General features: G+C 36.1%; 56 protein-coding genes, 1 tRNA gene and 1 CRISPR repeat array (1 of these 58 running past the window's edge). Of the genes, 27 read left to right on the forward strand and 30 right to left on the reverse strand.

The features are described 5' to 3' along the window. The first annotated feature begins 33 nt into the window (after positions 1–33). From gpmA to ACYQZV_RS05790, 4 genes are read left to right on the forward strand one after another with little or no spacing between them, the layout of a single operon-like run. On the forward strand, positions 34–777 hold the full coding sequence (gpmA, locus tag ACYQZV_RS05775) for a 2,3-diphosphoglycerate-dependent phosphoglycerate mutase (RefSeq protein ID WP_459893994.1): 744 nt from the start codon (positions 34–36) through the stop codon (positions 775–777). Further along, on the forward strand, positions 774–1,025 hold the full coding sequence (locus tag ACYQZV_RS05780) for a hypothetical protein (protein WP_459893995.1): 252 nt from the start codon (positions 774–776) through the stop codon (positions 1,023–1,025). Before gpmA ends, ACYQZV_RS05780 begins: the two co-directional genes overlap by 4 nt. Beyond that, positions 1,022–1,189 (forward strand): hypothetical protein, encoded by a 168-nt coding sequence (locus ACYQZV_RS05785; RefSeq protein WP_459893996.1) that lies wholly within the window; start codon positions 1,022–1,024, stop codon positions 1,187–1,189. Before ACYQZV_RS05780 ends, ACYQZV_RS05785 begins: the two co-directional genes overlap by 4 nt. Beyond that, positions 1,164–2,090, forward strand: a complete 927-nt coding sequence (locus tag ACYQZV_RS05790; protein WP_459893997.1) for an RluA family pseudouridine synthase — start codon at positions 1,164–1,166, stop codon at positions 2,088–2,090. The genes ACYQZV_RS05785 and ACYQZV_RS05790 overlap by 26 nt, the downstream gene beginning before the upstream one ends. On the opposite strand, the gene ACYQZV_RS05795 is transcribed toward ACYQZV_RS05790, so the two are convergent. From ACYQZV_RS05795 to ACYQZV_RS05860, 14 genes are all read right to left on the reverse strand, one after another. Beyond that, positions 2,087–3,169, reverse strand: coding sequence for a type II secretion system F family protein (locus ACYQZV_RS05795; RefSeq protein WP_459893998.1), 1,083 nt, complete (start codon positions 3,167–3,169; stop codon positions 2,087–2,089). The two genes, ACYQZV_RS05790 and ACYQZV_RS05795, sit on opposite strands and share 4 nt — an antisense overlap. Beyond that, the gene (locus ACYQZV_RS05800) at positions 3,162–3,638 is read right to left on the reverse strand and encodes an aldo-keto reductase family protein (protein ID WP_459893999.1); all 477 of its coding nucleotides are present in this window, start codon (positions 3,636–3,638) and stop codon (positions 3,162–3,164) included. Before ACYQZV_RS05800 ends, ACYQZV_RS05795 begins: the two co-directional genes overlap by 8 nt. Further along, positions 3,639–4,187 (reverse strand): aldo/keto reductase, encoded by a 549-nt coding sequence (locus ACYQZV_RS05805; RefSeq protein ID WP_459894000.1) that lies wholly within the window; start codon positions 4,185–4,187, stop codon positions 3,639–3,641. A gap of 7 nt (positions 4,188–4,194) precedes the next feature. Beyond that, positions 4,195–5,004 carry a hypothetical protein gene (locus ACYQZV_RS05810; RefSeq protein ID WP_459894001.1) on the reverse strand — a complete coding sequence of 270 codons (810 nt, stop codon included), beginning with the start codon at positions 5,002–5,004 and terminating at the stop codon, positions 4,195–4,197. Continuing rightward, entirely contained in the window at positions 4,997–6,109 is a 1,113-nt protein-coding gene (gene hflX, locus ACYQZV_RS05815) for a GTPase HflX (protein WP_459894002.1), read from the reverse strand. The genes ACYQZV_RS05810 and hflX overlap by 8 nt, the downstream gene beginning before the upstream one ends. After that, positions 6,106–6,315: an RNA chaperone Hfq gene (gene hfq / locus ACYQZV_RS05820; protein WP_459894003.1), complete on the reverse strand. Its 210-nt coding sequence runs from the start codon at positions 6,313–6,315 to the stop codon at positions 6,106–6,108. The genes hflX and hfq overlap by 4 nt, the downstream gene beginning before the upstream one ends. Positions 6,316–6,317: 2 nt before the next feature. Beyond that, on the reverse strand, positions 6,318–7,382 hold the full coding sequence (gene ispG / locus ACYQZV_RS05825) for a flavodoxin-dependent (E)-4-hydroxy-3-methylbut-2-enyl-diphosphate synthase (RefSeq protein ID WP_459894004.1): 1,065 nt from the start codon (positions 7,380–7,382) through the stop codon (positions 6,318–6,320). Between the two features lie 9 nt (positions 7,383–7,391). After that, the gene (locus ACYQZV_RS05830) at positions 7,392–8,264 is read right to left on the reverse strand and encodes a hypothetical protein (RefSeq protein ID WP_459894005.1); all 873 of its coding nucleotides are present in this window, start codon (positions 8,262–8,264) and stop codon (positions 7,392–7,394) included. Beyond that, entirely contained in the window at positions 8,265–9,224 is a 960-nt protein-coding gene (locus ACYQZV_RS05835) for a ribonucleotide-diphosphate reductase subunit beta (RefSeq protein ID WP_459894006.1), read from the reverse strand. Between the two features lie 76 nt (positions 9,225–9,300). Further along, the gene (locus ACYQZV_RS05840) at positions 9,301–9,567 is read right to left on the reverse strand and encodes a SemiSWEET family sugar transporter (RefSeq protein ID WP_459894007.1); all 267 of its coding nucleotides are present in this window, start codon (positions 9,565–9,567) and stop codon (positions 9,301–9,303) included. Beyond that, a complete protein-coding gene (locus ACYQZV_RS05845; protein WP_459894008.1) occupies positions 9,564–10,463 on the reverse strand; it encodes a glycosyltransferase family 9 protein in 900 nt (299 codons plus the stop codon). The genes ACYQZV_RS05840 and ACYQZV_RS05845 overlap by 4 nt, the downstream gene beginning before the upstream one ends. Next, complete coding sequence (locus tag ACYQZV_RS05850; RefSeq protein ID WP_459894009.1) at positions 10,460–11,323, reverse strand: ROK family protein; 864 nt, start codon at positions 11,321–11,323, stop codon at positions 10,460–10,462. The genes ACYQZV_RS05845 and ACYQZV_RS05850 overlap by 4 nt, the downstream gene beginning before the upstream one ends. Beyond that, on the reverse strand, positions 11,323–12,291 hold the full coding sequence (locus tag ACYQZV_RS05855) for a hydrogenase small subunit (protein ID WP_459894010.1): 969 nt from the start codon (positions 12,289–12,291) through the stop codon (positions 11,323–11,325). Before ACYQZV_RS05855 ends, ACYQZV_RS05850 begins: the two co-directional genes overlap by 1 nt. 41 nt (positions 12,292–12,332) lie before the next feature. Then, entirely contained in the window at positions 12,333–12,605 is a 273-nt protein-coding gene (locus tag ACYQZV_RS05860) for a hypothetical protein (protein ID WP_459894011.1), read from the reverse strand. Between the two features lie 96 nt (positions 12,606–12,701). Between ACYQZV_RS05860 and ACYQZV_RS05865 the strand changes: the two genes are divergently transcribed. From ACYQZV_RS05865 to ACYQZV_RS05895, 7 genes are all read left to right on the forward strand, one after another. Next, positions 12,702–12,929, forward strand: a complete 228-nt coding sequence (locus tag ACYQZV_RS05865) for a FeoA family protein (protein ID WP_459894012.1) — start codon at positions 12,702–12,704, stop codon at positions 12,927–12,929. Next, entirely contained in the window at positions 12,926–15,025 is a 2,100-nt protein-coding gene (gene feoB / locus ACYQZV_RS05870) for a ferrous iron transport protein B (RefSeq protein ID WP_459894013.1), read from the forward strand. Before ACYQZV_RS05865 ends, feoB begins: the two co-directional genes overlap by 4 nt. A 77-nt stretch (positions 15,026–15,102) precedes the next feature. Further along, positions 15,103–15,240 (forward strand): hypothetical protein, encoded by a 138-nt coding sequence (locus ACYQZV_RS05875; RefSeq protein WP_459894014.1) that lies wholly within the window; start codon positions 15,103–15,105, stop codon positions 15,238–15,240. A 46-nt stretch (positions 15,241–15,286) separates the two neighbouring features. Beyond that, complete coding sequence (gene lgt / locus ACYQZV_RS05880) at positions 15,287–16,096, forward strand: prolipoprotein diacylglyceryl transferase (RefSeq protein ID WP_459894015.1); 810 nt, start codon at positions 15,287–15,289, stop codon at positions 16,094–16,096. Further along, positions 16,089–16,505 carry a M67 family metallopeptidase gene (locus ACYQZV_RS05885; RefSeq protein ID WP_459894016.1) on the forward strand — a complete coding sequence of 139 codons (417 nt, stop codon included), beginning with the start codon at positions 16,089–16,091 and terminating at the stop codon, positions 16,503–16,505. The genes lgt and ACYQZV_RS05885 overlap by 8 nt, the downstream gene beginning before the upstream one ends. Further along, complete coding sequence (hemC, locus tag ACYQZV_RS05890) at positions 16,495–17,352, forward strand: hydroxymethylbilane synthase (protein ID WP_459894017.1); 858 nt, start codon at positions 16,495–16,497, stop codon at positions 17,350–17,352. The genes ACYQZV_RS05885 and hemC overlap by 11 nt, the downstream gene beginning before the upstream one ends. Before the next feature lie 15 nt (positions 17,353–17,367). Then, complete coding sequence (locus ACYQZV_RS05895) at positions 17,368–18,411, forward strand: PHP domain-containing protein (RefSeq protein ID WP_459894018.1); 1,044 nt, start codon at positions 17,368–17,370, stop codon at positions 18,409–18,411. Here ACYQZV_RS05895 and ACYQZV_RS05900 read toward each other — a convergent pair. Both ACYQZV_RS05900 and ACYQZV_RS05905 read right to left on the reverse strand, forming a co-directional pair. Further along, the gene (locus tag ACYQZV_RS05900; RefSeq protein ID WP_459894019.1) at positions 18,403–19,764 is read right to left on the reverse strand and encodes a TatD family hydrolase; all 1,362 of its coding nucleotides are present in this window, start codon (positions 19,762–19,764) and stop codon (positions 18,403–18,405) included. The genes ACYQZV_RS05895 and ACYQZV_RS05900 overlap by 9 nt on opposite strands. A gap of 48 nt (positions 19,765–19,812) precedes the next feature. Continuing rightward, entirely contained in the window at positions 19,813–21,177 is a 1,365-nt protein-coding gene (locus tag ACYQZV_RS05905; RefSeq protein ID WP_459894020.1) for a dihydrolipoyl dehydrogenase, read from the reverse strand. A 148-nt stretch (positions 21,178–21,325) separates the two neighbouring features. Here ACYQZV_RS05905 and dnaE point away from each other — a divergent pair, with 148 nt between their 5' ends. The 8 genes from dnaE to ACYQZV_RS05945 are packed head-to-tail and all read left to right on the forward strand — an operon-like array spanning position 21,326 to position 30,044. Then, the gene (dnaE, locus tag ACYQZV_RS05910) at positions 21,326–24,922 is read left to right on the forward strand and encodes a DNA polymerase III subunit alpha (protein WP_459894021.1); all 3,597 of its coding nucleotides are present in this window, start codon (positions 21,326–21,328) and stop codon (positions 24,920–24,922) included. Between the two features lie 56 nt (positions 24,923–24,978). Continuing rightward, entirely contained in the window at positions 24,979–25,989 is a 1,011-nt protein-coding gene (pstS, locus tag ACYQZV_RS05915; RefSeq protein WP_459894022.1) for a phosphate ABC transporter substrate-binding protein PstS, read from the forward strand. A gap of 31 nt (positions 25,990–26,020) precedes the next feature. Further along, the gene (gene pstC / locus ACYQZV_RS05920; RefSeq protein ID WP_459894023.1) at positions 26,021–27,016 is read left to right on the forward strand and encodes a phosphate ABC transporter permease subunit PstC; all 996 of its coding nucleotides are present in this window, start codon (positions 26,021–26,023) and stop codon (positions 27,014–27,016) included. Beyond that, positions 27,004–27,900 (forward strand): phosphate ABC transporter permease PstA, encoded by an 897-nt coding sequence (pstA, locus tag ACYQZV_RS05925; protein ID WP_459894058.1) that lies wholly within the window; start codon positions 27,004–27,006, stop codon positions 27,898–27,900. Before pstC ends, pstA begins: the two co-directional genes overlap by 13 nt. Before the next feature lie 12 nt (positions 27,901–27,912). Beyond that, positions 27,913–28,695, forward strand: a complete 783-nt coding sequence (gene pstB, locus ACYQZV_RS05930) for a phosphate ABC transporter ATP-binding protein PstB (RefSeq protein WP_459894024.1) — start codon at positions 27,913–27,915, stop codon at positions 28,693–28,695. A 30-nt stretch (positions 28,696–28,725) separates the two neighbouring features. After that, positions 28,726–29,325: a histidine phosphatase family protein gene (locus ACYQZV_RS05935; RefSeq protein WP_459894025.1), complete on the forward strand. Its 600-nt coding sequence runs from the start codon at positions 28,726–28,728 to the stop codon at positions 29,323–29,325. Further along, entirely contained in the window at positions 29,322–29,609 is a 288-nt protein-coding gene (locus ACYQZV_RS05940) for a DUF2103 domain-containing protein (protein ID WP_459894026.1), read from the forward strand. Before ACYQZV_RS05935 ends, ACYQZV_RS05940 begins: the two co-directional genes overlap by 4 nt. A gap of 3 nt (positions 29,610–29,612) precedes the next feature. Then, entirely contained in the window at positions 29,613–30,044 is a 432-nt protein-coding gene (locus ACYQZV_RS05945) for a DedA family protein (RefSeq protein WP_459894027.1), read from the forward strand. Here ACYQZV_RS05945 and ACYQZV_RS05950 read toward each other — a convergent pair. The 8 genes from ACYQZV_RS05950 to ACYQZV_RS05985 all read right to left on the reverse strand — a co-directional run bounded on the left by ACYQZV_RS05950 (position 30,039) and on the right by ACYQZV_RS05985 (position 39,815). Further along, a complete protein-coding gene (locus ACYQZV_RS05950) occupies positions 30,039–30,848 on the reverse strand; it encodes a prephenate dehydrogenase (protein ID WP_459894028.1) in 810 nt (269 codons plus the stop codon). The two genes, ACYQZV_RS05945 and ACYQZV_RS05950, sit on opposite strands and share 6 nt — an antisense overlap. Continuing rightward, positions 30,848–31,666 (reverse strand): universal stress protein, encoded by an 819-nt coding sequence (locus ACYQZV_RS05955; RefSeq protein WP_459894029.1) that lies wholly within the window; start codon positions 31,664–31,666, stop codon positions 30,848–30,850. The genes ACYQZV_RS05950 and ACYQZV_RS05955 overlap by 1 nt, the downstream gene beginning before the upstream one ends. After that, positions 31,659–34,019, reverse strand: a complete 2,361-nt coding sequence (gene gyrB / locus ACYQZV_RS05960) for a DNA topoisomerase (ATP-hydrolyzing) subunit B (protein WP_459894030.1) — start codon at positions 34,017–34,019, stop codon at positions 31,659–31,661. The genes ACYQZV_RS05955 and gyrB overlap by 8 nt, the downstream gene beginning before the upstream one ends. An 81-nt stretch (positions 34,020–34,100) precedes the next feature. After that, positions 34,101–34,173: transfer RNA gene (locus tag ACYQZV_RS05965), tRNA-Thr, on the reverse strand. Positions 34,174–34,228: 55 nt separating this feature from the next. Next, positions 34,229–35,011, reverse strand: a complete 783-nt coding sequence (locus ACYQZV_RS05970; RefSeq protein WP_459894031.1) for a polyprenyl synthetase family protein — start codon at positions 35,009–35,011, stop codon at positions 34,229–34,231. Next, a complete protein-coding gene (locus ACYQZV_RS05975; RefSeq protein ID WP_459894032.1) occupies positions 35,008–35,937 on the reverse strand; it encodes a dihydroorotate dehydrogenase in 930 nt (309 codons plus the stop codon). The genes ACYQZV_RS05970 and ACYQZV_RS05975 overlap by 4 nt, the downstream gene beginning before the upstream one ends. A gap of 126 nt (positions 35,938–36,063) precedes the next feature. After that, a CRISPR array of direct repeats spans positions 36,064–38,294; the repeat unit is 29 nt; unit sequence GTTTCAATCCCATAAGGCAGATTACCAAC. Positions 38,295–38,947: 653 nt separating this feature from the next. Beyond that, positions 38,948–39,358: a HEPN domain-containing protein gene (locus ACYQZV_RS05980; protein ID WP_459894033.1), complete on the reverse strand. Its 411-nt coding sequence runs from the start codon at positions 39,356–39,358 to the stop codon at positions 38,948–38,950. After that, on the reverse strand, positions 39,345–39,815 hold the full coding sequence (locus ACYQZV_RS05985; RefSeq protein WP_459894034.1) for a nucleotidyltransferase domain-containing protein: 471 nt from the start codon (positions 39,813–39,815) through the stop codon (positions 39,345–39,347). The genes ACYQZV_RS05980 and ACYQZV_RS05985 overlap by 14 nt, the downstream gene beginning before the upstream one ends. A 113-nt stretch (positions 39,816–39,928) precedes the next feature. On the opposite strand from ACYQZV_RS05985, the gene leuB reads away from it, so the two are divergent. The 3 genes from leuB to ACYQZV_RS06000 are packed head-to-tail and all read left to right on the forward strand — an operon-like array spanning position 39,929 to position 42,919. Then, complete coding sequence (gene leuB, locus ACYQZV_RS05990) at positions 39,929–41,002, forward strand: 3-isopropylmalate dehydrogenase (protein WP_459894035.1); 1,074 nt, start codon at positions 39,929–39,931, stop codon at positions 41,000–41,002. An 8-nt stretch (positions 41,003–41,010) separates the two neighbouring features. After that, positions 41,011–42,531 carry a hypothetical protein gene (locus ACYQZV_RS05995; RefSeq protein WP_459894036.1) on the forward strand — a complete coding sequence of 507 codons (1,521 nt, stop codon included), beginning with the start codon at positions 41,011–41,013 and terminating at the stop codon, positions 42,529–42,531. A 1-nt stretch (position 42,532) separates the two neighbouring features. Further along, positions 42,533–42,919: a thioredoxin family protein gene (locus ACYQZV_RS06000; RefSeq protein WP_459894037.1), complete on the forward strand. Its 387-nt coding sequence runs from the start codon at positions 42,533–42,535 to the stop codon at positions 42,917–42,919. Here the strand turns inward: ACYQZV_RS06000 and recG are convergent. From recG to ACYQZV_RS06025, 5 genes are read right to left on the reverse strand one after another with little or no spacing between them, the layout of a single operon-like run. Beyond that, the gene (recG, locus tag ACYQZV_RS06005; protein WP_459894038.1) at positions 42,906–45,290 is read right to left on the reverse strand and encodes an ATP-dependent DNA helicase RecG; all 2,385 of its coding nucleotides are present in this window, start codon (positions 45,288–45,290) and stop codon (positions 42,906–42,908) included. The genes ACYQZV_RS06000 and recG overlap by 14 nt on opposite strands. Continuing rightward, positions 45,287–48,802 (reverse strand): translocation/assembly module TamB domain-containing protein, encoded by a 3,516-nt coding sequence (locus ACYQZV_RS06010; RefSeq protein WP_459894039.1) that lies wholly within the window; start codon positions 48,800–48,802, stop codon positions 45,287–45,289. Before ACYQZV_RS06010 ends, recG begins: the two co-directional genes overlap by 4 nt. 10 nt (positions 48,803–48,812) lie before the next feature. Next, positions 48,813–49,127 carry a DMT family transporter gene (locus tag ACYQZV_RS06015; protein WP_459894040.1) on the reverse strand — a complete coding sequence of 105 codons (315 nt, stop codon included), beginning with the start codon at positions 49,125–49,127 and terminating at the stop codon, positions 48,813–48,815. 28 nt (positions 49,128–49,155) lie between these two features. After that, entirely contained in the window at positions 49,156–50,145 is a 990-nt protein-coding gene (locus ACYQZV_RS06020; RefSeq protein ID WP_459894041.1) for a succinate--CoA ligase subunit alpha, read from the reverse strand. 10 nt (positions 50,146–50,155) lie between these two features. Then, entirely contained in the window at positions 50,156–51,427 is a 1,272-nt protein-coding gene (locus ACYQZV_RS06025) for an ATP-grasp domain-containing protein (protein WP_459894042.1), read from the reverse strand. 90 nt (positions 51,428–51,517) lie between these two features. On the opposite strand from ACYQZV_RS06025, the gene ACYQZV_RS06030 reads away from it, so the two are divergent. From ACYQZV_RS06030 to ACYQZV_RS06050, 5 genes are all read left to right on the forward strand, one after another. Continuing rightward, complete coding sequence (locus tag ACYQZV_RS06030) at positions 51,518–52,207, forward strand: response regulator (RefSeq protein ID WP_459894043.1); 690 nt, start codon at positions 51,518–51,520, stop codon at positions 52,205–52,207. Beyond that, positions 52,200–52,700, forward strand: a complete 501-nt coding sequence (gene rimM, locus ACYQZV_RS06035; protein WP_459894044.1) for a ribosome maturation factor RimM — start codon at positions 52,200–52,202, stop codon at positions 52,698–52,700. Before ACYQZV_RS06030 ends, rimM begins: the two co-directional genes overlap by 8 nt. A gap of 31 nt (positions 52,701–52,731) precedes the next feature. After that, a complete protein-coding gene (locus ACYQZV_RS06040; protein ID WP_459894045.1) occupies positions 52,732–54,180 on the forward strand; it encodes a menaquinone biosynthesis decarboxylase in 1,449 nt (482 codons plus the stop codon). Positions 54,181–54,240: 60 nt separating this feature from the next. Then, positions 54,241–56,055 carry a flagellin N-terminal helical domain-containing protein gene (locus tag ACYQZV_RS06045; protein WP_459894046.1) on the forward strand — a complete coding sequence of 605 codons (1,815 nt, stop codon included), beginning with the start codon at positions 54,241–54,243 and terminating at the stop codon, positions 56,053–56,055. A 165-nt stretch (positions 56,056–56,220) separates the two neighbouring features. Further along, positions 56,221–57,351 carry a hypothetical protein gene (locus ACYQZV_RS06050; protein ID WP_459894047.1) on the forward strand — a complete coding sequence of 377 codons (1,131 nt, stop codon included), beginning with the start codon at positions 56,221–56,223 and terminating at the stop codon, positions 57,349–57,351. On the opposite strand, the gene ribF is transcribed toward ACYQZV_RS06050, so the two are convergent. After that, positions 57,328–57,671 carry the end of a riboflavin biosynthesis protein RibF gene (gene ribF, locus ACYQZV_RS06055; RefSeq protein WP_459894048.1) on the reverse strand. The gene runs 547 nt beyond the window's last position, so only the last 344 of its 891 coding nucleotides appear in the window; the start codon falls outside the window, past its right edge; the stop codon is at positions 57,328–57,330. The genes ACYQZV_RS06050 and ribF overlap by 24 nt on opposite strands.

Consider the following 57,671-nt stretch of genomic DNA (forward strand, 5'->3'; position numbering starts at 1 on the left):
TAAACCTTTAAAAATACATATTATAATATTATCATGTATACACTTATACTTTTAAGACATGGACAGAGCCTTTGGAATCTGGAGAACAAATTTACCGGCTGGATAGATGTGGATTTGAGTGAGCAAGGCAAAGAAGAAGCTAAGAAAGCTGGTGAGGCTATGTTTGAAGCAGGTATATTGCCAAAAGCCGCATTTACCTCCTATCTTAGAAGAGCCATAAACACATTAAACATAGCCCTTGATACAATGAATCTTCACTATATAGATGTTTTTAAAAGCTGGAGACTAAACGAAAGGCACTACGGAGCGCTTCAGGGTCTAAACAAAAAAGAAATGGTAAAAATCCACGGAGAAGAACAAGTAAACATATGGAGAAGGAGCTACGATGTCCCACCACCGCCCCTTTCCAAAGACGACCCAAACCATCCTTGCAACGACCCAAGGTATAAACACATACGATGCCAAGATTTACCATCCTCAGAGTCTTTGAAAGATACGCTTATAAGAACGCTTCCATATTTTCAAGATTTTATAGCGCCTACCCTTTTCCAAAGAGGATGTGTGCTTGTAGCCGCCCATGGAAACTCCCTTAGAGCAATAGTAAAGTATTTGGAAAACCTATCTGAACAAGAGATAGTAAAATTAAACATACCCACCGGCATACCTTTGGTCTACGTGTTAGACGAGCATTTAAACATTAAAAACAAAAGATATTTAGCAGATGAAGAGACCCTCAAAAAAGCCATAGAATCTGTGGCAAACCAAACAAAAGCATGAATACCAAACCAGAAGCCGTTGAACTGTCAAAAGAGGTTTTAAAAAAGCTCTTGGAATGCGGTACAGAGATAGATGAGTTTTATAGGCTTTTTAGAGAATTAAGACTTTTAGAAGATGAAAGCCCAAACTTTGCAAAAGCTATATTAAACGTAGAACACGGATTTTTTATGACAATACAATCCCTAAACGTTTTAAAAGAACAGCTTCAGCTTCTTAGCATAGCTGCCAAAAAAGAAGAAATATCATGATAGAGCTAAAGATAAACGGTAAAACCATAACCCTTAAAGATTTTCCATCAAGAGCTTTAGAAAGCACTATAGTTGGTTTTATAAAAGCCCTAAAACTTCAAGAAACACCAAAAGATATAGAGATTAAAATAAAAAAGGATGCCAAAGATAAAGATAACCCCTGATATAGCAAACGAACGCATAGATACTTTAATCTCAAAAATGTATGAAGATATATCAAGAGAGTATATAAAAAAGATAATTAAAGAAAACGGCGTTTTAATAAACGGTGAAAGGGTTTTCAAAAGCTCAAAAAAAGTCTTTGAAAATGATGTAGTAGAATTTGAAATACCAGCACCAAAAAAGCTTGATGTAAAAGCTCAAGATATACCTATAGAAATACTTTACGAAGACAAAGATTTGGCAGTGGTGGTAAAACCCTCTGGCATGCCTTCTCACACAGGCCCAGGGCACGATGAAAACACCCTAGTAAACGCTCTTCTTTCTAAATTTGGAAACTTATCTGTAATAGGTGGTATAGAAAGACCGGGGATAGTACATAGATTAGATAGATATACTCACGGGATTATGGTTATAGCAAAAAACGATACTAGCCACCAAACATTGTCATCTATGTTTAAAAATAGGGAGATAGATAAAAGGTATAAGGCTATAGTATACGGTATACCAAGGTTTAAAGAGCAAACCATAGAAACCCTAATAAGAAGACATCCCACCAACCGGTTAAAGTTTGAAGTAGCACCAGAGGGAAAAGAAAGCATTACAAAATATTATTTAGAAAAACCTTTAAAAAACGCAAGTCTTTTAGATATAAAAATATATACCGGAAGGACTCATCAAATAAGAGTCCACATGTCTTACATAGGACATCCTATAATAGGGGATACCCTTTATGGCTATAAGCATTCTTATTTTGATAAAACCCTTGAAAATATAGTAGGTGAAAGGTTTTTGCTAGTGGCTTACAAGCTTAGCTTTCTTCATCCTAAAAGCCAAAAACCAATGGATTTTGAGATAGATATGCCAGATTATTTCAAAGACGCTTTAAAACACTTGGAAGGCTAGTGTACGGAAGATGCAATGTCTACAATAGGAAGCATTATAGAAAGCACTACCACGCTCACCAAAACACCCACTATCAAAGTAGCCAAGGGCTCTAAACTAGACACAAAAAGGTTTATAGTCTTATCCAAAAGTTGTTCGTAAATTTTGTAAGAGGTACTTAAAGCTTGCTTCAAATCTCCTATGTATTCACCATTTTTTATTACAGATAAAACGCTTTTTTTAAAAAGCCCGGTCTTTGAAAGAGCACTAGAGACACTAACACCGTTGTAAATATCTTGCTCTATAGAAGAGAGTTTTTGTTTTACAAAAGTATTTTCAACGGTTTGCAAAGAAACCCTTATAGAAATGCCTATAGATGAGCTAGAACCAAGCATGAGACTCATAGCGTATAAAAACTTTGAAAGCTCAAAGTATAATATGAGACTTCCAAGTATTGGGATTTTAAGATAAAACTCATCTATCTTCTCTTTTGAAAATATTTTTTCTTTAAAAACAAAAAATATGAAAAGTATTGGGCTTATATACAGCAAAATCGTAATAAACTTTGCAAAGTAAATAAGAAAAACGGTAATAGTGGGCAGTTTGGCGTTAAAACTTTTAAGAACTTCTTCTATTCTTGGCAAGACGTAGTTTACAGATATAAACACCGCCAGTATACTAAAGAGCGTCACAACGCTTGGATAAACAGCTTTTGATAAAATCTTTGATTTGTAGCTGTCCATGCTCTCCAAAAAATCACCCACAGTTTTAAAAACATTTTCAAGGTTTTCTGAAGTCTCGGCAGCGTAAAGCATATTTGAAAGTATGTTGGGAAGCGGTTTTTTGGAAAAAGCTACATGAAGGGGCTTTCCCATCTCTATATCTTTTTTTATATCGGCGTATAAAGCTTTTAAGATAGGTTTATCCTGTAAATCAGACACTATATCAATGGCTGTGTATAAATTTGTGCCAGAGTTTATGAGTTCGTAAAGCTGTTTTAGAGAAAATGCAATATCTTTTTTAGATAAAAGCCTTGCTTCAAGTTCTTTTTTAAAAACCTCAAAGCTAAAACTAGGCAAAGTATACCTAAGCTCAGGCATTCTTTCTATACATACTAAATAGGTTTATATACTTTTCAAAATCCATAGGTGGTACATCTTCAATCTCAAGGTTCTCCTTCAGATGCTCTTTGTTTTTGGTGCCCACAAGCATAGTACCCACTCCCGGCGCACTTCTTACAAACTGCAAAGCTACATGTATATCCTTATCAAGACCGAAGTATTCTTTTAGCTCTTTTGGTATTCTACCTATCACTTGCCCTTGGTATATAGAAGCGCTTGTGTAGACGTAAATATTCAGCTCTTTGGCAGCTTCTAAAATAGTTTTGTATTCGTTTGATATCACTTGGTTTTTTACAGTAAAAGCCTCAGACATACCTATGTTGTAAGGAAGTTGTATAAATTTAAAATGATGGTCCTTTGAAATAGAATTAGCTATATCAACTATCTCTTGCAAATCTAGGTGTTGTTTTGAAGCTCTAGATATCCTAAATCCACTCCAAGTAGCCACTCAGTAGTATCTTAGTTCTTTTTTTGCTACTTTTTCTTCTAAAAGCTCAAAACAAGAGCGAAGGGTTTCATAAAACTCCTTTCTATCTTTGTAAAGGAGTTGCTCCTCTACGTTGTGTAGAAAATATACATCTATATAAGATGTATTTAGATTTTGTAGGCTTTTATTAAAACACCAATCTATAAACTTTTTATCCATGTAGTGCCAGTTTTGGGTGAGCTTTTTCTCGTCTATGATACCAGGATATACAAATATGTCGTAAAAGTAATCCTTTGGGTCAATGCCACTTTCTATATCGTATGGCACATATCCACCTTTTGTAGATACTATAAGTTCTTCCCTTTTTATATCTTTTAAAACCCTATCTATGACTCTTTCGCTTTTCATATAACGATAGTTTAGAGCGGTATCTACTACATTTATACCATTTTCATAACCAAATTTTATTGCCTCTTCATAGGCTTTATCGGTTATTTCATCGAGTTCCCCCAAGTATGTGCCAATCCCTATCTCTGAAAGTTTCATTCCTAAAAATTCTTTGTAAATCATTTAGTTATTATAACCCGAAAAAAGTTTTTAGCTTTAAGAAGAATCTTGAAAAGATATTTGGTTTTTTGTAATGCTTTATGGTGTGTATCTTTGGTATCTCTTTCAATTTTTGTTTTTGAGGCTTTTTAAAAAATAAATCCAACTTTTTTATGAAATCTTTTAAGTTTAGACCGTAGAAATTTTCCACAACGCTTAGTTTTTCAGAAGTGCTTTTTGCGTAATCTTTTGCTCTGTCTAAAAGGTCTTTTTGGTAAAATTCCATAGAAAAGCAAGCATCTATGATACCATCAAAAAACGTCTTTTCTTTGGAAGAAAAACTTCTTTCTCGTAGCATGTTGGAGTAGAGTATACATTCTTTGTAAAGTTGTTCGTTGAAAAGAAGTACCACAGTAGAAACCTTTTTCTCAGATAGGGTATCATCCGCAAAAGAAGAAAGCCTGCTTACTATATTCCAATATTTTGCTATTAGGTTTGATATGTTGTTAAAATCTGGTTTATATACGTTTGCTATACTAACAAAAGCTTGAGAAATATCTTGTAATTTGAATATATCTTTTCCCTCGTAAAGCCTATCATCCTCTGTGATATAAAATATGTCAAGTTCCATCATAACATCTCGCCAGTCTCCCTTTATATGTTTATGGGGCTTTTCAGAGCATCTTACCAAATCAGAAAGAGGTACCTCAAAGCTATTTTCTCTTCTTACAAGCTGAATATAGCAAAGTATCATAAGAAGCACTTCTTTTTTGGACAAATCATCCAACACTTCTAAAAATATACTTTCTATAGTCCTTTGTTGAAACTCTAAATTATGCATATATATAAGTTAAGTTAATATGAGATTTGTAGTATGATTTCATACGCTCTAACAAAGCGTCAACATTCCAATCTCTCTCGCTAGACACAAAAATGTAAGGCTTTTCAAAGAAAAAGCTTTTTTCAAAAAGAGCAATCTGTTCTTTGCTACTTACTATTTTATCAATTTTGTTAAACACATAAAGTACGGGCTTTTCATGAGCACCTATATCTTGCAATATCTTTTCTACGGTGTTTATCTTGTGTAGCCATCTGTTGTCAGATATGTCAACCACAAAAAGAAGAAGGTCTGCAAGCACCACCTCTTCTAGCGTAGTTTTGAAAGATTCCACAAGCTCTGGCGGAAGCCTATCTATAAAACCTACAGTGTCTGTAATAAATATCTTCTCTCCATCCACAAACCCTGTACCCACTTTTGTGTCAAGAGTGGCAAAAAGCATATCGCTTATAAAAACATCTTTTTTGGTGAGAGCTTTCATTAAAGAGGATTTTCCCGCATTTGTATAACCTACCAACGCTACTTTTAGATTGTTCGTTTTAAATCTATTTTTTCTTTGTTCTTTGTGGTGCTTTTTTATTTGCTCTATCTCTTCCCTTATTTTGTGAATGCGCTTTTGAATAGCCCTTCTTTTTATTTCTACAAGCTGCTCACCGGGACCTCTGGTACCCATTTTACCGCTTTGCCTTGAAAGCTTTGCCCCAACACCGTAAAGCCTTGGAAGTTCATAGGTTAATTTTGCAAGCTCTATTTGTAGTTTGGCCTGTTGGGTTTTTGCTCTTTTCATGAAAATCTCAAAGACTACGTTTGCCCTATCTAAGACATCAACTCCCAAGATAGCTTCTATATTTCTTACCTGAGAAGGGGTTAAAAACTCATCAAATACCACAGCGTTTGAACCAGTGCCCTCTACAAGCTCCTTTATAAGGTTTAGGTAAGAGACGCCTACAAGGGTTGAAGCATCTGGAAAATCCTTGCGTTTTACAAGGTATCCGATGCTTTTACCACCTATTGCATCTATCAATCCCTCCAATTCCTCTAAAGACTCTAAAACCTGCTCTCTTGTTTGGTTTCTATGCTGCAACCCTACAGATATAGCCTTTATCAACTTTGAGATGCCTCTTCTATAACTACCGTGCTTATAGCGTGCTTATATATTAAACTTGTACCGGTATCTGATTTAACAAGCACCGTATACTTGTCTTGGTCTAGCACTTTGCCAGTTATCCTATTGCCTCTTGTGAGATATATAACCACATCGATTCCCTTCTCTTTTGCGTCCTCCAAGATTTTATCCTGCAAATTTTCTGTCATCTTTATACCTCCTGATAATACTTTTCTATAGTTTCTAAAAGCTCTGATACCATGTTCTCCTCGCTTACCTTTTTTAGGATTTTACCATCTTTAAACAAAAGAGCTCCGCCTTTCATACAAGCAAGACCTACATCCGCATGAGAAGCCTCCCCTATAGCGTTTACAGCGCAACCCATTATAGCCACCTTTATGGATAAATCTTTATCCTTTAGAGCTTCTTGCACTTTTCTAACCACATCCGGTAAATTTACCTCTATCCTCCCACATGTAGGGCAAGAAACGATGTCTATGCCTCTCTTTTTAAGACCCAGGCTTTTTAAGATTTCATAGGCTACTTCCACTTCCTTTTCAGGCTCATCGGTTAAAGAAACTCTTATGGTATCTCCTATGCCTTTATAAAAAAGTATTCCAAGCCCCACAGAAGATTTTACCATACCCTGGGTTCCCATACCAGCCTCTGTAATACCTATATGAAGAGGTATATCGGTTTTTTCTGCAAATATTTCGTTGGCAAGTGTATTTTGCAAAACATCAGAACCTTTTATAGATACTTTAAAATTGTAAAAACCCAAAGACTCAAAAAACGAAGACCAGTTTAGAGCGCTCTCTGCTAAAGCTTCAGCGCTGGGATATCCATACTTTTCAAGAAGATGTTTTTCCAAAGAACCTGAGTTTACCCCGAGCCTTACACATATATTTTTTCTCTTTGCTTCTAAAACGATGTCTCTCACTATCTCTTTTTTGTTTATATTGCCAGGATTAATCCTTATACCGTGAGCCCCAGCATCCATAGCCAAAAAAGCCATGTAAGGTACAAAATGTATATCTGCTATTATGGGAACAGATGAGTATCTCACTATCTCTTTTAAAGCCTCTGCATCTTCTTTTGATGGTACTGCTACCCTTATAGCTTCACAACCAGCTTTTATAAGTCTATCTATTTGAGCTAATGTAGAATCTAGGTCATGAGTTTTTGTGGATGTCATAGATTGAACTACTATAGGATTTTCTCCCCCTATTTTTAGGGTTCCCAACGTAATTTCTCTTGTTTTACGCCTTTTTATCATAACAACGTTCTAAGCTACTTCGTGGTTTGCCCATAGCACCGTCTTTTGAGAAGCCTTATCCATATAGTATAAACTACATATTCCAGCCGTATATTCAAGGGTCAATATCAGGTTATCGTTGTAAAGGTCCATGGGATTTGAAAATTCAACACTAAAAATGAGACTAAAGCCTTCTTTTGGCAAGCTTATGTGTAGAAAACCGCCCTTGTTGTCTCTTTTGACTTCATAATTTAATACGTTGTCAATTTTTTCTATAGATATATCTATCAAATCAAATCTATTTTTTACAGCCTCAAGAAATTGCTCTAAACTTTTGGATTCTAAGGCTTTTTCTAAGACAAACTTCGATTCTTGATACTGTATCTGATATTTTTCCCAATTGCTAATGTGCTTAAGCATATCTTTGTAAGCTGTTCTTAAGTTTGCAATTTTGTGATGCTCTTTTTTTAAAGCCGCTACTATATCAGGGCACATAGAAGCTACAAGCGTTCCGACCTGTAAACTTCCCAAGAAAAACATAAACGGTATATTTTGATGGGCTTTGTAAACATCAAAAGCTAAGGCTTCTACCGTCAACAAAGAAGATACCTTTGATTGTCTCGGTGAGAAAAGAGCTATACTAACAAGGGACAACGGATAAGTATATATGCTTGCAAAGTAAAAATATCCTGCAAAGTAAAAAATATCAAGATATTTATTTATATAGTGACCGAGCTTTAGCTTGTTGTAAGATAAAAGGGCTAAGCTAAAATATATAAACGTGAGCGTGATTATAATAGCCCTTACATGAAAGGAAGGCACAAAAAAAGCAGCTGCAATAGCCCCTAAACTTACAAGCAATCTAGATGTAACATAAATGTTTGTAAGAAGGTTTCTTATCATCTAATAGTCCACTTTTGCCTCAAAGAAGTTTGTAAGGTCTGGTAAATCCGTTTGAGTAGTAAGCCATTTCATTGGATTCTTTTGTCCGTAGATAGCCTCGTAACCCAACGACCTCATTCTTCTATCTGCAAGATACTTTACATAAGCAGTATATGTTTCAAAAGACAAACCTATTATCTTCTCTGGCATAGCTACTCTTGCATATTCGGTTTCTATATCTACTGCCTCTTCCATAAGAACCCTAAACTTGTCCTTATAATCGTTTCTATTTTTATCTTTTAAAAGCTCATTTAAAAGGTACATACCAAAAGCCAAATGTCTGGTTTCATCTTTTAAAATCCATCTTACCAAAGCAGCAACATTCTTTAGCACCCCTCTTCTTCCAAATGCTAAAGGTGTCACAAAACCACTGAAGAAAAACAACCCCTCTAATATTGCGTAATAAACAAATATATCCTCTATTAGATTTTCTTCGGTGGGTTCTTCGCAAAGACTCATGGCGCGCTTCACTTCAAAATCTGCTTTTCTTTTTATCTCTTTAACATTTTCGTGCATCGCATAAACTTCACCTGGCTTTAGGTCAAGTCCATCCATTATATACCTAAACGTATCTATATGCTTCATCTCCTCCATCAACTGATAACCTAAAAACATACGAGTTTCTGTGTTTCTCAACCTTTTTGAAATTTCCAATATGTTTTGGCCCACCCAACCTTCCGCCGAGGAGAAAAATCCAACGGTGTAAAGCATGTAATGACGCTCTATATCGTTTAGCTTTTCATAAAACTCATGTTTATCGTTGGCAAGGTCGTACTCTTCCGGTATCCAATAGTTGTTTTTGGCTTTTGTATAAAGATTTAAAATCTCAGGGTAAACAACGCTATCAAGCTTATAAGTATAAGACTGACAAGCTCTTAAGCTCACGTTGGAATCGTTCTCAATAGCTGTATTATAACTCATATAAACCTCCAAAAAATCAAATATACCATTAAAAATAGTATATCATAAAAGCTTGTCAATGATTTTTTAGTAATTTTCAATGATAAAAATCTCTTATTTTGTAAAAGCCTAAAACCAATATACAAAAAAGGCTAAAAGCATTTGCAAATATTAGAGCCAAAGAATCTTTAGCTATTCCATACAAAAGCCATAAGCTTATACCAATACCCATTATTAAGAGAAAAAGCCCTGACAAACCTCTGGCGTTTTTGTGTTTTATTACGGTATAAATTTGAGGGATGTAACCAGATGTTGTCAGAATGCCCGCTACGAAACCTATAAGTTCTACGATATTTATTTTCATAAAAGTTTTTGGGTTTTTAGTATAACATCTTGAGGGTTTATGTTTAGACAAGCTCTATCTTTCCTTTTACAGACTTTAGAGCCGCAGTATTGACAATCTAAGTTTAGGCTTACAAAATCTTGCAAAGAAGATATCTTCCACATAGGGTAAGCTCCTAAAAGCACCAAAGAAGGGACGTTTAAAAATGTAGCAAGATGATAACTAAATGTTTCACAGGATATAAGGGCTTTGGCGTCTTTTACAATGCTTGCAAAAGTGTGGATGTCCGTTGATATATATGTAGCAAAATCAAGTTTTCTTTTTATGTAAAACTCTTCTTTTTTTGGATATGTAAAAACCACTTCATAACCCTTTGAATGTACAAAGCTTGCAACCAAGTTAAAAATTTCTATATCTGGGACTTTTGTGAGTACAGGTGCCGTTGGTGATATTACTACATAGTTTTTACCTTTTAAAGGGTTTTCCTTGAAAATCCAAAAATAGGGTTCTATATAAATCTCTTTTCCTAAAACAGGTGTTAGTATCTGAAGAGTGTTTTTAATTTCATCGGATTTTGAATGAAAAGGTGCAATGCTATTGTATATAAAAGATAAAAACCTTTCCTTGTCTTTTTTGTATAAAGCTACTTTGTTTTGGGCTTTTAGGATAAAACTATAAAAATAGGATACACCTTTAAAAGACGTATCTATTAAAAAATCGTATTCTTTTTTGAAAGAGGAAACTTTATCATCCATAAAATCTATGTAAGGGTTTTTTTGGAAAAGCTCTAAACCTTGTTTTGTAGTAAAAACCTCCACTACGGCACTTTTGTTATAAAGCTTTATAGCTTTAAAAAGCAAAGCGTTGTAAAGAAGGTCTCCGTAACTTTTATGAAGGACTAAAAACAACACTCTCATGAGATTTTCAAAGCAAAGGCGTAAGCTCCAAGTATACCAGCATCGTTGCCAAGGGTTGTAAGTTCTATTTTTATATTTGAAACACTTGGGTTTATGGCAAGCTCAAGAGCTTTGTTCTTTATCTCTTCAAACAAAAAGCTAAAACCCATCATTACGCCACCTCCAAGGACTATCTTACATGGGTTAAAAACGTTTATCAAGCTAGCAAGTCCGTAAGACATATAAAGCGTAAACCTATCAAACACCTTTTTAGCAACGTTGGATTCTCTTTCGTTTGTCAAATCTTTTAGGCTTTTATCATAACCTAACCTTTTTAAATACTTTTCTAAAGATAGCCCCCCAGCGTAAGCTTCAAAGCATCCTCTTTTGCCGCAGGTGCATTTAAGCCCATTTGGTTTTAACTTCATATGCCCTATTTCCCCTAAGTTAGAATGACACCCAAGCCTAAGCTCATTATCTATTATTACACCTCCTCCTATGCCGGTACCCACAAATATGCATATACCGTTTTCTACACCTTTAAGCCCTCCGTAGGCATATTCTCCGTAAGTTATTGCCCTTACGTCGTTTATAAGTATTAAATCCTTTTTTAGCCTATCTTTAACAATACTCTTAACATCTATGTCTTTCCAGCCTAAGTTTGGAGCATGCTTTAAAATACCAGCTTTCATATCCACTTGACCTGCTATAGCCATAGAAAGTATTTTTATATCATCGTAATTAGATATTATTTTTTCTAAAAGCTTTAAAAACTCTTCAAAATCTTTTGGAGTCTCGTAATCAAGCCTATTTTCTACGTGGGCGTCTTTTACAATCCCAGATTTTACGTGTGTAGCCCCTACGTCCAAAGATAGTATCATCAGAAATCAAAGATATCAAAATTTTGGGAGGTTGATGTTATTGGAGCCTCTTCTTTATACATAGCTTTATCCCAAAAGCCCTCTTGAGAGCAACCTATGCAACCATGCCCAGATTTTATTGGAAAAGATAATCCGTTGTACCAACCTAAAGAGCTGCAGGCGTTGTAAGTGCTTGGACCTTTGCAACCAAGTTTGTAAAGACAATATCCAAGCTTTGCTCCTTCGTCATCAAAGCGCTCTGCAAACTTACCTACATTGTAAAAGCTTTTTCTATAGCAAGCATCGTGTATTGTCATACCGTAAAACATCTTTGGTCTTAGTTTGCTGTCTAAAGGTGGCAGTTCTTCTTTTAAAAGCACATATACTATAAGAGCTGCCATTACCTCTGGAATGGGTGGACAACCGGGGATTTTAACAATAGGTTTATCTTTTATAATCTTATCTACAGAGCTTGATTTAGTAGGGTTTGGATATGCCGCTTGCACACACCCAAAGGACGCACAAGAACCCCACGCTACTATGAACTTAGCGTATTCGGCAGCTTCTAAAAGCTCCTCGTTAAACGTTTTTCCTCCCACCATACAACAAGCCCCCTCTTCAAATTCCGTAATACTTCCTTCTACCGCCAATATATAGTTGTCTTTGTGCTCTTTTATTATCTTATTTTTATAATTTAAGAGATTTTCACCACAAGAAGCCGATATTAAATCGTCGTACTCTAAAGATATCAAAGAAGCTATATCGCTAAACACTGGAGATGAGCTTCTCATAAGAGATTCAGAACAGCAAGTGCATTCAAGCCCATGAAACCACAAGACCGGTATCCTAGGCTTTTGTTTTAGAGCTTTTAAAATATCGTCTATTTCATTAGGATTTAGACCAAGAAGACCGCTTATTTTCGTAGAAAAGCTTATAAACTCCCTATACTTTACGCCCCTCTTTCCAAGATAATCCAAATAGCTTTCCATATTTTTATTATATCAATAAAAGCCAACAAAAAATAAAGCGATTAAAAGTTGTTCAAACTATTGTTTTGGGTATTTTGCACGCTTTGGGTTATCATGTTGTTCATAAAGTTATAAAGGGCTGATTCAAAGGAGTTTATACCGGTGGTGGCTTGTGGGTTTTCTTGTTTTGATTTTTCGGCAGGTGACACTGGTTCTCCCATAAAAAGACCAAAGGGCAATATACCGTCTACCATCCCAGTGGGCTGGGCTTTTGGTTGAGACTGAACATTGTTTTGCAAAGCACTTAGATTCAACATAGCATTTGATATGTTCATATATAAACCTCCTTATCAATAAGGTAAGGTTTTGGTCTTTAAGTGGTATGATACTAATCATTGAATAAATAAAATTGAGATTTCATATTAAAATCTATGAAACTAATAGAAGTACCAATAGACAAAGAAGTAAATATAAAGGGCTACATCATAAACGGTAGGAATGAAAATCCGGGGTGGAAAAGAAAATTAATAAGCATGGGCATAATACCAGGGGCCAGCGTAAAGGTATTAAGAAAAGACGATAGAAATACGCTTTTAAAAATTTATAATTCAAGAATATCTATATGCAACTGCCTTGCAGACAAGGTTGAAGTAGAATGAAAAATGTAGAGGTGGCCTTTGTCGGCAATCCAAATGTAGGAAAATCTACCATTATAAACAACATAGCAAAAACCTCTCTAAAAGTGGGAAATTGGCCAGGAGTCACCGTAAGAAAAACAGAAGCTTCTTTGGTTTACAAAGACTACGAATTTCATATTATAGATTTACCAGGCACTTATTCTTTAGACTATACATCAGAAGATGTAGCTGTTACTACGAATTTTCTTGCAAATCATCCACCAGACGTAATAATAAACATCATAGAAGCCACAAACTTAGAGCGCTCTTTAATACTTACGGCAGAACTTATAGAACTAAGGCTTCCAATGGTAATCGTATTAAACATGTGGGATGAAGCTTTAAAGCTAGGCATAGATATAGACACTAAAAAAATGTCAGATTTAATAGGCGTAGATGTAATAAGCTCAATAGGTACAAAAGAGGATTTAAAAGAAAAGCTTTTAGAAAGTATCATAAAAGCCTACGAGAAAAACATAATACCTAAACCTTTAAGGTACTCTGAAACGACCGAAAAAGCCATTCAAGATATACTATCTTCTTGCGCAGTACCTGTTGATAAAAAAATACCCCAAAGATTTTTTGCAATAAAGGCTTTAGAAAGGATATTTCCATGTGATTGTTGCAACGAAATAATATCAAAATTAGAAAACGATTTGAAAGAAAACGTATACGATATACTAAAAAAAGATATATACGGAGTTGCCCACTTTATAAGCTCTAACGTAGTAAAAAGAAACTTTAAAAATGACATAGAGTTAACAGAGGTGCTAGATAAATTTGCTTTACATCCTGTTTTTGGGCTTTTGATATTTGTAGGTGTGATGTACCTAATGTTTAAGTTATCTTTTGATGTAAGCTATCCTATATCAAATTGGATTGGTAATTTTGAAAGCGCTTTTTTACATCCTTTGGTTTATAAACTTTTGCCAAAAGCCCCATCCATAGTAAAAAGTTTTATAGCTGGGGCAGTGTTAGACGGCGTTGGCTTTGTAGTAAGCTTTGCCCCTTTGGTGGGAGCGCTTTTTTTAGGGCTTTCTACGTTAGAAATGTCTGGTTATCTTCCAAGGGTACCCATAATATTTGATAGGTTTGTATCTAAATTTGGCATAGACGGCAGAGGCATACTTCCTTTTATGCTTGGTTTTGGTTGCAACGTGCCAGCTATTATGGCGCTTAAAATATTAGAGGATAGACGCTCAAAGCTTATAGTGGCTGCTATGATACCTTTCACAAGCTGTCCAGCTAGGTTTGTAGTGTTTGCTTTTTTTGGTGCAATATTTTTTAAAAACCCTGCTCCTATAATACTATTTTTATACCTTCTTGGGATATTTTTTAGTGTAATAACTGCCGTAGTTATGAATAAGCTCTTGCCAAAAGCCGAAGAATTACCCATGATATTAGAGCTACCACCCTATAGAAAACCGCCTTTAAAGATAGTCTTAAACATAGCCTATGTGGAACTTAAAGGTTTTCTAAAAAGAGCTGGCACCTTTATATTCGCTTCTACCGTAGTAGTATGGGCTTTTCTAAATATACCGCCAAACACCAACATAAAAGATACGGTAGCTGGCAAGATAGGAAGTGCTTTGGTATACATATTTAAACCAATAGGTATAGAGGATTGGAGGGCTACAACTTCTTTGGTACCAGCTTTTTTGGCCAGAGAAATCATAATAAGCTCTATGGGTACCATATACTCAGCTTCTGCAAAAGAAAAAGAAGATTACACCAATTTTGATATAAAAAAATCTTTCAAAGAGCAGATTATATCTTTAGAAGAAGCCATTAAAAATACAGCACTTTCTTTTGTATCACCTGGTTTTTCAAACGTATTCACCCAAGAATCAAGCTCATCAGGCATCACAAAAGAGATTAGAAAAAGCCTAAGCCCGTACGGAGCGCTATCTTTTATGGTGTTTGTGCTTTTGTACACCTCTTGTATCGCCACCGTATCTATTTTAAAATCAGAGTTTGGCACAAGATTTGCAGTGATTTTCCTACTTTACAGCTTTGTTTTGGGATGGGCAGTGGCCTTTGCAATATATAGGCTAAGCATGGTGCTACATGTTTTTTGACTGGCTTTTCGTAATATTCCTTTTAGGTTTGGGTATTTTTTATCTTATCAAAAACCGAAGACCAAAGGCTAAAAAGTGTGATAAATGCCATTAGGTGGCTTTTATACGATATTTATACGATAATATCGTACAATATTGGTATGGATGTAGAAGAGGTGTTTTATAGATTTAATCCTTGGTGGGAAGAGAACAACATCAAAGATACATACACATAGTTTAGCAATTCATACAAAAATCATTTGTTGAGGTTATAATATTTATATGCATCCTATATTGTTTGATTTGTTTGGATTTAAGGTTTACACATACGGTGTAATGGCATCTATTGCCATGATAGCAGGATATCTTTTATCTATATTCTTTGCAAAAAAAGAAGGTATAGAATCTCACAAGATAGAAAATATCTTCTTGTTTGGTATTATAGGGGCGATTCTAGGGGCAAGACTCGCTTATGTTATAGAGCATCACAACCAGATGACAAGCTTTTTTAGCCCATTTGAGATATGGCAAGGAGGGCTTGATTGGTTTGGAGGGCTAATAGGTGGTATCATTACAATATTAGCTATGATAAAGTATTACAACTTAGACCCTTTCAAAATAGGAGATATAGCAGCCATAGCGCTTCCCATAGGCCAAGCCATAGGTAGGGTTGGTTGTACATCGGCAGGCTGTTGTTATGGTAAAGAAGTATCTGGAGTTAGCAATTTGAACGTGGGTATTCATTTTATGTCAAAGTTTCCATACTTTTACATGGTTTTTCCAGAAGGGGCTATAGCACCTCCTCATGTGCCCCTTTATCCTACAGAGCTTATGGACCTTATCTTTAACCTTTTTATATTTGTAGGAGCTATAATTCTTTTCTATAAGAAAAAGTTTGACGGTGAGGTTTTTGTATTTTATCTTTTCTTCGCTGGGCTTTTTAGATTTATAGAGGAGTTTTACAGAGGCGTAACACCACCTATCCCTGGTATTGGACTTACCTGGAATCAAATAGTTTGTATAGGTATGATGATTGGCTCTGTCGTTCTTTGGTTTATATTGCACAAAAAGCCTCAAGAAAAACATGCTTAAGATAAAAAAAGAGCTTTTAGAAAAGCTTAAATCTCAAGCTGAAAGAGACTATCCTTATGAGACCTGCGGTATCATGATAGGAAAAGAAGAAAATGGTATAAGGGTGGTTTACGAGCTTTTAGAAGTAAAAAACGCCAACAAAGAAAGAAAAAACGATAGATATGAAATAGACCCAAAAGATTATATGAAAGCAGAAGACTACGCAGATAAAAAAGGTCTTCAAATAGTAGGGATATATCATTCGCATCCAGACCATCCAGACATGGCTTCAAAAACCGATGAAGAAAGAGCCTTTGAATACTTATCTTACATAATAGTTTCTGTCCAGAAAGGAAAAGCTGTTTCTTTTAGAAGTTTTGAGCTTTTAAACAAAAAGATGGTGGAGGAAAAAATAATCGTTGAAGCTTAGATTAGGCACAAGAAAAAGCAAGTTAGCCCTTTGGCAATCGGAGTTTGTAAAATCAAAGCTTGAAGGTCTTGGTTTAGAGGTAGAGCTTGTCCTTATCACCACCACTGGGGATAAAATCCTAGATGTCCCACTTGCCAACATCGGTGGAAAGGGGCTTTTTGTAAAAGAGATAGAAAACGCCCTTTTAGAAAAAGAGATAGATTTTGCCGTCCATTCTTTAAAAGATGTACCAGCTATTATACCAGAAGGGCTTGTAGTAGATGTTTTCTTAGAAAGAGAAGACCCAAGAGATGCTTTTATAAGCAAAACTCACAAAAGTCTAAAAGATTTACCACCAGATAAAAAAATAGGCACGTCTTCTATAAGAAGGAAAGTCCAGCTTTTACAAAGAAAAAAAGACATTATCATAGAAGATTTAAGAGGCAACGTAGATACAAGGCTAAGAAAGTTAGAAGAAGGTTTGTACGATGCTATAATCCTTGCAAGCGCTGGTCTTAAAAGACTTGGTATGACTCAGGTTATAACAGAGCATCTTGATTTCATACCAGCGGTAGGACAAGGCATAATAGCCATTGAATACAAAGCCTCCAACAAAGAAGTTTCAAACATTTTAAAAAAGATAAATCACGAACCCACTTACATATGCGCTTTGGCAGAGCGTTCTTTCTTGGAAACCGTGGAAGGAAGCTGTCAAATACCTATGGGGGCACACGCAACCCTCACAAAAGAGGGGATAAAAATAAGAGGTTTTATAGCCAAAGAAGATGGCCAAGATTACAGAGAGCTTACATTAGAAGGTAAAGACCCGATAAAACTTGGAAAAGAATTAGCAAAAAATCTTTTGTAGTGTATAATTTTAAAGGTGTGGATTCTTTTTGTAATAATAGGTATATACGCTTTTATACTAGCATTTGGTGTATTAGAACTTTTATTTTTTATCCTTCCTATTAAAAGCCTAAAAAATGTATATAAAGCAAATCCCATAGACCCGCCAAGCTTTTATGTGAAGTCTTTTGTTTTCCATATACATACGCAGTTTTCTTACGACTCTTTGGGAAAACCAGAAGATATAGAGATGAGTAGAAAAGAAGAGGCTATAGATTACGTAATTATCACAGACCACGAAAACACCCATTATAAATGTTTTGAAAACGAACATATCGTTGTGGGAAAAGAAGAAAAAATTACCAACGAAAACGGCATAGTAGGAAGTCTCATAAGCGTGGATGAATTAAAGGTGGTGGCACATCCTTTTAAGAAAAAATACATATGGCGTTTGGAAAAAACCAAAGACTTGGTGGTAGAGCTAATAGACCTAAGGGATGCTGTTATAAAATCAAAGTACTCTATGTTTTGGCGGTATATAGGTTCTATAATACCAAAGATTTTTCTTAAAAAAAGAATATACAGATTTTTCTCACCGGCTTTGACACCTGAGTTTTATGTAAAAAAATATTTTGAGCAAGGTTGGAAAAACCCTGTAATAGGAGGGCTTGATCATCATGTAAAAATCTATGTAAGAGAAGTGGGCATCAGACTTTTAATACCCTCTTACAAATGGTCTTTTGGTATGCTTAGAAACTTCGCTTTTTCTAAAAGCCCAATAAAAACCAAAAAGGATATAATAGAAAATATTAAAAAAGGAAACACCGTCATATCTTTTGTGGATAGACCTTCTTTTTTCTTTGAGGAAGAGGACACATTGTTTGCTTATCTTCCTTATGAAAACAGCTTTTCTATACTATATGAAGAGGGTATGCCCACAAAAACCTGTTTGGGAAGCTATGGTGTTTTTCAAAAGCCAAAAAAACCATCTTTTATAATAGCTTACTCGTTTATGTTTAATATAAAAAACATCTACTTTGGTGTAAGACCCATAGCTATTTCAAACATAATATTACCCTAAGACTTCCCACTCTCTTTTTCTAAAGGTTGTGCCAAGCTCGTTGGCAAGCTTTTCGGTGGCATCTATGTCAACACCGGGATACGTAACGGCGGTGGTTATCACTTCAAAACCAAGCTCTTTAACAGTCTTTATAAACTCTATCAAAAGGTAAAATGCGTTTTTGTAAGGGGGTCTACAAACTTCGTTGTAGGTGTTTTCATCAGAGGCGTTTAGGCTTATAGAAAAAGTGTCCACAAGACCCTTCAGTTCTTTCAAATCTTCTTTTTTACCAAAAGCAAGATAAAGGCCGTTGGTGTCTACTCTAACTTTTGTGTTTGATTTTGATTTTACGTAAGAGGCTACTTTTTTGATGACGTCCATTCTAAGAGTGGGCTCTCCATATCCACAGAACACAACCTCATCGTATATGTTTGGATTTTCTATCTCTTTTATGATGTCTTCAGCGCTTGGGTCTCTTTTTACCCAAACCCAATAACCCTTTACCATAAAGTTTCTATCCCTTTCCCTTTCGCAAAATCTACAATGAAGGTTGCATTTGTTGGTGGGGTTTATATAGAGCTTGTTGTTTATAACATATGTGATAGTATCTTTGTTCGTATCAAAACCTAAATTAAAACAAAGTTTGGCGTTGGCAGATGTAGTCCTGTCGATATCTTCAACGCTTGAATTTGGTATAAGCTCGCTCATCACTTTGGCAGTATACCATATGTAAGAGGGTTTATTTTTCTTACCTCTATGAGGCGTTGGTGCAAGCCAAGGGCTGTCTGTTTCTATCAAAAGCCTGTAAGTGGGGGTTTTGGATACTACTTCTCTCAAGCTTTGGGCATTTTTAAAAGTGATGTTGCCAGAATAAGATATGTAAAAACCAAGCTCCACGCCTTTTCTCATAAAATCCACAGAACCGCTAAAACAATGAAGCACCCCACCTACGTTTTTATGTTTTTCAAGCACTTTTACGGTATCTTCTTCAGCGTCTCTTGAATGTATAACCACTGGAAGACCAAGTTTTTTAGCAAGCTCTAGCTGTATATTAAAATACTCAATTTGCTTGTCTTTCAAATCATGAGACCTATAGTAATCTAAGCCTATCTCACCTATAGCTTTTACTTTTTTGTTTGATTTGGCAAGTTCTTCAAGCCACAATATATCTTTTTCTGTCAAATCTACCACATCGTTTGGATGAAAACCCACAGCACAATATACTTTGTCGTATTTTGAAGCTATCTCTACGGCATTTTCACAGGTCTTCTTATCAAAACCTATGGTAATTAGGTATTCCAAAGACTTATCGTTTATAGCCTCTTCAAAGTCCTCTTTTTCCAACAAATCCAAATGACAGTGAGTATCTATCATGTCTTAAAAGCTATATACAATTTTAAAATACGCTATGAAGTAAGACAGTCAAAATAGCTTTCTAGCAGCTTTTGATATACACTCTTGGGTCATAGGATGCTGGTCTTGAAACTCTGCCAAGTCTTTTGCGCTAGCCCCGAGCTTTATTGCTAGCCCAATATGAGATACAAGCTGTTCAGCATCTATACCCACTATGTAGGCACCTATAAGTTTTAGGCTTTTAGCATCAAAAAATAGCTTTAACTCCCCTTCTTCAGAATATATCTCAGCCCTTGAGTCTTCTTTTAAGTCAAAGCTCGTCTCCACTATATCAATGCCAAGCTTTTCAGCTTTTTCTTTGGTAATACCTACAAAAGACATGGCTGGTATTGTAAAAACAGTAAAAGGCACATTTTCAAAATCAGCGTAGTCAACGGGTGTATTGTTGGCCATAATGTTGTAAGCACAAATCATAGACTGTCTTATAGCTGCATGGAAAAGGGGCACTTTACCGTTTACATCACCAGAAGCGTATATATGTGGTATATTTGTTTGGCAAGCGTTGTTTATCTCTATGGCTTTATTTATATGTAAAAATTTATCGGCTCCCTCCGGTATCACAGGTCGCCTTCCCACTGCCAAAAGCACCTCATCCACTTCTAAAACTTTGACAGTATCACCTTCTTTGTAAGAAATTGCCTTTTTCTTGTCTTTTAGAGCTATCTCCTCTACTTCTACAGATGTAAATATCTTTATATTTTTAGGTAAAAACCTTAAAAGGGTTTCGGTGGCGTATTTGTCTATACCAGCTAAGACAGTATCAAGTCTCTCAAATATATAAACGTTAGAACCCATGTTTGCAAAGTAAAAGGCTGTTTCTAAACCTATGTACCCACCACCTACTATGGCAAAATCCTTTGGTATATAATTAAGATTTGGATTTAGCTTATATATATCTGTACTTGTTATAGCGTATTCTTTCCCTTTTATAGGTGGCACAAACACATCAGCCCCAGACGCTATTATTATATGCTTTGCTTTTATAGTATCTTCTCCCTTATCGTTTTCTACTATTATCGTGTGTTCATCTTTAAAACGGGCTACACCTTTTAAAAGCCTAAGGTTTTTATACGCTTTTAACTCCTCTTCGTGAAGCCTATACCTCGTATGTTGTACCTCGTCTTTTTTGGCTATTATCTTTTTATAATCTATAGGATTTTCTATACCGCTAAAAGCCCTAAACCTAAGATAAGTGTGTATTTGCTCTCTTATAGCTTTTGATGGTACGCACCCTTCCGCTAAACAATTACCGCTCATCACCCCCTTCTTGTCCACCATTATTACATCAAACCCGGCTCTAGCCAACCTAAAAGCCCCTGGATAGGCTCCTCCTCCAGCACCAATTGTAAGCACATCAGTTTCTATGTATCCCATAAGATTATTATAATACTCTAATGTTAAGATTTTATAAATTTCAAAAACTAAAAACGCTATATACTTATGAAAAAAAAGCTTAGAATACCTTTACAATAAAGCCTCAAAAGACCCACTAAATAGCCAAATTATAAATATAATCAAATCTATGAAGGATTTTGTGCATCTTCATCTTCACACTCAATATTCACTTTTGGACGGAGCCATAAAAATAAAGGATTTGGCAAAAAAGGCGAAAGAATACGGTTATAAAGCGGTGGCTATTACAGACCATGGAAATCTATTTGGTACTATGAGCTTTTACAAAGAGATGAAGGCAAACGGAATAAAACCTATAATAGGTATGGAAGCCTATTTTACCACTGGGAAAAGGACTGAACGCAAGGGCAAAGGCACAGAAGACAACATAACCGACAGAATAAACCATCACATCATACTTTTAGCAAAAAATGACACCGGTCTTCAAAATCTTATGAAGCTCTCTTCTATAGCATTTGTAGAAGGCTTTTACTACAAACCAAGGATAGATTATGAGGTTTTAGAACAATACTCCGAAGGACTCATTGCACTCACCGCTTGTCTTAAGGGCGTACCCACTTTTTACGCTGCCCAAGGCAACGAAGAGATGGCTTATTCGTGGGTAAAAAAATTCAAAGATATATTTGGAGATGATCTTTACCTTGAACTTCAATCAAACCATATACCCGCTCAGGAAACTGCCAACAAGACGCTTATAGAAATAGCGAAGAAGTATAACGTCAAATTTGCCGCCACCAACGATTGTCATTATCTTTTAGAAGAGGACTTGAAAGCCCACAACGTATTGATGGCAATACAGATGAAGAAAACCCTTCAAGAGCTTGGAGAAGATGCCTTTGGGCACTATGAGGGTATGCACTTTGCCTCTTATGAGGAGATGTATAAAAAGTTTGAAGGAAAATGGGACGGTTGGGAAAAAGCCCTTCTTAACACTGTAGAAATCTCAGAAAAGATTTCAGATTCTTTAAGCATTTTTGAAGATAAATCATACAAGTTTCCAGAGTTTTTAAAACAAGAAGCCTTAAATGTAAATATATCGGACTATTTAAGAGAGTTAGCTATAAATGGTCTTAAAAGCCGCATACAAAAGTCACAAACGAGCAAGGAAATACCAGAAAAAGAATATTGGGATAGGCTAAACTACGAACTTGACGTTATTAAAAATATGGGGTTTGATAGTTATTTTCTTATAGTATCTGACTTTATAAACTGGTCAAAATCAAACAACATACCAGTGGGCCCCGGAAGAGGCTCGGCTGCTGGCTCGTTGGTAGCTTTTGCATTAAACATTACTGACGTAGACCCTTTGAAACACGGGCTCATCTTTGAAAGGTTTCTAAACCCAGAACGTATATCAATGCCGGACATAGATGTAGACTTTTGTATGGACAATAGAGACAAGGTTATAGAATATGTCAAAGAAAAATACGGCAAAGATTCCGTAGCCCAGATAATCACTTACAACACTATGAAGGCCAAGCAAACCCTAAGAGATGTTGCGAGAGCTATGGGTATGGCCTACAAAGACGCAGATGTTTTGGCAAAACTTATCCCTCAAGGCAACGTGCAAGGTACGTGGTTAAGCCTCGAAGAAATGTATATAACACCTATAGAAGAATTGATGGAAAGATACGGACATAGGGGGGACATTGAAGATAACGTAAAAAAGTTTAGAGAACTTGCAAAAAAAGACCCACAAATAAAAGAGCTTGTAGAGATATCTATAAAACTAGAGGGTCTTACAAGACATACATCTTTGCATGCCGCTGGCATAGTGATAGCTCCAAAGCCTCTTATAGAACTTGCGCCACTTTATCTTGACAAATCTATAAAAGATGAAGAATCAGGAAACATAGCCACTCAATACGATATGGCACACTTGGAGGAGCTTGGGCTTGTTAAAATGGATTTTCTTGGGCTCAAAACCCTTACAGAGCTATGGAAGATGAAAGAACTTGTAAAACATAACAAAGGTATAGAAATAGATTTCTTGTCTTTGGATTTTAACAACAAAGAAATTTACGACTTTCTGTCCACAGGCAACACTATAGGTGTATTTCAACTAGAGTCAAAGGGTATGCGTGAGCTTATCAAACGCCTAAAACCAGATAGATTTGAAGATATAGTAGCTGCTTTAGCTCTTTACAGGCCAGGCCCAATAAAAAGTGGCATGGTAGATAAGTTTATAAACAGAAAGCTAGGCAGAGAAAAGATAGAGTACGAGTTTGAAGAGCTTGAAGAGGTATTGAAGGAGACTTATGGTCTTATTGTTTATCAAGAGCAAATAATGTTCATATCAAACATATTAGCTGGCTTTAGCATGGGAGAAGCCGATAACTTAAGAAAAGCCATAGGCAAGAAAAAAGCAGACCTCATGGCTAAAATAAAAGACGACTTCATAAAAAGAAGTTGCGATAGAGGTTATCCAAAAGAAAAGATAGAAAAACTTTGGTCTGAAATAGAAGAGTTTGCCTCATATTCCTTTAACAAATCTCACTCAGTGGCTTACGGCTACATATCTTTCTGGACCGCTTATATGAAGCTTTATTTTCCAGATGAATTTTACACAGTAAAATTCTCTACAGAGAACTCGGACAAAAAGTTTATAAACCTCATAAAAGATGCAAAATCTTTTGGCATAAACGTATTGCCACCAGATATAAACAAGTCTTCTGTGGATTTTAAGATAGAAACTGAAAAGCATATAAGGTTTGGGCTTGGCAGAATAAAAGGCGTTGGTGAAGACACGGCAATACACATAAAATCTATACAAGAAAAAATAGGTAGAGATTTCATAAGTTTTCAGGATTTTACCAAAAACACAGACAATAGAAAAGTAAATAAAAAGGTGTTGGAAGCTCTTTCAAAAGCAGGTGCATTCGATAGCATTATAGAAAAAAGCGGATACAAAAATAGAGAAGAGTTTCTAACAAGGCTTTTAAATTCTCAAGATGTATCCAACGTAGCCCAAAGGTCTCTTTTTGGTGTAAAAACCCAACAACCTACTGATAAGTCGTTAACGGATTACAAGCCTGCCCCTGGTTTAGACATATTGAAACTTGAAAAAGAGGTGCTTGGCTTTTACATCTCTGGTCATCCGCTTGATAAATATCAATGGGTTCTTTCCCATATAAACAACATAACGAACATAGAAGACATAGACGATGTCGTTCAGGATGACATAGGAAAAGAGTATACGCTTGCTGGAGTTATAAGCGATTTGCAGATAAAAAAGACAAAAAATGGTACATATATGGCAATATTCAATCTAATAGACAAAACCGATATAGTGGAGGTGGTAGTATTTCCAGATAGATATATCTCTTCCGAAAATATCATAAAAGAGGACGAGGTAGTGGTGGTAAAAGGTACCCTTGATATAGACATTGAAAACGAGAGCATTAAGATAGTGGCAAACAACATATATTCTATTGATTCTCTTTTAAATCAATACAACACCATTACCTTAAAAATAGACGAAGACAAGGCAAAGAACGGTTTTATAGAAAAACTGAAGCTCTTGTTGGACAAATACGGCTCACAACCTTACGATAGCAAAGATATCATGAAAACTCAAAAAGTGCTTTTAGAACTTGATACCACATATTACAAAGCCTTGGTCCAAACCTCCAAAGAAGTGGTGCTTTCAAAAAACCTCATAGATGAGCTAAGCAAACATGGCATAGAGTTTTCTCTAGCATCTTAACAAAAAATTAACAATAGTTTTTTATAATAAAAGCATCAAAACGTAAGGAGGTTTATATGAAGTTAAGAAAAGTGTTAGCGTTGGCTATATTTGCTAGTAGCTTGCAAGGCGCAATGGCTTGGACTATAACCGGAGCAGGTTCTACCTTTATAGAACCAGTCATGCAAAGATGGGCTCTTCATTTTAGACAAGCCACAGGTAACCACGTAAACTACCAAGGCATAGGCTCTGGTGGTGGTATACTCCAAGCTACAAAAAGAACCATTGACTTTGGCGCATCAGACGCTCCGTTAAAACCAGCAGAGTTAAAACAAAGAGGTCTAATCCAATGGCCCGATGCCATAGGTGGTGTTGTAATGGGCTACAACATACCGGGCGTTGGCAACTATCAGCTTCATCTTACCGGTAAGCAAATATGCGATATATACTTAGGTAAAGTAAGATACTGGGACGACCCCGAGATAAAAGCCACAAATCCAAGATTAAACTTACCACACATCCCTATTACACCAGTCCACAGAGCTGATGGTTCTGGTACCACTTGGATATTTACAAACTATCTTACAAAGGTTTGTCCTGAATGGGCTCACAAGATAGGTTTCAACACATCTGTACCATGGCCAGTAGGTATAGGTGGAAAAGGCTCTGAAGGAGTCACGAACTATATAATGAGGGTTAGAGGCGCTATAGGTTACGTAGAGTATGCTTATTTTAAGCAAAATCACTTTAACGTAGCAGTACTTGAAAACAAAGCTGGTTGGTGGGTGGCCCCTACAATGCAAACCATGATAGCTGCCGCCAAACAAGCAAATTGGAACGAAGCTATGAAAAACGACTTCTATATGGAACTTCCAAATCCTCCAGGTAAATATTCATATCCTATAGAAGGTCCTACCTTTATTTTGCTTCCAAAAGGTAAAAATACAAACTCTTACGTGTTACAATACTATACTTGGGTGTTTAATCACGGTGATGCTGACCTAAGAGCTCTTGACTACATAACCCTTCCAGATTTTGTGAAAAAAGACATAATGGCTTCTTGGAAGAAAAATGGTTTAAGCTGGTAATTTAAGTTGGTAATAACTAAAAGCTAGAATTATGATAGAATTAAAAGATAGCGGGGCTGTACGCCCCGCTCTTCCTATGAAAAGAAACGGCAAGGTAGGTAATGTTTTATTTAAGATAGCAGCCTTTAGCGCAGCGGCTTTGATACCTCTTGTAGTTATAATGGTTTTTGTCGTTCTTTTTATAGAAGCGTACCCTGCTATAAAAACCTTTGGCGTATGGCACTTTATCACCAGCAAAAGCTGGGATGCTGTGGACAATCATTTTGGAGCTTTTACCCCTCTTTTTGGCTCTATATACGTTACAATATGGGCTTTTATTTTTGCAGCCCCTATAAGCATAGGTGTTGCAATTTACATAACAGAGCTTGCACCTCACTGGTTAAAACCTATAGTAACAACCGCTATTGAGCTTTTAGCAGCAATACCAACCGTTATATACGGCATGTGGGGGCTTTTTGTATTGGCACCGGTTATGCAAAACCATGTAGAACCATGGATACTTGACCATCTCGCTAATTTGCCTGTCGTAGGGTTTTTATTCAACGGCCCCGGTATTGGGATAGACACTCTTACTACGGCTGTAATACTTTCTATTATGATTACACCTTTTATGTCATCTCTTGTAAAAGACGCCTTCTCATTGGTACCAGAAGTAGTAAAAGAGTCGGCTTATGGGCTTGGTGCTACAAGATGGGAAGTGATAAGAAAAGTGGTCATGCCTTATGTATCTTCTGGTATTTTTGGAGCCGGTATATTTGCCATAGGTAGAGCGCTCGGTGAGACTATGGCAGTATCTTTTGTAAACGGAAACAACCACAACCCAGGAAGCTTTTTGGATATGCTTTCTTTGTTAAACTCTGTAACCACCATAACGGTGACTTTAGCAGACGAGTTTACAGAAGCGATGACACACCTTTACTTATCGGCCTTATTTTATCTTGCTTTAATACTTCTTACCATATCTTTTAGCACCCTTGCAATAGCAAAATTTATAGTATGGAGATTGGAAAGAAGATGGAAAACGTAAGGATAAAAGCAAGAGTTATAAAAAGCAATATAATAATGATTTTATCTACGTTAGCTGCACTTTACGGTATTGTGTTTTTAGGCTGGATATTAGTATCTATAATATATCACGGTTATGAATATTTAAATCTTGATTTCTTTACACAAGACCCAGCCCCACCAGGAATGCCAGGTGGTGGTCTTAGGATGGCTTTTATAGGGCAATTTCTTATAACCACTATAGCTGCCTTTATAGGTACGCCAATAGGTATAATGGCTGGTATCTTTTTGGCAGAGTATGGTAGAGGTACTTGGTGGGCAATGTTTATAAGGAACTTGGCTGATATAGTTATATCAATGCCAGCTATAGTAATAGGTGCTGCCGTATATGTAATCCTGGTAGCACCACTTCATAGTTTTAACGGTTTATCTGGCTCAGTGGCGCTTTCTATACTATCGCTTCCTTATATCACAATAGCCACAGATGAAATGCTAAAGCTTGTACCAAAAGAGATGCGAGAAGCCGCCTATGCTTTAGGTGCTTACAAGCATTACGTTATAAAAAAAGTTACTATGAGAGCTGCCAAGACTGGTATACTCACAGGTGTGATACTTGGGCTTGCAAGGATGGCTGGTGAAGCTGCACCCCTTCTTTTTACATCCTTTAACAACGACCATACTACTTTCAATCTTTTAAAACCTATGGCTACTCTTACAATAACAATATTTATATATGCCACAGGACCATACCATGAGTGGCATGAGCAAGCATGGGCAGCTGGATTTGTCCTCACGCTGGGAGTCTTGTTGGCTGTCATAGTGGCTAAATACTTGGTACACGGCGGTTCTTTCACGGCACCGTTTATGTACGTGGCAAGACGTATAACTAAAATAAACAAAGGATAGAGGAGCGATATTATGAGTAGCGTAATAGCCATAGAAAATGCCAAAATCGATATAAGAAATCTAAATTTTTACTATAAAAAGGGGTTAAAACCGGCCTTAGAAAATATAAATATACCAATACCAGACAAAAAGGTAACTGCTCTTATAGGACCGAGTGGATGCGGTAAAACTACGCTCCTAAGATGCCTAAACCGTATGCACGACCTTTACCCAGGTATAAAGTATGAAGGAGAAATCATATTTGACAACCAAAACATTTTATCAAAGTCTACAGATTTAATTATATTAAGAAGCAGAATAGGTATGGTTTTTCAAAAGCCAACGCCGTTTCCTATGTCAATATTTGAAAATGTAGCTTTCGGTCTTAGGCTTATGGGCATAAACAATAAAACAGAATTAAAAGATAGGGTAGAAGCGGCTATTAAAATGGCAGCCCTATGGGATGAAGTGGGCAATAGACTACATGAAAACGCTTTCTCTTTATCAGGTGGTCAACAACAACGCCTTGTAATAGCAAGAGCTATAGCGGTGAACCCTGAAGTGTTGTTGTTTGACGAGCCAACATCCGCTCTTGACCCTATATCTACCGCTAAAATAGAAGAACTTATCATAGAACTCAAAAAAAGAATGGCTATAGTTATAGTAACGCACAATATGCAACAAGCGGCTCGTATAGGAGACTACACAGCTTTTATGTACCTTGGTAAACTTGTGGAGTTTGATAAAACTGAAACCATCTTTACAAATCCAAAAGAAAAACTTACAGAAGATTACATAACCGGTAGATTTGGATAAGGGGCTCTTTTATGCTAAAATATACAAGCGATGAAACATATATACCTTATAAGACATGCTCAAAGTGAATACAACGAAAAGGGTGTATTTCAAGGAAGCTTAGACAGCGAACTAACACCTCTTGGATATATACAAGCAAAGCTTTTGTCTTTGGCTTTTAAAAATAAAAAAATAGATGTTATATACACATCCTTCCAGAAAAGAGCTTTAAAAACCGCAATCTTTTTATCAAAAGCCCTAAACAAAGAGCTCATCGTAGAACCTCGCATAAGAGAGATATCCTTTGGAGAATTGGAGGGTAAAAACTTTTTAGACATGTTTAGAGATTACAAAGACATGATGATGGCATGGTCTAAGGACCCTCTTGAAAACCCTTTACCTACCCAAGAGCCCAAAGAATCTTTTCTAAAAAGAGTAAGGGAGTTTATAGATATAATAAAATCCCAAAAACACGAACAAATAGCCGTAGTATCTCACGGTGGGTTTATCCACGGTTTTATTATGGAGGCTACAGGTTTTAAAGCTCCCCTTTGGAACATACACACAGACAACACGGGTGTTTCAAAGTTAAGACTTGTAGAAGATAGATTCTATGTAGAATACCTCAACAACACCTGTCATCTTTTATGAGTAAATATAGAAAAGGCAAACTAAAGCTTGAACATCATACGTTAGAAGGGTTCGATAAGTATATAAGGCCTGTTTTGGAGATGGAGATAGTAGAAGCTGTGATACCAGGAAGGATATTTAGAAACAACAAAGGGCGCGGTTCTAAGGGTTTGTTTTTGCAATATGAAACGTCTTCTGGTTTTAAGCTTTTATACAAAAACGGCACATCTGTACAAGAAGTGTTTGTAGTTTGTTCTGACAAAGAGACTTTTAAAAATGCCTTTGAAAACCTATACAAGGAGTAATTTATGAACCTTTTAAAGCTTGGATACATAGGTATATTTTTGGTAGGGCTCATAGAATCGAGCGTTTTCCCACTTTCTACGCTTCCTCTTATGACCGCTGGTACAGTTTACAAAATGAACCTTTATTTGGTAGCTTTTTGCGCTTTGTTTGGGGATTTTATAGGGGCTTCTATCGTTTACTATATAGGTTATAACTATGGCTACAAGGCAGTGTCTAGGTTTGTATCAGAGAATAAATTTAGAAAAACGGAAGCTCTTTTCCACAAATACGGCGCTTTTGCCATACTAATAGGAGAGCCCTTCTACGTAATAAATTGGATAGCTGGCATACTTAGGTTTGGATATTACAGGTTTATAGCTATGGCGCTTCTTTCAAGAGCTTTAAAGCTTATAGCTTTCGCAATGTTTGGTAAAGCTTTGGAGAGGTTTTTATAAAGATTTTCTTTTGTTTGATATTTCTTCCAAAGTTCTTACGAGATTTTCCCTATCTTTTTTTCTTACCATATCTTCCAAATAAGCTAAATGTTTTTTGAAAAGCTCTATACTTTCTAAAAGATGTTCTTGGTTGTAAAGGAATATATCACTCCAAAGATTGGCTTGGCTAGCACCTATTCTTGTGGTATCTAAAAATCCCTGCCCCACATAATTTTTGTATTCTTCTGGCAAACTCTTTGTAAGAGTATAGGCTATAAGATGTGGAAGATGAGAGGCAATTGCAAAAATCTTATCGTGGGTTTTTGAGTCCATAATCTCTACCTTACTTCCAACGCTTTTCCAAAACTCCTTTAACTTGTTTAAGTATTCTTCTTTGGATAAATCTGTAGGACATATTACAGCAAGCCTATCCTTAAACAAATCCTTTGATGCGTTTTCAAAACCGTTTTTATGAGAGCCAGCTATAGGATGAGAGCCGATATAACTCTCTTTAAAAATAGGCTTTAAAACCTTTTCAGGATACTCTTTCACCGAGGCAACATCGGTCACTAAAGCATCTTCTATAAACCGCTTTAGCTTATCAGCAGTTTCTTCCAAGCTAGATATCGGATTACAAAATATTACAAAATCATAATCTATATCTTCTTTAAACTCTTCTACAATACCTTTTTCAACAGCACTTTTTAAAGCGTTTTGGTCTTTGTCTATAGCATATATATGTTTTGATAGTTTTTTGCTTTTAATATCAAAAGCCAAAGACCCTCCTATAAGACCAAGACCCACGATGAGGGTGTTGTTAAACATCACTTTACCACTAAAAGGTTGGTTTTTATATAGTGAAATACAAAAGTAGTAGTACTACCCATGAAAAAGTGTACCAACTTTTTCTTGTGAGAACCAAGTATCACCAAATCTATATTTAGTCTCTCGGATGTTTTTATAATCCCATCTTCCGCAATGTTTTTCTCTATTATAAGCTCAATATTTGAGTCCTTGACTAAAGCTTCTAACCTTTCCCTTTTAGAACCAAGCTCATCGGCGTGGTATAGATAAAGCTTTGCGTTGTATACTTTGTTTAAGTTTTTAGTAAAATCTATAAGCTTATCGTCTTCCTCTTTACCGTCATGGCATATCATAATGCTTTCAATTGGCTTATACTCGTCTTTAAAAGCCACAAACACTGGACAATTTGCCCTTCTAATCACCTGTTCGGAAGCCGAGCTTATGTGTATGCCTTTTATAGCCTTTTCATGGGATGGTTTTCCAACAAATATGATATCTTCTTTGTCAGCCTGAGAGCTTATCTCTTTGGCAGGATTACCCCAAGTTTGAAGCGTAGATACCTTGGCGTTTAGTTTTCTTCCTAAAGTGCTAAATTCATCTAAAAGCACCTCTGACTCTTTTTCTAAAAACTCTTTTACTTTAGCGCTTATGCCCTCATAATAAGAAAATCCTAAAACCCCAGACAAATCTGCCAAAAGGCTTTCTTCAGTTAAAACGCTATCTAAAACGTGTATACCCACCACAGGGATATTTAGCTTTGAGCCAAGCTCAAGTGCGTAATAGGAAGCTACAAAAGATGGTTTAGAACCGTCCAAACCTACTATAACTCTATTAAACATCTAAGTTTCTTACCTCCTTAGCGTAGGTCTCTATAAACTCTCGTCTTGGCTCTACGCTTTCCCCCATGAGTATTGAGAAAATTCTATCAGCCTCAGCCGCATCTTCCAAAGACACTTTTAAAAGCCTTCTAGTGCTTGGATTCATAGTGGTTTCCCAAAGTTGCTCTGGGTTCATCTCACCAAGACCTTTGTAGCGCTGTATTTCTATGCCATCTTTCACAAAGGCTATCACTTCTTGATAAAAATCCTCCACTGGGCTTTCTATAACCTTTGTCTTATGCCCCAGTTTTAGGCTTATAGGATATGAGAAAAATTCCTTATGCTCTTCGAAAAGCTTCTTATAAGTACCAGATGTAAGAAAGTCTATGTCTATAATGCTAAAGTTTTGATGTATATCGTATATAACTATAGAATAAGAGCCGTCAAAATCATCGTATCTTAACTTTGCACTGCTCACACTTTTCATAGACACTATATCTTCTAAAAGTTTTTTTGCTTTTTCTTCATCTTTTAGATAGCTTTCGTCTATTTTGTTTTTAAGAAGATAATCTATCACCTCTTTGTTTCTTTTGTTTAAAAGCTCCGATACACTGCTTTGTTGTTCTTTAATTGTATTTAAGATGTTTACAAGCACATCGCCTCTATAAGTATTTGAAGTAGCGTCTATTATAGAAACATCTGTTTTTATAATGTTTAATAAGAATTTTTCAAGCTCTTTATCGTCTTTTATATAGGACTCTTTTTTACCTATCTTTACTTTGTAAAGAGGAGGCTGGGCTATATAAACATGGCCGTTTTCAATCAGCTTGGTCATAAACCTGTAGAAAAATGTCAAAAGAAGCGTTCTTATGTGAGACCCATCCACATCAGCGTCCGTCATAATGATAGTCTTGTGATATCTCAAAGCGCCCAAATCTATATCTTCACCAATGTTGCATCCAAGCGCAGATATAATAGCTCTTATCTCCTCGTTGGAAAGAGCCTTATCTAGCCTTGCTTTTTCTACATTTAATATTTTACCTTTCAAAGGTAGTATAGCCTGAAATCTTCTATCTCTTCCTTGCTTTGCAGAGCCACCAGCCGATTCGCCCTCTACTATAAATATCTCGCATTTTGAAGGGTCTTTTTCAGAACAATCCGCCAGCTTACCAGGTAAGGATGTGTCTTCTAAGAAAGATTTTCTCCTTACAAGGTCTTTGGCTTTTTTAGCAGCTTCTCTTGCCAAAGCAGCCTCTATAGCCTTTTCTACGATAAGCTTTAAAATGTCTTGATGCTTTTCAAAATAATCTGTAAGAAACTCTGTAGCTATTGATTCTACTATGGTTTTTGTTTCTTGATTGCCTAGCTTTGTTTTGGTTTGACCTTCAAACTGAGGCTCTGGCACTTTACAAGACACCACCGCCACAAGCCCTTCCCTTAGGTCCTCCCCTGTGAACATCTCCTTTAGCTCTTTTGAGATTTTTATATTTTGAGCCAATTTCGATACCACCTTTGATAACGCACTCCTGAAACCTGTGACATGGGTGCCACCTTCTATAGTTTTTATGTTGTTTACAAAGCTTTCTAAAGATTCTTTGTAGTCTTTGGTGTATTTAAAAGCTATCTCTACGATGGTGCCTTCCTTGGTAGATTCAACATAGACTACATCATCAAAAAGAGGCTCTTTACCCTCTGCCAAATATTCTACAAGCTCCACAATACCTCTTTCAAACTTATAAGTAAGCTGTTTATCAAGCCTATCATCTATTAGCTCAAATGTCACATGCTTATTTAAATAAGCCAACTCTCTTATTCTTTTTTCTACTATATCAAACTTTATTTTTGTGGTTTCAAATATTTCTTTATCTGGTTTAAAAGTAATCTTTGTACCTGTTTTTGCAGTTTCTCCTATAACTTTTAACTCTGTTTTTGGCACACCTCTTTCGTACTCTTGCCTATAAATTTTACCATCTCTATAGACCTCTACTATAAGCCATTCTGAAAGAGCATTTACCACAGAAGCCCCAACACCGTGAAGACCACCTGAATATTGATAGACCTTTTTATCAAACTTACCACCGGCTCCAAGCACCGTAAGCACCACTTCTACCGCTGGTTTCCCAACCTCAGGATGTATGTAAACAGGTATACCTCTTCCGTTGTCTTCTACGCTCACAGAATCGTCTTGATGTATATGTACCCTTATATGGGTGGCATACCCTGCCATCGCCTCGTCTACGGAGTTATCCACTATCTCCCATATAAGGTGATGAAGACCTCTTTCAGATATATCCCCTATGTACATCGAGGGACGAAGCCTTACGTGCTCTAATCCAGTAACAACTTTTATCGCATCTGCACTATATTCTTGCATCATCAAATATTATACCATCTTAGACATTCCCAAGTTTATGAGGCAGGTATATTTAACAGGGGGGGTTAAATTTATTTAAAAAGCTAGTGGTGGGGGTCGAACCCACGACCTCGTGATTACAAATCACGTGCTCTGCCGACTGAGCTACACTAGCTAAGTAGCATTAAATTATATCAGTTAAAAGCTAAAAAGTCAATGAGTAAATAGCGTCAAAACCCTTGACTTATAAAATCTATATACTCTTTAAGATAAGGTAAAACGTCTTTTGGAAAATAAGGCAAAAGGTTTAAAGAAGCCTTTTTATACTCATTTATTAAATCCAGCAAAGAGTCTTTGCCGACGCTTACAAAAGCACCATCTTTGTCTTTAAAATCGTCCACAAGCTGAAAAAGTATACCTATGTTGTATCCAAGCTTTTCGTATAAAGAATAATCAATACCTTTTAAAATGGCTGGTATACAAAAAGAGGTTTTTATAAGAGCGGCGGTTTTCAAAGAAGCCACTTTTAGAAAATCATTTTCACCTTTTATATCGTAAACTTGGCCTGATACCATACCCTCTATACCTGCGTTTTTAGACACATAGTTTACCACCTTCACAAGGTTTTGAGGGTTTTCATACAAAATTTCGTTTGATAATATATCAAAAGCTAAGCTCAAAAGCCCGTCCCCTGCCAAAAGAGCTATGTCTTGACCAAAAACTTTATGGCATGTTGGTTTACCTCTTCTTTCATCGTCGTTGTCTAACTCTGGCATATCATCGTGAATAAGGGAGTAATTGTGAATAAACTCAATAGCACATCCGAGGGTTATGGCATCGTCTTCAGCTAAATCGCAAGCATACCCTCCTATTACGCACAAAACTGGTCTTATCCTTTTACCATCTTGAAAAACATAGTAAGCCATTGCATCGTACAAAACTTTTGGCTCAAACGGAACAAGAAGCTCTTTTAATCTTTCTTCTATCTTTGGTTTTAAAATCTCAAATATCATTTTATATCCAGTCTATGGGCTCTTCCTATTAGTTCTTTGAAATGCTTTAGGTTTTTAGTATCTATGTGATTTTTTATGCCTTCTATAACATCCAAAGGGCTTAGGGGTTTGTAAAAGTTTGCGGTCCCAACTTGGACAGCGCTAGCTCCTGCCAGTATATGCTCCAATGCGTCAACATGCGTTGTAATTCCACCTACACCTATTATAGGTATTGCTTTTCCGTATTTTTCGTAAGTCTGCCATATCATTCTAACGGCTATTGGAAGTACAGCAGGACCAGACAACCCACCCGTTTTCGTAGCAAGAAAGGGTCTTTCATTGTATATATCTATTTTCATACCAACAAGCGTATTTATAAGAACTATGCCATCGGCTTTAGCCTCTATGCATATCTTTGCAAACTCTGTAATATCTGTGACGTTTGGAGAAAGCTTTACCAAAAGTGGTTTTTTTGCAAAAGCCTTTATCTTTTCTATCAAAGACCTAAGCACCACCGGGTCCTGCCCAAAGACCACACCACCTTTTTTTACGTTTGGACAAGAGACGTTTAGCTCGTAAGCCACTATCTTTGGCACATCCTCTAAGATTCTTATAACTTCTACATACTCTTCTTCGGTCTCTCCAAATACATTTGCTATAAAATGCGTATCTATATCCTTTACAACTGGGTATATCTTTTTAATAAAAGCCTCAACACCAGGATTTTGAAGCCCTATAGAATTTAGCATACCACAGGGGGTCTCAGCTATACGGGGCATAGGATTTCCTTCTCTTGGCTTTAGGGATAATCCTTTTGTTACCACAGCTCCAAGCTTTGATATATCATATATCTTAGCTCCTTCAACACCGTATCCAAAAGTCCCAGAAGCCACCCACACAGGATTTTTAAACTTTATACCAAAAAGCTCTATCTCCAGCTTATCCATTCTTATTTATTTTAGCATATGAGAGTATTTATCGTTTATTGGTTAGACATGCAAAATTCGTACAAACTAAGCACATCGCAAACAACAATCATACCAGATAAACGAATTTGTAAAGATTCCTATATCTTTTCAATCCCATAAGGCAGATTACCAACTTAAAAAAGGGTGGGTCTTGGAAACGTCGGAGAATTCGTTTCAATCCCATAAGGCAGATTACCAACTCAATGAGCGATAATTTTTCAGACGGTTCACTTGGTTTCAATCCCATAAGGCAGATTACCAACGCCTCTGCTTTCGTTATATTGTTTAAACTTTCTATTTGTTTCAATCCCATAAGGCAGATTACCAACGGGAGAATCAGAAAAAAATATGAGACAAGCATTGCAAAGTTTCAATCCCATAAGGCAGATTACCAACTGACGTTGATACGAGTTTTTTGGAAGACCTCATTAAGTTTCAATCCCATAAGGCAGATTACCAACTATGTCCAATACGTCTTGAAGCCCGTCTGGTCTTGGTTTCAATCCCATAAGGCAGATTACCAACCTTCCAGAAATGGAAGGGAAAGGGGTAACCTATGGAAGAATTGTTTCAATCCCATAAGGCAGATTACCAACTTTTTCTTATATTTTTTTTTGCAGCAGGTGATAAGTTTCAATCCCATAAGGCAGATTACCAACACAACAACACTTGACAAATTCGCCAAGAAAGAAGAAGTTTCAATCCCATAAGGCAGATTACCAACTCTTTTATTTTTACCAAAAGGGGACGCTGATAACGGTTTCAATCCCATAAGGCAGATTACCAACCCAATAGCTCTGATATTACTGAGTTTTTGTTGTTTGGGTTTCAATCCCATAAGGCAGATTACCAACATTCTAATCACTTTTTGTTTGTTGAGAACGTGCAGTTTCAATCCCATAAGGCAGATTACCAACGAAAGCGTAACCACCAACGACGATAAGCTTGCCGAGTTTCAATCCCATAAGGCAGATTACCAACCGGTCAAGCTCAATTAAACAGACTGGTTTAAACCAGTTTCAATCCCATAAGGCAGATTACCAACTTTGAAAGGTTCAAGTTTTATCATACCTATAATTGTTTCAATCCCATAAGGCAGATTACCAACAAAACAATATAAACTTGTTTGTAATGTGTTTTTGGGTTTCAATCCCATAAGGCAGATTACCAACTATACATATGACATAACGGCTTTTATCTTCAATTGTTTCAATCCCATAAGGCAGATTACCAACAAGCTATGAAACAAGGTATTGATTTAGTTAGAGGGTTTCAATCCCATAAGGCAGATTACCAACCCGTCCATTAACACCGCCTATCTCACCGGCGGTATAGTTTCAATCCCATAAGGCAGATTACCAACGTATGGATGTAAGATACTTACACCTAACTTAGTTGTGTTTCAATCCCATAAGGCAGATTACCAACACACTGAACTAAAACTCGTTGGTGATGATAGCTTAGTTTCAATCCCATAAGGCAGATTACCAACGAGCAACGTATAGCAAAAACTATACTCCCCAGCAAAGTTTCAATCCCATAAGGCAGATTACCAACTATGATACAACCATCAAGGACTATTCCGATGTCATAAGTTTCAATCCCATAAGGCAGATTACCAACCGTTGTGCTAACGGTAGTTGAGTTTATTTTAGTCTTGTTTCAATCCCATAAGGCAGATTACCAACAAAACCAAGCAAGAGAGTTTAGAAGCAAAATTAGGTTTCAATCCCATAAGGCAGATTACCAACTTATCTTGAGTTACCAGAAGAGTTAAGCAATATAAGTTTCAATCCCATAAGGCAGATTACCAACTCGCTAACAAACACAAAAATACTCCTGCTCTATCATCTGGTTTCAATCCCATAAGGCAGATTACCAACCTTCATCGCTTTTTAAGCGTAAGTTTGCTAAATTATGTTTCAATCCCATAAGGCAGATTACCAACAAGCCCTATTGAATAACCAACGAGAAAGTTAGAAAGTTTCAATCCCATAAGGCAGATTACCAACATTACTCCTTTACCTCAAGGGGCTGGGATACAGCCGTTTCAATCCCATAAGGCAGATTACCAACCTGATGAAGAGTTTTTAGTTCTTCATCTGTGAGCTTTGTTTCAATCCCATAAGGCAGATTACCAACTTACTATGTTAGCTATTGCCTCTTCTTTTCTTTTTTGTTTCAATCCCATAAGGCAGATTACCAACGAGTGGACGAAATAATGTAGTCCACTCCGTTTACAGTTTCAATCCCATAAGGCAGATTACCAACCAGTATCTGATGCTGAAAACGAAGACGAACTTTTAAGTTTCAATCCCATAAGGCAGATTACCAACCCGTCAACCCGATTTCAATAATCAAATTATAAGCTTTCATAGACATTTATACAATGATATAAATTATATTATTTGTAAAAAATTTACTACGAAAGGTGATATAGAACAGATAGCTAGAAAGCTTTCTCTATCAATTATTAGCTAATGTTTATGATATATAACAGAGCCGGGGAAAACATTGATTTTTCGTAAACACAAAAATTTCCCAAAGGTGATATATATCATATTACTTTAAAGTAACGCTATCCCCATATTCAGCTGTTGAAGTACGCCGTTGGCTTTGAAGCCAACTAAAAACTGAAAATTATTATAACATAAATTTTTAAAAATGCAAGTTTTTGTATAAGTTAAGTACATAGTAAACACTTGCACCTAAAAAATACATATTTTCATACACTTGTTCTAATTTCATTAACTCTGTTACTATCCTAAGCCACGGCAGACTTGTGAACCGTGGTAGACTTGTGAACCGTGGTAGACTTGTCACCTCCTTTCTAATGTTATGTGAGTTATTCCTAAACTTTTAACCATAAAAATTTACTGCTTTCATGTATTGGTTTATAGAAAATTTTAACAAAGGTAAGTGTCCATAGTGTATGTGAATTTATACACTCTTTGTAAAAATTTTAGCTCATTTAACCAAGCTACAATTCTTAGCTTATCAAAGCTTTTTCTACTATACCCTTTATCTCTTTTACCCAGCTTATAGCACTTTCTGCATCTTCTTTGGTATACTCTTCTGAAGGTATAAAATCTTCCATACCATAAAAAGCTATCTCTCTTTCTTTCCTGAGAGTCCTAGATATCTGCTTAATATTTGATATATTTGACCTTATTATATCTGGAAACACGTTTATGTTTTCCTCTATAAACTTTGAAACATCGTGAACTTTTGGTATATCAAGTCCATATGCCATTATCAAGGCTTTTAAAAGAAGCTCCACAACTTCTTGAGCTTCCCTTACAACATCAGCATAATCTTGTTCAGATTTTAAAAACTCTAAGGCTTTTATTCTCTTTTCAGAGCGAATTAAATAATCCTTTACCAACCTAGCCCTTCGCATCCAAGATTCTCCAATATTTTATGCCGTTATATAACTCGAGTATTTCACCGCTTTTGATTTTATTTTCTATACTATTTTTCATAGCCTTTACAACGCCCGTTTTATCATAAAGCGTAATATAACTATCGAAAATCCCAAGATAAAACGGATGAAAAGTATTTGCCTCTTGAAGAGTTAGCACTACAGGGCTTAGCATATGTCCCTTAAATTCATCTCCTACAAGGTCATAAAACTCGTGAATCCTCTTCCTAAAAGAAAGATGACTGCTTTCTAAAATAACAAGTATATCTATATCTGAATTTTTACTAAAATAATCGTTTACAACAGAACCAAAAAGCACAACACCTAAGAGCTTTTCTTTATAAGCCTCCCGTATTTTATCTAACAAACAACCTATATCATCCATTACGCTTTTGCGGAAAGTGTTTTTGCTAGACGTTTCATTAAAAATATTCATACGATTAGTATAACAATATAAAAAATACGATGCAACAATTGGATAAAAATTGACATAAAACAACATTATCATTTAAAAGCTCTAAGACGTTTTATATATGCTAAAATAAAGGTATGAAGACATTTAAAATAGCAGTGTTAAAAGGTGATGGTATAGGCCCAGAGATTGTAGACAGTGCTTTGGAGGTCTTAGATAGCTTAGCTTCTAAATTTGGTTTTCAATATGAGATAAAAGAGGGTTTGATAGGTGGTATTGCCATAGATAAGACTGGGGGACCTCTTCCGGAAGAAACTGTAAAAATTTGCAAAGAATCGGATGCAGTACTTCTTGGAGCTGTCGGTGGACCAAAGTGGGATGATTTGCCAACCGATAAAAAACCAGAAAAAGGGCTTCTTGGAATAAGAAAAGCTTTAGATTTGTACGCAAACCTTAGGCCTGCAAAAGTTTTTGATGCTCTTATAGAAAGCTCACCGTTAAAAGAGTCTGTGGTAAAAGGTACAGATTTGATGGTGGTAAGGGAGTTGTCATCGGATGTTTATTACGGAGAGCCAAGAGGTATAACTACGTTAGAAAACGGCGAAAGATATGGCTACAACACGATGGGGTACAAAGAATCGGAGATAAAAAGGGTGGTAAGAAAAGCTTTTGAAATAGCAAAACAAAGGAGAAAAAAGCTAACAAGCGTTGATAAAGCAAACGTATTGGAAGTTTCTGGGCTTTGGAGAGATATAGTAAACGAAGAGCACAAAAACTATCAAGACGTAGAATTAGAACATCTTTACGTAGACAACTGTGCCATGCAACTTGTAAATAGGCCTTACTCTTTTGATACGATAGTAACAGGCAACATCTTTGGAGATATCTTATCGGATGAAGCTGGCGTTATACAAGGAAGCTTAGGTATGCTTCCATCTGCATCTTTGGGGGATAAATATGCACTTTATGAGCCAATACACGGCTCTGCTCCTGATATAGCTGGTAAAGGCATAGCAAATCCAATAGCTACCATATTATCCTTGGCGATGATGTTTAAATATTCTTTTAAGATGGATGGTGTGGCAAAAGCTATAGAAGATGCCGTAGACAAGGCTCTTGCACAAGGATATAGAACTCAAGATATATATAGAGGAGAAGGTACAAAAGTAAACACCAAAGAGATGACCAAAGCAATTTTAGAAAATCTGTAGGAGGGTTTATGAAAAAGTTTCTGCTAGGTTTAGCGGTTTTATGTAGTATATCGTACGGGGGAAATTTAGATTCTTTTCTTAAAAGCCTAAAAAAAGAATCCTATCAAGTGATAAACGTAAAAGACAACGAAGTATATATAGCAGGTAAAAACTTTCATATTGGAGAAATCCTTGACATAAAAGAACCAACTGGGCGTATAATAAACCCTCTTAGCCACCAGTTTTTAGGTTACTCTTATAAAGATGTTGCAAAGGTAAAGATAGAAAACGTTTATAATAACTTTGCCGTAGGTAAAGTTATATTTGGTAAAAAACCAAGCGTTGGTGATATAGCAAAAATAGACACAACAGACATATGTTTTAAGGGCTCTGAAGAAAAGCTCTACGACATAGCAGCCATATTTCCAAACGTGAAATCTGGGGAAAACTGTGGTCTTAGTATAAGAGAATTTCCGAAAGGATACGGTATAGCTTTCTCTGGAGTTCCTGGGGGTTTTATCAAAAAATCCATATACCAAGCCACCAACGAAGGCGTAGTTATAAAAAAAGCATCTATAAGAGATTTACATCTTCTTGTAACATCGAAATTTATAAAGTCTGTGGGCTCTTTGGTGCTAAGTGCTGATGTTGGCGATTTATACGGCAACGGGAAAGAATATCTCGTGCTTTTAACAAGGGACAATCTTTTAATATATCAGCTTTTAAGAGATGATGTAGTAAGGATAGCTGACATGAGTCTACCCGCAGGACACCCTATCTCAGTAAGCGTAGGCAGGATAGGTCAAGACAAAGAAGACTACATAATTGTAAATATGTTTACAGGCTCAAATATGTCATCTTTCATAGTAAAGATGGTGGGGGATAGCCCTGTGGTGGTAGCTAAGCATATCCATTATTTTATGTCTATACTCGACAAAAAACATCCTCACAAGACCTTCTGGGGACAGACTTTTACAGCAGATAGAAAGTTTGGTGGGGTAAAACAACTTGCTTTTGAAAACGGCGAGGTAAAAGCTGTTCAAAATGTGGATGTACCAGCAGGCTTTAGAATAGATGGAGCCTCTATATACAAAGGCGATACTATATTTATAGATAGCTCTCATAGATTAAGGGTGTTTAAAGGCGATACAGAACTCTATTCATCTTCGGCAATATTTGGTGGGTCTTATTCTTACGTAAATATACCTTTTATAAACGACACTACGATGAAATATATCTTTTATGAAAAAGGAGCTCCTTCTAAGCTAGAGGGTTTACCTGTATTTTTAATTGGGGCTAACAAAGAAAGCTCCATAGAAAAGTTTTTTGGCATTACAAAGTATGCCTATGGAAACCTTTACGCTCTTGATATAGGAGGCAAAGACAACGAACTTGTATATATGAAAAAGTTAAGAGGTGCTTCTTTTGAAGAGGCTATAGAAGGTATATTGCCTACAAAAGAAGGTATATTTGTAATAACTGGTAAAGTAGGTACAATACCCATTCAAAACAACTCAGATATTTACAAAATAAGTTTTAAGGTGCTTTGATATGAAAGCTGTGATAACACTCGTTGCCATATTTCTAACGCTATTTTTGATTTTTGTAATAGGTTTAAGGTTTTTAGCATACTATAAAATGAACAAGTTAAAAGGGGCTACGCTAAACGAGTTTAAAAATGAGAAAAAGCTAATACTGTATTTTTACTCGGAGAAATGCGGGGCTTGCAAGGTGATGTCACCCATCATAGATTCTATCAAAGAAGTAAAGGTAAGAAAAATAGACGTATTTAGCAAAGAAGGAGCAAAACTCGTACAAGAGTTAGGTATAATGGGTACTCCAGCCGCGGTCTTGGTAGAAAAGGGTAAAATCATAAGCGCTTTTGTAGGTGTTAAGAAAAAAGAAGATATATTAAATATGTTTTCTAAACAAGGGTGATTTTGTTATCCATGTATTTTTTGTTTATAAGCCAAATAAGGTCTTCGCTTATTGATTTTTTATACTTTGGCAATTTCTCTCTTATGGAAGACATAAGCTTTAGATGTTCTTCATTTTTTAAATCTGCAAAGTTAAATTGAAAATATCCGGATTGGGAAAGTCCAAGCACATCACCAGGACCTCTTAGTTTTAAATCTTCCAAAGATATCTCAAAGCCATCCCTTGTTTTAGTCATGATACGAAGCCTTTTTAACGTTGCGTTTTGCTCCGTTAGTTTTTGGCTTTTAACAAAAGCGCTGTTTACCAATAAAAAGCAATACCCTTCTTTGTCGCCTCTTCCTACTCTTCCTCTTAACTGGTGTAGTTGTGATAAACCAAACCTATGGGCATCCTCTATCACTATAGTTGTGGCCTCTTTTACATCTATACCCACTTCTATGACAGTTGTAGAAACAAGTATATGACCGCTTTCTTTAAACTCTTCCATAATACCTGATTTCTCGCTATCGCTCATGCGTCCATGCAAAAGCAAAACCTTGTAATCTTTAAATATATCTTTCCATTTTTCATACTCGGTCTGGGCTGCTTTCAAATCAAGCTTTTCCGATTCTTCTATGAGAGGGTATACTATATAAACTTTGTTTCCTTGTACCAATTCTTTTTTTATATGATTTATAAGAAAATCCATATCCTTGTGATGGTCAGAGTATAAAACGGCTGTTTTTACAGGTTTTCTCATAGATGGCATCTCATCTAAAACCGATATATCAAGGTCTCCAAATATACCCATAGCAATGGTCCTAGGAATGGGGGTAGCGCTCATATAAAGAAGATGGGGCATAAAGTTGTTGTTTTTTTCAAGGAGGTTTTGTCTTTGAGCCACACCAAAACGATGCTGTTCGTCTATTATGGCAAGTCCTAAGTTTTTAAACTTTACTTTTTCTTGTACCAACGCGTGAGTACCTATTACTATATCAATCTCTCCCATAGATATTAGCTTATGTATGTCTTTCTTCGAAGTAGAAGATGTTAAAAGCCCTACTCTATAACCGATGTTTTTAAAAAACTCATGAAAGTTTTTATAATGCTGGTTTGCCAATATTTCGGTAGGCACCATAACAGCCACCTGCAAGCCATTTTTGACCACCGCCAAAGCGCTGGCTATAGCCACAAGGGTCTTGCCGCTTCCCACATCACCTTGAAGAAGTCTACTCATAGGTTTTGCAGAGTTCATATCTGTAATTATCTCTTTTATAGCTCTTTTCTGGGCGCTTGTAAGAGGGAAGCTTATATTAGATTGCACTTCTTTTATTATTTCATCTGGATCGACATTTATTTGGTGTGCGCTAAGAGATTTTACCAAAGACCTTCTTTTTAACATAGCAAGCTCAAACATAAAAATCTCTTCGTATAAAAACCTTTTTTTGGCTTTTGATAGCAAAGTTTCAAAACTCTTGTAATCTCTAAAACAATCTTCAGCGTGTATTATCTTAAAAGCCATAGAAAGTGGTATTAAATCGTTTTCTTTTAAAAACTCTTCTGGCAGTATATCTTGAAGGTTTTGCCAATAATCTTTGTAATAGTTTAATACGCTTTTTATAGCGCTTTCCAAAAGCTTTCTTCTTTTTTGAGAGGAGGCAAGCATATCCTCTGGATTTTCAAACCTCTCTAATGGGTACACTGGTTTTATAATGTCTATTTCTTTTGAAGAGTCGCTAAATATTTTTGGATGGACCATGTACCTTTGGCCTCTAAACTCTTTTAGCGTACCGTACACCACTATCGTTTGACCTTTTTGATACCAACCCATTACAGAAGTGTCTTTTGTTTTAAACTTCAAAAAAAGCTTTAACTTTCCGTCTGTGGTTGTTATGGTAAAAGGAAATTTTTCTTTTTCATCGTAAGTAAGGTTTTCTATTTTTACCAAGATAGCCCCTTGAGTATCAATAGGCAAAGAAGATATAGATTTTAAGACAAGTCTATTTTCATAGTTGTATGGAAAATACCAAAGTATATCTATCAAGGTGTTTAAATCGCTTCCTCGAAGTATTTTTTTCTGGTTTTTATTTAGAAAATCCATATCATCTATTGATATGTTTAAATCTCTCAAGCTTCTTAAATATTTTGTAGGCTTTTGTAAAATACTGCCCTTAAAAGCCTCTAACTCGCTTAGTATTTGCTCTAAAAGAGCTTTTTTCTTCTCTTTTGAAAGTTCATCTATGATATTTAGGCTTTTATACAGACTTTCTGATATGTACGGCTTTAACACGTTGCTCAAGTATGTTCCAACACCCTTTGCACGCTCTAGCTTTATATCGCTTGAAAGCATTTCTTTTATAATAGAAACTGGTTTTTCCAACTCTTCCATCATCTTCCACCAAGTATACCACTGCCTAAATCAAAACGTTTTTCGTAAGACATGTCAGCTTGGGTTGAGCCGTTTCCATACATTTGGAATTCCATAGATGTGTTTGGAGTAAGCTTAATAGAACCTCCATAGTAAGTATCCAGTGGGTTTTGGCTGGTGCTTATATGAGCTTTTAGTTTTATGTTTTTAGATATTTTTTTCTCTATATCCATGTTGGTATTTAGATTGCCGTTAGCACTCTGGCTTGGGTATACGCTTAAGTTTACGTTTGTACCAAATATGCTACTTGCCAAACCAGAGGGCGAGTACTTGGATAGCTTGCTAGCCATAGCGTTTATTGGCAGTGCTGTAAGACCAGATTTGTTTAGTATAAAAGAAGATAAAAGTTGATTTTTTGGCATAGGAGGGTTTGAATATATGTTAAAAGTAGGGTCAGACAAGTTCCCCACCAACGATATGTATGTGTTGTAAGAATCTCCTGGAGACATTAAAAGGACATTTATATATTTTTTTGTATTCTTTAATTTAAGCATTCCATATCTTACATAAAAAGTTTTGTTAGAATAAGTAAGCTCTCCACCAAAAGCTTTTAAATTTAAATTATAACCAAAATTCCCATTCTTTGCAAAGGCTGACCCTTCTATACCAGCGTATATATTACCTTCTGGTAGCATAACTGTTATAGGTGTTAAGCTTTTAACATTTATATTCATATTTAGATTTTTAGGGATTTTCGAAGAGCTTCCGTAAGAAGATGGCATTGAAAAACTTTTGATATAAATAAGTCCCTCTGGATTAATAGAACCATTTATATTTATAAACGAAGAGAGATTCTTAAAAACGTAATTTGTATTTACAAAGCCATTTAAAAATCCCTGATAGTATCCATTTTTTGAATACACATAAACAGGTAAGCTCTTTAAAGAAGAACCTATATAAATATCGTGTTTAGAAGCTTTTATACTAAAAGCTATAGAATGCTTTTTATCAGAAGATGAAAATACAACGTTTATAGGTGTAAAATAACCATCTTTTGAAGTTTTAATATCAAGGTCTAAGTTGCTGTAAAGAGGTAAAGACAGATATTTTGAAAGAAGCAACACAGGTTTTGGGCTTTTAAGATTCAAGTTTATATCCTTATCGTCTATACTAAGAACATAGTTTATATGCCCTGCCAACAAAAACGGAAGTTTTGATTTTATAAAAGCAAGCGTATCGTCTATATCCATAACGCCGTTTGAATTTATGTAAAATTTCTTATCGTATCCAAAGTAAAAACTTCCTTTTAAAAGCCCATCTACACTTGATGTGTTTGCCTTTAGATAAAACGGTTTTAAACCCAAAACACCATTTATCACAGAGCTTTCTAAAATAGGTTGGTGGTAAAGATATACTTTAAATCCATCGGTTGTCCATACTATATTACCGTTTTTTTGAGAACTTCCGTTTAGACTTGCTAATTTTATATGAAGGTTTTTATACCTTATATCAAAACCCTTACCATACATGGTGTATATACCGTTGTTGTTTTTTATATAAAAGTTTATTGGGATTTTAACACCTTTGTAAACCACAAAACCAAGAGCGCTTATATTCTCCTCACTATCAACGGTACCATTCAAAGCCAGGTCTACGTGTAAAATCTTGTTTTGACCCATAAGTTTTGCACTAAAGCTTATAGTCTTTGATATATTTAGATTTGAAGTAAGCAAAAAGTTTTGCTCTTGCAAAGTAGGTTTTAAGTTTAATGTGTTGTTTTGATAAGCAAAATATACGTTTCCTTTTATATTTTTCAAAAATCTATAATTTGCGTTTGATATTGTTATATTTCCAGATATGTTTTTAAAACTGCCAGACCCATTTACAGCACCAACAGCGTAAAGATTTTGTGAGCTTGAAGCGTTAAATCCTACGTTGTTTATATTTATGTTGTTGTTTGATATATTTATAATACCACCCGAAATATCAGCAGTATAAATAGCATCTTTTATATACTTGTATAGCATAATGTGTTTTGGTTTTATATAGCCGTTTAAGATGTTGTTTTGATATACAAAGAAAGCATCCATATAAGAAGAGCTGCTCGATACTTTAAAGATGTTGTCTTTGTAAGATAAGTATATAGGCAAAGAACCAATATTTACGTAAGGTAAGCTTATAGAAGATGCGTTTAGAAAACCTTCTACAAAAAACTTAGGATAAAGGCTTACCTCCAAAAGCCCACTTATGTTTGTTTTTAACTTATGGTAAGATGCGTAAAAATCAAAAAGATGAAGGTTTGTTAAAATATGATGTTTGTTAAAGGCTATATTCCCTTTTACGCTTTGTTTTCCGTAAAGTGAGTAGTATAGGCTACCGGCGTTTTCTTTTTTAAAATCAAGGTTTCCTTTTAAAAGCCCCATACCAAAGGCATATTTGTAAACTCTTACGTTTGAAAGCTTTAAATCTAAATTGAGTATTTTGTTGTCTACGCTGTAAAAAAGCTTACCCCCGGCGTACAAATCTATAGGATATTTTAGGTTTGAAGCTATATCTTTGTTAGACAGGTGAAGGTTTTTTATGTTTATATCAAACTCGTTTTGTTTACCAGTGTAATCTATGTAAAACTCTGCCAAAGGACTTTTTAAGACCCCATCAAAAGAGACACCCTTTTCAGGATAAACATAGCCCTTTAGTTTAAAAGATGCATTTTTTATAGGTTTTAGCTTTGGTATATATATATCATCTATGTTGAGGTTTGATGTAAAATCTAGATTTTTATTGTTTATATAAGCAAATAGCAAACCTTTTAAGGTAGAAGTATCAAACACCGGTGTCTTTATAGGCATAATAAAACCAGAGGCAATAGCTTTGCCTATCCTATGGCGCCACCAAAAGTTTACATTAAAATCAAACAAAGAGGATACGGCGTTTATATCTTTTGCTACAAAATACCCGTCTTTCAAATAAGCTTTTGGCACATACACATAAACTTCTTGTCTTGAGCTTTTACTAAGATAAACATAGCGAGCGTAATCTTTTGTATGAAGAACACCGTTTGTAAGGCTAACGCTTGGTATAAAAAGTGCAAAAGCGTTGTTTGAAAATCTATCAGCCCCAGCTATGTATAGGTTTCTCACATTCACATGAAAAAGCCTATAAAACTTTTCGTAAAGTCTCAAATTAAAATCCGGGACATTTGATGGCTTGTTGTTTTGAGCTACAAAGATTATATTTAGTTCATCAACATCGGCGTATAGATGCTTTTTATAAAAATACAAATCCCCGTCTTTTAAGTAAAAAAACCTTGGTTTTGAGTTGTAAGAAATCCCTTTTATACCAATACCAAGTCTGTAAAATGTTAGTTTTTTTATTTTTATACTTTTACCATCTATATTAAAAGCCAAATTTTTAACATAAAAACTCCTATTTTTATAACCAAAGCTTATATGATGTTTGTATATAAAGTATAAAGGGTTTAACACCAAAAAATAAAGCGCTAAAAGAAAAACTAAACCCCTTAAAAATTTCTTCATTAAAAATATTTTATCGTATGCTTATCATTAAAACACCCACAAATATAAAGAACATACCCAAAAAATCGTATATATTCATGTGCTCTTTTAGATAAAAGTACGAAAATAGGCTTATAATCACAAAGCCACTGCCTACCATGATGGGATAAGCTATGCTTAGATTTATCTTTTTTAGAGCAAAAGCGTAAAACAAAAACTGAATGCCAAAACCCACAAGACCAGCCAGTATAAAAAGTTTTGAGCTTTTAATAGCACCGATTTTAACGGCAATGTTTGAAAAAGCATTTAGAAAAAGAGCCAAAAAAAGCGATAACCAGTATATCATAAAACCCCTCCATAGGAGGGGAAACAGTTCATATTGTAGAGTAAAGGGGTTTTACAGAAGCCCCGGTGGTATCTTCAAAATCTCTTGGGACACCTAGCTCTTCCAAGCAGGTAGGTAAATCGTGATAAAACTCTGCCACTTTTACAAGACCCGTTTCTTTACCTACTTCGTTAAAGAGTTTTATCTTGGTGCTTGCTTTACCTTTGCCCCTTTCTACTATAGCTCCAGCATGACCAAAGGACACACCCTCTAAATTTTCTTGAAATCTTCCAGCTACAAAAGCGGCTACCGGCTTTTTCCATTTGCCCTGTTTGTAAAGCTCTAGTATAGCCATAGCGGCGTTTTCTTCGTAAGTACCCCCTACTTCTCCTTGAATTATAAGGGCTTTTACGTTTGGGTCATCGTATATATTTCTTACAACATCTTCAAAGGTGGTGCAAGATATCACATCTCCACCAAGGGCAATGGCTGTATAAACTCCCCAACCTCTTCTCATCATCATTTCAGCGGTGGTAGTGGTAAGACCACCCGATTTTGATAATATCACAAGACCACCAGGCTTATAAGCGATGGATGGGTCTTTACCGCCAATAGCACCAACTCTTATTGGAACAGATGGCACAATAGCACCAAGGGAAGTAGGACCTACTATAATAACGCCTTTTTCTTTGGCATAGTTGTAAAAGTATGCCGTATCCCTTATTGGCACATGCTCTGTGATGATATATATAAGTTTTATGCCGTTGTTTACAAGCTCAATGACGGCATCTTTTACAGATACAGGAGGTACATATATAAGTCCGGCGTTTATATCAGGGTGATGGGACAATGCCTCTTTTACAGTGTTGTAAACAGGAACATTAGCTACGCTTGCACCACCTTTTCCAGGTGTTACACCAGCCTTTATATAACCAGGATAGAGAGCTTCTGTTTCTGTAACCACTTGAGAGGCCTCTCTTCCTGTGATACCTATTACCACAAACCTTGTGTTATCGTTTAAATAAACAGTCCCTTTCATAATACGCTCCTTATACTCCTAAATCTTCAGCTACATTATCATCGACGCTTTTAGTTTGGTGCTCCAAAAGATACTTGAGCCTTACCGGTGCTTCTGTAAGGGGTAAAGATGAGTCGTAAATCTCGCCTTTTACACCGCACTCTTTCATGGCCTCGTAAAGCATCTTTAAGCCTTTTTCGGCTTCTGGTCCGTTTCTTCTTACCACCCATACCCAGTTTGGGTCTAACTTACCTTCTTTTTTCAAATCTCTTATAGCGTTTGCCACACCTTCACCCAATGTAACATCTATACGCGTGTTGTTGGCTGTACCCCCACAAACCAAAACACCTCTTATACCTGGTTTAGATAGTATTATGCGGGTGATTTTATACATCTTTTCAGCAGGAGGGTTTCCGCCTATATCGGTGAAGTTTGCAGGTTTTAAACCGATGTTGTAACAAGTTTCTATGGTAACGGTAGAACCACCACCACCAAAGGTCATAAGGGCTATATCCCCATCCATTTCTACGTAGGAACCAGCTTTACCTCTATGGTCGTCTCTATCTATTAAAGAGGCTTCTATTTCTCTTTGGGTGGGTGGTCTTTTCATAGCGCTTCTAACACCGTATATTTTTGATGGTGGTACAGAAGCATCGTCATCTATAGTTACCACAGCATCAAGAGCGTATACTTTTTGTTTTCCGTTTGCATCGCATATGGCTAGCGGGTTTATCTCTATAAGCTTTGCTTCAGTTTCCCAAAAAGCTTTGTAGAGATTTGCTATAACCTCTGATAGCTCCCTTAAAACTCCAATATACTCTTTGGGAAAACCCATCTCCATAAGGTACTCTCTTACCATGTAAGGATATAGCCCTTCCAATGGGTTTATCTTAAAGGTTTTTACCTTTTCTGGTGGGACTTCTTCTATGTCCATACCACCCTCTAAGCTGAGCACCAAAACTGGTGTCCTTGTCTCGGTAGAGTATGTAATAGATGCGTATAGCTCTTTTAATATTTTGGCTTTTTCAGAAAGTATTATACCAACGGGCATCTCTCCGTAAACTGGGTACTGCAAAAGGGCTTCGGCGGTTTCTATAGCCTCTTCTGGAGTTTTGCAAAGTTTGACAGCTCCTGCTTTTCCACGTTTTCCTACAAGCACCTGAGACTTCACCACAGACTCGCCAAGCTTATTGGCAAAGTCTTTCAAATCATCGTTGATGTGGTCGGCATACATATAATTTAACACTGGTATGCCGTACTTCTTAAAAATCTTATCGTAAGCTTCAAACTCGTAGAGGTTCATAAGATGTTGCCTCCTTTAAAAATTGACTAATATTATATCATATTTGAGCATCAAACAAACAATAAAGCCTTTTACGTTATAATAACTTATATGGATAGAAACCTTATTTATATAGTAGAAGACGATATGGATTTAGCGGATATACTTATTTTCAACTTAGAAAAAGAGGGGTTTGAGGTAAAACACTTTACAAATGGCAACGATTTTTTTAAAGCAATAGAACAAGCTTTACCAGATATAGTGGTTCTAGACATCATGCTTCCTGGTTACGATGGTGTACGAATATCCAAAATACTAAAACAAAACGTACTTTATAAAGACATACCCATTATATTTCTTACTGCAAAATCGGAAGAGGAAGACAAGATAGAAGGTTTCAACGCTGGGGCTGATGATTATATCACTAAACCCTTTTCTTCCAAAGAGTTGATAGCAAGGATAAGGGCTGTTTTAAATAGATATAAGAAAATTCATACATCAAGCAAGTTAAAGCTGGAAAACTTGGAGATAGACGACGATAGAATGGAGGCTACGCTTGACGGCAAGCCTATAAACCTTACCAAGACAGAGTTTAGGATACTAAGATACTTTTTAGATAACATAGATAAGATACTCACAAGGGATAAAATAATAAATATGCTATGGTCTTATGGCACAGATATAAACGACAGGACTGTGGATGTCCATATAAAGCATTTAAGGGACAAGCTTGGGGACTTTGGTAAGTATATAAGGACCATAAGAGGAGTAGGTTATAAGTTTAGTTTGAAAAATGAGTGAAGATAAGATAATAATAGGTAAATTTTTATCAACCTTTGGTATAAAGGGTGACTTGGAGATAGAGCTTGAGTTTGAAGAAGATGTTGATTTTTATATTAAAAACCTAAAACAAGTATATTTACAAAACAAACGCACCAAAGAGTTTAAGGCTTTTAATGTGATATTTAAAAAAGATAAAGGTAAAATACTTTGTCATATAAAAGGAATAGATAGCCCAGAGATGGCAAAAAGCTTTTGCAACGCCACCGTGTTTGCAAGCTTAAAGGACTTACCTAAAAAAGAAGATAGTTTATACCTTTTTGAGCTTTTCGGAAAAGAGGTAAAATTAGAAGACGGTAAGACCATTGGAAAACTCACAAATATATTTAAACACGGCAACACAGATTACTTAGAGATAGATTACGGAAAATATCTAATACCAGCAAAAGAACCATTTTTGGTAAAACTTGATGAAAATGATATAGTTATCTCAGAAAAACATTTTTTGATTTGAAAAGATAACAAAACAACATATATTTTAGAATATGAAAACTATCAAAAGCACCGAAGAACTTGTAAATATTCTTGAAAAAGAAGGTGAGCTTGTAAGGGTAAAAGACCAAGTAGATATATACTATGAGATTACAGAACTAACCGACAGAATGTGTAAAACAAAAGATCCAAAAGCCCTTCTTTTTACAAACGTAAAAGGATATAATATACCAGTACTAACAAACGCCTTTGGCTCTTACAAAAGACTAAACATCATCTTTGGCTATGAAAATTTAGAAGACATAGGCTGGAAGCTTTACAAAGTCCTAAGACCAGAAATACCAAATACATTTTTAGAAAAGCTAAAGAAACTACCGGAACTAAAAAAACTAAACGACGCTCTACCAAGGGTAGAAAGCAAAAACCCCTATAAGACTTTTAGTGAAAGCGTTTTTGATATACCAGTTTTAAAATGTTGGCCAAAAGATGGTGGAAGGTATATTACGCTTCCTCAGGTTATCACAAAAGACCCAGAATCAGGCATTAGAAACGTAGGGATGTACCGTATCGAGCTTTTAGAAGACAAAAAGTTAGCAGTACATTGGCAAATACATAAAGACGGAAACTCACATTACCACAAAGCAAAAAGAATGGGTAAGAAACTACCAGTGGTTATAGTAATAGGTGGAGACCCAGTGTGTACTTACAGTGCATCGGCACCGCTTCCACCAGAAGTGGATGAATATCTTTTTGTAGGTATGGTAAGAGAAAGTCCTGTGGAGCTTGTAAAGGGGAAAACTGTCGACATAGAATATCCAAAAAACGCTGATTTTGTAATAGAAGGTTATGTAGACCCAGAAGAACCATTAGTAGATGAAGGGCCTTTTGGAGACCACACTGGTTTTTACACCCCAGTGGACAAGTATCCAGCTATGCACATCACAGCCATTTTATCAAAAGATAACCCAATTTATATGGCTACAATAGTAGGACCTCCACCTCAAGAGGACAAATATTTGGGTTATGCCACAGAGCGCATATTTTTACCGCTTATAAAATTCAATCTTCCAGAGATAGTAGATTATCATCTACCTGCTAGCGGGGTGTTTCACAACTTTTGTTTTGTATCCATCAAAAAAAGGTACCCAGGGCACGCTTTTAAAGTGGCATATGCGTTACTTGGGCTTGGACTCATGTCTTTGGAAAAGTATATAGTGGTATTTGATGAGTGGGTAAATGTACACGATATAGATGAGGTTTTATGGATATGGGGAAACAACACAGACCCATCAAGGGATATAATCATTGCTAAAGGACCCATAGATGTATTAGACCATTCTACCAACGAAGTGGGTTTTGGGGGTAAAATCATTATAGATGCTACAAAAAAATGGAAAGAAGAGGGATATAATAGGGTTTGGCCAGAAGTGGCTAGAACCGACGAAGAGGTTAAGAAGAGGATAGAACCAGTATGGCAAAATATCCTCAAATTTTTATCCTAAAAGCTAAAAAAACTTTAAAAACCTCCGATATGTTAAATAACAAGTTTTAGGAGGTGCGTTATGCTATCAATCAATTTTAACTATGGTGCGCTTGTGGCTAACAACGCTTTACAACAAGCAAACCAAAATGTTACCAACGACATCACTCATATATCCACTGGTTTAAGGATATTGAGTGCCGCAGATGACCCAGCGGGTCTATTTATAGCAGACCAATTACACACCTTGGGTACAGCTTTAGGTCAAGGTTATCTCAACACCCAACAAGGTTACTCTTTGGCACAGGTGGCAGACGGACAGTTATCTCAAATCTACAACACGCTAAACACGATGTACACCTACGCTGTTAACGCCGCAAACTCCACCAACAACATCAACTCCGCCGGTGCTTTGCAAAACCAAATTTCTGCATTGGCTCAATCTATCAAACAAATAGTCAATACCACCACCTTTAACGGTAAAAAGCTGTTTGATGGTAACTTCATAAACCAAGCCATTCAATTTGGTGGTCAAGCTGGTCAATATATCAACATCTCCATAGGCAACCTATCCATAGAAAGAATGGGTGCCGCTATAGCTCAAACTGGAGATTTTACAAATATAAACAACGGTTCTACCGCCGCTAATATAATGGCTTACTATAGCGGTTCTGGGCCCATAAATGTAAGCACCACAGCGAGTGCTACAACTTACGACGGTGCCAATACCACCGCTTCTCAAACAGTGGTAACCTCTGATGTGTTATACGATGGTAACAAACAGCTATTCATAAATGGTAATGAAGTTGTAGCTAGTGCATACGCTTCAGCCACAAACGCATACTTGGACGCGCACATAATAGCCAACAACATAAACTCTATATTCAACGGCCAAGTCACAGCACAAGCTTCTAACACGCTACAAGGTACAGAAGCTTTTGGTACCATACAAGTAGCTTCTTCTGCCACAGTAAGCATAGTAATATCAAGACAAGTAGAGCAAAGTAGCACGGTGGGTGTAGGTTTTACACCTCTTACAAACGCAGCAGGTCAACCAGAACAGCTAGCAAATGGTCAATACGTAGGTACTGTATCCCAAACTATAAACTTGGTGGGTGGTCAAACCTATAGCCTGCAAGACATAATATCTGCTATAAACGGTGTTGCTACCAACACTGGTGTTTACGCCACCACAGACTCCACTGGCCAATACTTGCAACTTTACACCACAGATGGTTCTACATTCCAAATCAATATCAACGTGCAAAACTCCAATACATCTTCTAATGCTACATACGGATTGAATTTAGCAAAATTTGGCGCTGTTACACCGGCAAGCTTAGATGGTACTGCCTCAGCTACATACGGTGCTATAGTATCCGTTGGTTCATTGCAAATTACAAGTCCTTCAAACCTCCAAATTGCAGCTTTTGGAAACGGTCTAAGTGGAAATGCCAACGACAACCTTATAAACAACTTAGTGTTTAATACACAGGTATCAAACAGCTATATAAATGGTTATAGCTCTACAAATACTACAACGGTAAACGGCACTCCAACAACAGGTTACAACTACTTTGTAAAGGACTTATTAAGCATAAACGTAACCACCACTCAAGGAGCAAATCAAGCTCAGATAATCCTTCAAAACGCTATAAACTATGTAGACACTATAAGAGCTCAAGTAGGTTCCGTAATGCAACAAATGCAAACACTATCAAACGGTGATCAAACAGAGCAAACAAACACGCTAAACGCTGAAGCTGCCATAAGAGACCTAAACATCTCCCAAGCAATGACGCAATATCAAAACGACAATACGCTACAACAATCAGCCCTTGCAATGCTTGCGCAGGCAAACGCAATACCTCAACAACTTCTCACACTCTTCAGATAATAAATATCCTACCTCCCCTTTCTGGGGGAGGTTTCACAACATCAAAATATCTTTTCTTTTATATCTTCTTCCATAATAATCTTAAAATCCAAATACAACAAATATCATACATATAACATTTCAATAAATATATATTTACTTGCATTAAATGTAAGGAGGTTATAAATGTTTTTTGTATCTGAAGCTTCACCGCTGTTTTTCATATTAAGTATAGTATGGCTAATAATAGACCTCATTTTAAAAGCTTTTACAAATACAAACAATATAAACATATTTTTAATTGGGTTGTACGGGTTTTTCTTAAATGTGATAATGGGTGCTATGTACCAGTTAATACCAAACTCTCTTATGAAAAAGCCAACGTTTCCAAAATTTTCTTTTGCAGTGTTTGGCATAAGCGTTTTAAATGGATTTATAATGCTAATGTGGTATTTTGGGCTTTTAGGAAACAAATATTTTTCTTTTTCAAGTGCAATACTTATAGTACTTTTTGTAATACATATATTAAGTGCTTTAAAAACACCAAACAGCGTAACGGCAAAGTTTTTAACGGCAAGCTTGATATTTCTAGTGTTAAATGTTTTGGAGCTTCTAATATTTCCTTTTAACAAGGTAAATGTATTTTTCTTGATTCATACTTTTACAATAGGTTTTGTATTAAACGCTGTAATAGGTGTAGAACTTGCTTTGGTACCGCTTTTATATATGGAGCCTCTAAATATGGGGTTGGCAAACAAGCTATTTTGGATTCATCAAATATCAGCTTCTATACTTATAGCATCTTTTTATGTGTTTGATTTAAAACTTGTTTACTTTGCCGGCATTTTGGAATTTATGGTTTTAGGTTTTTTTGTGAATATTGTTTATAAAACCGTTGAAAACAGAAAGTTTCCAAAAAACATACCCTACACGCTTAGGTATTTTTTCTTAGGTCTTGGTTTTTTGTTTTTGGGTGTTAGTTTCGGGCTTTTAGTGGCATCAGGGATATTAGAACCGTTTTTGCACGGAGATGTTATGATATATGGGTTTGGTTTGGTTACGGTATTAGGTGGAGTGTTTCACTTCATGCCAAGGATACTTTGGAACAAACTATACGCCAACAAACTAGGTGAGCAAAACATCCCACCAATAGATGCTATGATAAATCAAAATATTGTAAAACAGACTTTACCGATGCTTGGTTTTGGTTTATTTGTGCTTATTGTATTTGAAGCTAATCCATATTTAAAACCAGTGGGAGACATATTGTACGCTCTTATAGTAGCTTATAGTTTATACGCTTTTGTTAGAAAATAAGATTTTGGCAGTTTTTATATCAGTTTCTATTTGGGCTTTTAGCTCTTCTATAGAGTTAAATTTTTTCTCTTCTCTTAAAAAGCCTAAAAACGTTATATTTAAAACACTATCCACCAAATCATCTTTAAAATCTATAATATGAACTTCTAATATGTTTTGATTTGTGTTTTCTACGGTGGGTCTTTTGCCGTAGTTTGCCACACCAAGATAGTTGTTTACTTTTACAGCGTAAACACCTTCTTTTAAACACATGTTTTGAGTGTTTGATATGTTTGCAGTGGGAAAACCAATCTTAGACCCCAAACCCTTGCCTTTTATCA

Source organism: Hydrogenobaculum acidophilum (genome assembly GCF_054656715.1).

Bases quoted from the DNA above. Each gene is read 5' to 3' on its own strand.
- gpmA (WP_459893994.1), top strand. From the start codon at position 34: ATGTATACACTTATACTTTTAAGACATGGACAGAGCCTTTGGAATCTG.
- ACYQZV_RS05780 (WP_459893995.1), top strand. From the start codon at position 774: ATGAATACCAAACCAGAAGCCGTTGAACTGTCAAAAGAGGTTTTAAAA.
- ACYQZV_RS05785 (WP_459893996.1), top strand. From the start codon at position 1,022: ATGATAGAGCTAAAGATAAACGGTAAAACCATAACCCTTAAAGATTTT.
- ACYQZV_RS05790 (WP_459893997.1), top strand. From the start codon at position 1,164: ATGCCAAAGATAAAGATAACCCCTGATATAGCAAACGAACGCATAGAT.
- ACYQZV_RS05795 (WP_459893998.1), bottom strand. From the start codon at position 3,169: ATGCCTGAGCTTAGGTATACTTTGCCTAGTTTTAGCTTTGAGGTTTTT.
- ACYQZV_RS05805 (WP_459894000.1), bottom strand. From the start codon at position 4,187: ATGATTTACAAAGAATTTTTAGGAATGAAACTTTCAGAGATAGGGATT.
- ACYQZV_RS05810 (WP_459894001.1), bottom strand. From the start codon at position 5,004: ATGCATAATTTAGAGTTTCAACAAAGGACTATAGAAAGTATATTTTTA.
- hfq (WP_459894003.1), bottom strand. From the start codon at position 6,315: ATGACAGAAAATTTGCAGGATAAAATCTTGGAGGACGCAAAAGAGAAG.
- ispG (WP_459894004.1), bottom strand. From the start codon at position 7,382: ATGATAAAAAGGCGTAAAACAAGAGAAATTACGTTGGGAACCCTAAAA.
- ACYQZV_RS05830 (WP_459894005.1), bottom strand. From the start codon at position 8,264: ATGATAAGAAACCTTCTTACAAACATTTATGTTACATCTAGATTGCTT.
- ACYQZV_RS05835 (WP_459894006.1), bottom strand. From the start codon at position 9,224: ATGAGTTATAATACAGCTATTGAGAACGATTCCAACGTGAGCTTAAGA.
- ACYQZV_RS05840 (WP_459894007.1), bottom strand. From the start codon at position 9,567: ATGAAAATAAATATCGTAGAACTTATAGGTTTCGTAGCGGGCATTCTG.
- ACYQZV_RS05845 (WP_459894008.1), bottom strand. From the start codon at position 10,463: ATGAGAGTGTTGTTTTTAGTCCTTCATAAAAGTTACGGAGACCTTCTT.
- ACYQZV_RS05850 (WP_459894009.1), bottom strand. From the start codon at position 11,323: ATGATACTATCTTTGGACGTAGGGGCTACACACGTAAAATCTGGGATT.
- ACYQZV_RS05855 (WP_459894010.1), bottom strand. From the start codon at position 12,291: ATGGAAAGCTATTTGGATTATCTTGGAAAGAGGGGCGTAAAGTATAGG.
- ACYQZV_RS05860 (WP_459894011.1), bottom strand. From the start codon at position 12,605: ATGAACATATCAAATGCTATGTTGAATCTAAGTGCTTTGCAAAACAAT.
- ACYQZV_RS05865 (WP_459894012.1), top strand. From the start codon at position 12,702: ATGAAACTAATAGAAGTACCAATAGACAAAGAAGTAAATATAAAGGGC.
- feoB (WP_459894013.1), top strand. From the start codon at position 12,926: ATGAAAAATGTAGAGGTGGCCTTTGTCGGCAATCCAAATGTAGGAAAA.
- lgt (WP_459894015.1), top strand. From the start codon at position 15,287: ATGCATCCTATATTGTTTGATTTGTTTGGATTTAAGGTTTACACATAC.
- ACYQZV_RS05885 (WP_459894016.1), top strand. From the start codon at position 16,089: ATGCTTAAGATAAAAAAAGAGCTTTTAGAAAAGCTTAAATCTCAAGCT.
- ACYQZV_RS05900 (WP_459894019.1), bottom strand. From the start codon at position 19,764: ATGATAGATACTCACTGTCATTTGGATTTGTTGGAAAAAGAGGACTTT.
- ACYQZV_RS05905 (WP_459894020.1), bottom strand. From the start codon at position 21,177: ATGGGATACATAGAAACTGATGTGCTTACAATTGGTGCTGGAGGAGGA.
- dnaE (WP_459894021.1), top strand. From the start codon at position 21,326: ATGAAGGATTTTGTGCATCTTCATCTTCACACTCAATATTCACTTTTG.
- pstS (WP_459894022.1), top strand. From the start codon at position 24,979: ATGAAGTTAAGAAAAGTGTTAGCGTTGGCTATATTTGCTAGTAGCTTG.
- pstC (WP_459894023.1), top strand. From the start codon at position 26,021: ATGATAGAATTAAAAGATAGCGGGGCTGTACGCCCCGCTCTTCCTATG.
- pstA (WP_459894058.1), top strand. From the start codon at position 27,004: ATGGAAAACGTAAGGATAAAAGCAAGAGTTATAAAAAGCAATATAATA.
- pstB (WP_459894024.1), top strand. From the start codon at position 27,913: ATGAGTAGCGTAATAGCCATAGAAAATGCCAAAATCGATATAAGAAAT.
- ACYQZV_RS05935 (WP_459894025.1), top strand. From the start codon at position 28,726: ATGAAACATATATACCTTATAAGACATGCTCAAAGTGAATACAACGAA.
- ACYQZV_RS05940 (WP_459894026.1), top strand. From the start codon at position 29,322: ATGAGTAAATATAGAAAAGGCAAACTAAAGCTTGAACATCATACGTTA.
- ACYQZV_RS05945 (WP_459894027.1), top strand. From the start codon at position 29,613: ATGAACCTTTTAAAGCTTGGATACATAGGTATATTTTTGGTAGGGCTC.
- ACYQZV_RS05950 (WP_459894028.1), bottom strand. From the start codon at position 30,848: ATGTTTAACAACACCCTCATCGTGGGTCTTGGTCTTATAGGAGGGTCT.
- ACYQZV_RS05955 (WP_459894029.1), bottom strand. From the start codon at position 31,666: ATGTTTAATAGAGTTATAGTAGGTTTGGACGGTTCTAAACCATCTTTT.
- gyrB (WP_459894030.1), bottom strand. From the start codon at position 34,019: ATGCAAGAATATAGTGCAGATGCGATAAAAGTTGTTACTGGATTAGAG.
- ACYQZV_RS05970 (WP_459894031.1), bottom strand. From the start codon at position 35,011: ATGATATTTGAGATTTTAAAACCAAAGATAGAAGAAAGATTAAAAGAG.
- ACYQZV_RS05975 (WP_459894032.1), bottom strand. From the start codon at position 35,937: ATGGATAAGCTGGAGATAGAGCTTTTTGGTATAAAGTTTAAAAATCCT.
- ACYQZV_RS05980 (WP_459894033.1), bottom strand. From the start codon at position 39,358: ATGCGAAGGGCTAGGTTGGTAAAGGATTATTTAATTCGCTCTGAAAAG.
- ACYQZV_RS05985 (WP_459894034.1), bottom strand. From the start codon at position 39,815: ATGAATATTTTTAATGAAACGTCTAGCAAAAACACTTTCCGCAAAAGC.
- leuB (WP_459894035.1), top strand. From the start codon at position 39,929: ATGAAGACATTTAAAATAGCAGTGTTAAAAGGTGATGGTATAGGCCCA.
- ACYQZV_RS05995 (WP_459894036.1), top strand. From the start codon at position 41,011: ATGAAAAAGTTTCTGCTAGGTTTAGCGGTTTTATGTAGTATATCGTAC.
- ACYQZV_RS06000 (WP_459894037.1), top strand. From the start codon at position 42,533: ATGAAAGCTGTGATAACACTCGTTGCCATATTTCTAACGCTATTTTTG.
- recG (WP_459894038.1), bottom strand. From the start codon at position 45,290: ATGATGGAAGAGTTGGAAAAACCAGTTTCTATTATAAAAGAAATGCTT.
- ACYQZV_RS06010 (WP_459894039.1), bottom strand. From the start codon at position 48,802: ATGAAGAAATTTTTAAGGGGTTTAGTTTTTCTTTTAGCGCTTTATTTT.
- ACYQZV_RS06015 (WP_459894040.1), bottom strand. From the start codon at position 49,127: ATGATATACTGGTTATCGCTTTTTTTGGCTCTTTTTCTAAATGCTTTT.
- ACYQZV_RS06020 (WP_459894041.1), bottom strand. From the start codon at position 50,145: ATGAAAGGGACTGTTTATTTAAACGATAACACAAGGTTTGTGGTAATA.
- ACYQZV_RS06025 (WP_459894042.1), bottom strand. From the start codon at position 51,427: ATGAACCTCTACGAGTTTGAAGCTTACGATAAGATTTTTAAGAAGTAC.
- ACYQZV_RS06030 (WP_459894043.1), top strand. From the start codon at position 51,518: ATGGATAGAAACCTTATTTATATAGTAGAAGACGATATGGATTTAGCG.
- rimM (WP_459894044.1), top strand. From the start codon at position 52,200: ATGAGTGAAGATAAGATAATAATAGGTAAATTTTTATCAACCTTTGGT.
- ACYQZV_RS06040 (WP_459894045.1), top strand. From the start codon at position 52,732: ATGAAAACTATCAAAAGCACCGAAGAACTTGTAAATATTCTTGAAAAA.
- ACYQZV_RS06045 (WP_459894046.1), top strand. From the start codon at position 54,241: ATGCTATCAATCAATTTTAACTATGGTGCGCTTGTGGCTAACAACGCT.
- ACYQZV_RS06050 (WP_459894047.1), top strand. From the start codon at position 56,221: ATGTTTTTTGTATCTGAAGCTTCACCGCTGTTTTTCATATTAAGTATA.